This window comes from Streptomyces sp. ISL-96, assembly GCF_018614035.1.
Lineage (GTDB): Bacteria > Actinomycetota > Actinomycetes > Streptomycetales > Streptomycetaceae > Streptomyces.
In genome coordinates this window covers 1-57,671 of the sequence record NZ_JAGGPA010000081.1, presented here as the reverse complement: position 1 = coordinate 57,671, position 57,671 = coordinate 1, and the positions used below count along the sequence as shown (strand labels likewise).

Sequence of the window (57,671 nt, the reverse complement as noted above, 5' to 3'; positions counted from 1 at the left end):
GCAGTCCAGCGACATCCGCCTCCTGTCCGGACCGTTCGGCCGCGACGGCGCCGCCCGCGCCACGTCCGCGACCCCGGACACGGACGGCGACACCCGCTTCCTCGACACCTCGGTAGGGGATGTGAACGGCGACGGCACCGGTGACCTTGTGGCCGTGGTGACCAGCAGCGAGGAGTGGGACTCACGCACCATCTTCTACTGGCGGGGTACGCCGGAGGGCTTCGCGGCGTTCGCCAGGGTCGACCGTGAGAACGGCTACAAGGTCGAGGGCGGCGAGCACATCACGGCGGGCGACGTGAACAAGGACGGCTACGCGGACATCGTGGTCGGCCGCTCCGTCGACGGCCACGACAGCGACGTGTCCATCCCGATGGCCAAGGGCGGCATGGTCACGTACGTACCCGGCAGCGCCACCGGCCCGCAGGGCTCCAAGGCGAAGGTCTTCAACCAGGACAGCCCCGGCATCCCGGGTGTCGCAGAGGACGACGACGCCTTCGGCAGGTCGGTATCGATCAACGACGTGAACGGCGACGGTTACGGCGACATCGCGATCGGCGTCTTCGGGGAAGCGATCGGCACGCTCAAGCGCGCCGGCTCGGTCATCGTCATGCGCGGCTCGGCCACCGGCCCGACCGGCACCAATGCCCAGGGCTTCAACCAGGACACCCCCCGAGTGACCGGCGTGGCCGAGACGGACGACTTCTTCGGCTTCGCGGTGAAGCTGGTGGACACCAACCGGGACGCCCGCGCCGAACTCGTCGTCGGCGCCCCGCACGAGAACGCCGGCGAGGGCTCCGTGTGGGTCCTGCCCGGCACCACGGCGGGCATCACCGCCACCGGCTCCTTCAGTTTCGGCGCCGGCACGCTGGGCACCGTGGCGCCCGGAGCCGCTCTCGGCTCCTCGTTCAACCGCTGACCCTCCACGGGAAAAGGTAAAGAGCAGTGCCCCGCCGCAGAGTGTCGCGCGCGGGGCACTGCTGGTCCGGGGGCAGGACTACCGCTCCGGCAGAGCCGCGAGCCTGCCACCGGCGGGGGGTGCGGGCGTCTCGTCCTGCCCCGGCCTCTCCGGCCCAGGACCCTCCTCCTCGGGGCTCTTCCCCCGCCCGGCCCCCGCACCGCGCAGCACGGTCGCCGCGGTGAAGGCGAGCACGGCGGCGAGCACCGCGCACGCGACCCCGACCGTGTTCAGTCCACTCGTGTACGCGTCCCGGGCGGCGGCCAGCACCTTGCCCCCCATCTCGGCGGGCAGTTGCTGGGCCACTGTCAGCGCTCCCTCCATGCCGCCCCGTGCCGTCTCCGCCGCGCCCGTCGGCAGACCGGCCGGCAGATCGAGCTCGCTCCGGTACACGGCGGCGCCGAGACTGCCCAGCCCGGCGATGCCCAGCGACGCACCCAGATCGCCACTGATCGACGACAGCGCGGCAGCGGAACCGGCCTTCTCCGGCGGGGCGGAGCCCACCACCAGGCTCGTGCCCAGTGCCCCGATGGGGCCGCCGCCGAAGAAGGCGATCACGAAGCCGGCCACCAGCAGCGGCAGCCCGCCGACCGGGCTGACGTAGGCGATCAGCACGTAACCCAGCATGCTGCTGCCCAGCCCCACGGCGATGACGACCCCCAGTGGGAACCGCTTGGTCATGACCGGGGCCAACTGCCCGGCGACGATGGAGGCCAGCGCCGACGGCACCATCCACAGCCCGGCCTCCATCGGGGACAGCCCCTCGACCATCTGGAGGAAGCCGGTGATGAACAGGTAGCTCCCACCCGTGGCGATCATCGAGAACAACAGGATCACCAGCGCCGAGGTGAACCCGCCACTGCTGAACAGACGCATGTCGAGCAGCGGGTGGGTGAGCTTGCGCTGCCGCGCCACGAACGCCGCACCGAGGACCACACCGACAAGCATCGCCGCGCTGGGCAACGGCTCCCAGCCGTACCTGGCCAGCTCCTTGAGTCCGTAGACGACCGGCAGGATCGTCGCCAGCGAGAGCACCACACTGAGCAGGTCGAGCTTGCCGCCGCCGGGGTCGCGGTACTCCGGCAGCAGGATCGGCGCGGCGACCAGCAGGATCACCATGACCGGCACACCCAACAGGAACACCGAGCCCCACCAGAAGAATTCGAGCAGCGTCCCGCCGACCACCGGGCCGAGCGCGGTGCCCGCCATGAAGCAACTGGCCCATACCGCGATGGCCCGGCCACGCTGGTGCGCGTCATGGAACATGTTGCTGATCAGGGCGAGGGTGGACGGCATGAGCGTCGCCGCGGAGATACCGAGCAGCGCGCGGGTCGCGATCAGCACTTCGGCGCTGGTGGAGTACGCGGTCGTCACCGAGGTGACGCTGACGCAGACCGCACCGATCATCAGCAGCTTGCGGCGGCCTATCCGGTCCCCGAGCGTACCCATGGTGACCAGGAAGCCGGCGACCATGAATCCGTAGACATCCATGATCCAAAGCGCCTGCGTGCCGGAGGGGTCCATGGCCTCGGCGAGGTGCGGCAGCGCCAGGAACAGCACGCTCTGGTCGAGGGAGATCAACAGGGTGGGCAGGGCCAGCACGGCAAGCCCGGCCCATTCCCGGGCCCCGGCCTTGGGCGCGGAGGCCACAGGGGCGTTCGATGACATGGGATTCCTTCTGCGAGTCGTGGATGTGATCCGGCCACCACAGTGACCGCGAGCTCTCCCGGCCCTCTCTCGGTCTGGTCTCGGCCGTCCTCGACCGACCTCTCGGCCGCTCTTGGCCGGTCAATCAGGGGACCGATATCGCTCTGTCATTGATCGCCGCGCCGAGTTAGCGTGATCACATGCGTTTCGGGGTGCTCGGTCCGTTGGCGGTGTGGACAGCCGACGGGCGCCCGGTCCGGGTGCCGGAGCTCAAGGTCCGCGCCCTGCTGGCCCGCCTCCTGGTGCACCAGGAGAGACCGGTGTCCGTGGACCGGCTGATCGACGACCTCTGGGGTACGAAGCTGCCGAACAACCCGGTCGGCGTCTTGCAGAACAAGGTGTGGCAGCTGCGGCGAGCGCTCGAAACCGCCGAGCCGGGCGCCCGGGAGCTGGTGGTCTCCCGTTCACCGGGGTACCAACTGCTGGTCGACACAGGTGCGGTGGACGCGGGCACGTTCCGCGACCTGACGGCGCGGGCGCGGTCCGCCGCTGATCCCCGGGTGCGCGCCGCTCTGCTGGCGGACGCGCTCGCGGTGTGGCGCGGGCCCGCGTACGCCGACTTCGCCGACGAGGAGTTCACCCGCGCCGCGCGAGAACTGCTGGAGGAACAGCGGCTGACCGCGCTGGAGGAGCAGGCCCAGGCACGGCTGGATCTCGGCGAACACGCCCTGGTGGCCGACGAGCTCGGTGACCTGGTAGCCCTGCACCCCCTCCGGGAACGGCTGCGCACCGCTCACGTACGCGCCCTCTACCTCGCGGGCCGGCAGAGTGCCGCGCTCAGCAGCTACGCCGACCTGCGCGAGCGGCTCGCCGACAGCCTGGGCCTGGACCCCAGCCCCCAACTCGCGGCCCTGCACCGGGCGATCCTCACCCAGGACGCGGCGCTGTCCGCCGTCCCTCCTCCCGCCACCACCGCGGCCAACCCGCCGACGAACCTCCCCACCGCCCTCACCGACCTGATCGGCAGGGCGGAGGCGATCAGCGAGCTCCGCTCACTGCTGGGCACGAACAGGCTGGTGACGCTGACCGGTTCGGGCGGGGTCGGCAAGACGCAGCTTGCGCTCGCGACCGCCGCGCAGCTCGTCGCGGAGTTCCCGGGCGGCGTACGGCTGGCCGAGTTCGGCGCCCTCGACCCGTCCCCGTCCCGAGGCACGCGGTCCGCGACTTCCTCCGCAGGGGTGCACGAGCTGGTCGGCGCGGTTTTGCGGGTACGGGACGACATGGTCGGCGCCGGACCAGGGGCTGGGGGCGCGCCGCCCTCGCTGACCGACCGGGTCGCCCAGGCGCTGGGCGGCCGGCCGACTCTGCTGGTGTTCGACAACTGTGAGCACGTGGTCGGCCCGGTCGCGGAGCTGACCGAGCAGTTGCTCAAAGCCGCGCCCGCCCTGCGGATCCTGGCCACCAGCCAGGTTCCGCTCGGCATCACCGGCGAACACCTACAAGAGGTGCCCCCGCTGCGACGGCCAGAGCGGCCCGAGCGGCCCGAGCGGCCAGAGCGGCCCGAGCGGCCCGAGCGGCCCGAGGCCACGACGGAGCTCAGCCCCGCGGCCGTACGCCGGTTCAGCGCGGTCGAGCTGTTCGTGGCGCGGGCGACCGCGGCGGCACCGAACTTCGTACTCGACGAGACCAACGTCGAGGCGGTCGTATCGATCTGCCGGCGCCTCGACGGCATTCCGCTCGCCCTGGAAATGGCCGCCACCCGGGTACGGGTACTCGGCGTACGCGAGCTGGCCGCGCGCCTCGACGACCGGTTTCACCTGCTCGCGGTGGGAGCGCGCGGCGCCCCGGCGCGCCAGCGCACGCTGCGGGCCGTGATCGACTGGAGCTGGGAGCTGCTCGGCGACCAGGAGCGTGCGGTGCTCGGCCGGCTCGCCGTACACGCCGACGGCTGTACGCTCGCCGCCGCCGAAGAGATCTGCGCGGCGCAGGACGTGGACCGTACGGAAGTGCTCGACGTGCTCGCACGCCTGGTGGACGGGTCGCTGGTGGTCATGACCGACGGCACGGACGGGCCCCGGTACCAGCTGCTGGAATCCGTCACCGCCTACTGCGTCGAACGCCTCCAGGAGGCAGGCGAGTACGAGGCCCTGCGGCGCAGGCACCGCGATTACTACACCGGCCTCGCCGAACACGCCGAGCCGCATCTGCGGGGTCACGGCCAGCGGCAGTGGCTGCACCGCCTGGACGCCGAGACGGCGAACCTGCGTACGGCGCTCGATTGCGCGGTACAGGCCGGTGACGCCGACGGAGCTCTGCGCCTCACCAACGCGCTCAGCTGGTACTGGTACCTGCGCGGCCGGAACAACGAGGCCAAGCGGTCCCTGACCGCGGCACTGTCGATCGGCGGCGCGGTGCCTGCGCCGCCCGCCGCCACGGCCAGGGCCACCGCCCTGCTGGGCGGCTTCAAGCTGGTACTCGGCGGCGTCGCCGACCCGTTGGCGGAGTACCGCGCCGCGCTCCAGCCGTACGAACAGGTGCGGGCCGCCGACCCGGGCGGGCATGCCCGGGCCCAGTGGTTCCTCGCGTCCAGCCTCTACGGCATCGGCGACCTGGGGCCGAGCCAGGACCTGATCCACCGGGCGCTGGCGACGTTCCGGTCGGTCGGCGACCGCTGGGGGGTGGCCGCGGCCCTGGGCAGTCTGACCTTCCACGCGAAGCTGCGGGGAGATTTCAGCGCGCTGCGGCGGAACGGCGAGCAGAGCCTCGAACTCTTCCGGGAACTGGGTGACCAGTGGGGGCAGCTCCAGGCCATGGTGCCGCTCGGGACACTGGCCGAAATCACCGGCGACTACCAGCAGGCCGGGCGGCTGTACCGGGACGGACTGCGGATGGCCGAGGACCTCGGGCTGTGGATCCAGGTGTCGTTCCACCTCTCCAGCCTTGGCCGCGTGGCGCTGCTGACCGGGGACCTTCCGCAGGCCAAGGAGTTCCACGAACGCGCCGGGCGGCTCGCCGCCGAGCAGTCGGACGCGTTCGGGGAGCAGTTCGCCGAGATCGGACTGGGCCTCGGGGCGCGCAGGGCGGGTGACCTGGACGCGGCGGAGACGCACCTGCACCGAGTGCTCGACCTGCACCGTCAGATGGGTTACGAGCCGGCCAGGCCCTCGCTGATCCTGGCCGAACTCGGATTCGTCGCGGAGTCCCGCGGCGACGCGCCGGCCGCTCTGGCGCTGCAACTGGACGGCTACGCCGCCGCCCGCGACTCCGGCGACCCCCGGGCGATCGCGCTGGCCCTGGAGGGCCTGGCCGGCGCACTGTCCCTGGCCGGCCACAACGAGCACGCCGCCCGGCTGCTGGGCGCGGCCACCGCGACCAGGCAGTCAGTACGCGCACTCCTGCGCGGCGGCGAACGCTCCGACGTGGACCGCATCACCACCCGGGTCCGGGACGCACTGGGTGAGGCCGCGTACGCCGCCGAGTTCGAGCGGGGCGGCGTACTGACACAGTAGGAACACCTGCGTAACCCGCTCCCTGAGGTGAGCAGAAAAGCCCTCCCGGAGGGAGGGCCGGACACCAATCGGGCGTGGTGCCCCCGGCAGGACTCGAACCTGCGGCCAAGCGCTTAGAAGGCGCCTGCTCTATCCACTGAGCTACGGGGGCCGGATCATGACCTCGGCGGCCTGGCCCCGGGCTGGGAGGGGTCCTGGACCTTGCCGGGGACAAGGATAGGGCTCCGATTGCCTTGGGCCGGTTGCTTCACCTGCGTGGCACGATGTGGAGGTTCGGTGAAGCGAACCTGATAATCGCAGGCGAGTGCGAATCGCGCATCGCTTTTGGCGTCTCGCGCCCCGGGTGTTGTGCACTCGTTATGCCTGTGCCCCACTCATACCGTCTGTCCCTCGCCGCCAATCGGCGCTCATAGGCGCGCAGAGGAGCCTTTAAGCTTCTAAAAGGCTCCAAAATTGGGCATTCTTCGCATGTGGTGACCTTGGACGCACGGCCTCAGCTGATCGACGCACTCTCCGCCCTGCGCGACCGTGTCGCTGCCGTGCGCCTCCCGCTCCCCCTACCGGGGGCTCCGCGCGCGAGACAGGCACGGATCGAGTTGCTGGCGCAGCTCGACGACTATCTGCTGCCCCGGCTGAAACAGCCCGAGGCACCGCTGCTCGCCGTCATCTGCGGCTCCACCGGAGCCGGCAAGTCCACCCTCGTCAATTCGCTGGTGGGCAGGCGGGTGAGCGAGGCCGGCGTGCTGCGGCCCACCACGCGTACGCCCGTGCTCGTATGCCACCCGGACGATCACCACTGGTTCGCCAGTCTCCGCGTACTGCCGCAGCTCACGCGCGTATGGCTGCCCCGGCAGGAGGGGGAGGAAGACGGGGCGGAAGGGTCCCTGGAGGGCGAGAGGGGCGCCGGCGGCGGGGACACGTTGCGCGTGGAGACCGTGGGGACGCTGCCGCGTGGGCTCGCCCTCCTCGATGCCCCTGATTTCGATTCGCTCGTCGCCAGGAACCGGGTGCTCGCCGCTGAACTCATCTGCGCCGCCGATGTGTGGGTGATGGTGACCACCGCCTCCCGGTACGCCGACGCCGTGCCGTGGCATCTGCTGCGTACCGCGAAGGAGTACGACGCCACCCTCGTCACCGTCCTCGACCGGGTGCCCCACCAGGTGATCGGCGAGGTGTCGCAGCAGTACGCCGCGCTGCTCACCAAGGCCGGGCTCGGCGACGTACCGCGCTTCACCATCCCCGAGTTGCCCGAATCCGCGGGCGGCGGCACCGGACTGCTGCCCTCCACCGCCGTCGAGCCGCTGCGCGCCTGGCTGGCGCACCGGGTGCACGACCCGGCGGCCCGGCAGCAGGCCGTCGGCCGTACCGCCACCGGCGTCATCGAGTCGCTCAACGCCCGGATGCCCGAGCTCGCCGGGGCCGTCGCCGCGCAGTACGCCGCGTCCGTACGGCTGACCGCGGACGTCGAAGAGGCGTACGAGAAAGAGGGCACGCGGGTACGCCGCCGGCTCCAGCGCGGCGCGGTCCTCTCCGGGGACGCCCTCACCCGGTGGCGCGGATATCCGCTGGACAGTTCGGCGGGTGAGCTTCTCGACTCGCTCGTCGGAAGCCTCACCTCGCTGCTCCAGTGCGCCGTGGCCGCCGCCGACGAACACGTCCACGAGGCGTGGCGGCGGGAGCCCGCCGCCGACGCGGTCGCGTTCGCGATCCCCCACCGCGAGGCGGGCGAGCGGATCGGGATGGCCGCACGGCGCTGGCGCCGGGTGCTCGAAGAGCTCGCCGAGGAAGAGGTACGGGATCTGGAACGGCCGCCCGCGCCCGACGCCGAGACCGTCGCCGCCCTGCTCGCCGCCGCGCTGCTGGGCGGCCGCCGGGCGCGCACCGCCGGGGAACGGCTGGCCGAGCGGATCGGCGCGGTCGCCGCGACCCGGCTGCGCGACAAGGGCGGGGAGCTGCTGACGACGTACATCGACCGCGTACTGAGCACTGAACGGGAGCTGCGGCTGGCGCCGCTCGACGCCCTCGAAGTGACCCCGGAGCCGCAGGCGGCGCTGATCGCCGCGCTCTCCGTGTTGCAGAAGGAGAAGTGACCGCAAACGTGACTGCTGTGACTGATGACACAGATGGCATGGATGGTGTCGATGGCGTCGATGGTGCCGAAGGAATGGATGGGGGGGAGGGGGTGGAAGGCGTCGGCGGGCCCCCTGAGGGGCGTTGGGACGACGGGCTGATCGCCCGGCGTTCCGACGAGCGCGCGGCGCGCCCCGTGCGGCCCCCGCGCCCCGTCCGGCCCCCGTCCAACGCGCCGCGGGACGGCGACGACGAGTACGACGGCCTGCCGCCCGGCGGCGCTTACGACGGCCGGCTGCGCGGACGCCTCGACGCCCTGCGCGAACTCGTCGGGCTCTCCCGTACCCGCCTCGAAGCGGCCACGCTCGCCGAGGCCGGCCGCGTGCTCGACGAGGCCGCCGCCCGCCAGCGCCTCTCCGCCCGGCACACCGTCGTCGCCGTCGCGGGCGCCACCGGCAGCGGCAAGTCGACGCTCTTCAACGCCCTCGCGGGCGTCCAGATCTCCGACACGGGGCTCCGCAGGCCGACCACCTCCTCGCCCATCGCGTGCAGCTGGACGGACGGCGCCGCCGGTCTGCTGGACCGGCTCGGGATCCCCGGGCGGCTACGCCGCAGGCCGGCGCCGCCCGGCTTCCGCGACGACGCGCTGAACGGCCTCGTCCTCATCGACCTGCCCGACCACGACTCGGCCGCCACCGCCCACCGCGACCAGGTGGACCGCGTGCTCACACTCGTCGACGCGGTGATCTGGGTCGTCGACCCGGAGAAGTACGCCGACGCCGTACTGCACGAGCGCTATCTGCGGCCGCTCGCCGGACACGCGGAGATCACCTTCGTGGTGCTCAACCAGGTGGACCGGCTTCCGGGCGACGCCGCAGACCTCGTCCTCGACGATCTGCGCAGGCTCCTCGACGAGGACGGCATGGCGCTCGGCGAGCACGGCGAACCCGGCGCCACGGTGCTGGCCCTGTCGGCGCTGACAGGTGAGGGCGTCGGCGAGCTTCGCGAGATGCTCGGCCAGTTCGTGCAGGAGCGCGGGGCCGCCGCCCGCCGGCTGTCCGCCGACGTTGACGCCGCCGCGGCCCGGCTGCGACCGGTCTACGTCGCCGACGGGCGGCGGCCTCCCGAGCTCGGGGAGCGGGCCCGCGACCGGTTCACCGACCGGCTGGCGGCGGCGGTGGGCGCGGCGGCCGTGGGCGAGGCGGCGGAACGCGAGTGGCGGCGGAACGCGGGGAAGTCGTGCGGGACGCCGTGGCTGAGGCTGTGGCGCTGGTACGAGGCGAACCGGGCCCTGGGCGCGGGGCTCGACCCGATTTCCGGGCAGACCCCGGCCGAGGGGGAGGAGGAGGAAATCACCGCCAGACAGCGGGTGGAGCAGGCCGTGCGTACGGTCGCGGACGACGCCGCGGCCGGGCTGCCGGCCCCCTGGGCGCAGGCGGTACGGGAGGCCGCGGTGCGCGGCGCGGCGGGACTGCCGGAGGAGCTGGACGTACTGGCGGTACGGGCCGGAGTGCCCCGCGGCAGGCCGCCGAAGCCCGCGTGGTGGCCGGCGGCGGTATTGACCCAGGCTTCGATGACCCTGCTCCAGATCTTCGGCGGGCTGTGGCTGGTGGGCCAGATCGTGGGCGTACTGGAGCCGCAACTGCTGCCGCCCGTACTGGTGATGCTCGCCGGGATCGTGGGCGGTCCGCTGGTGGAGTGGGCGTGCTCGGTGGCGGCGAGGGGGCCGGCGCGGCGGTACGGGCAGGACGCCGAGCGGCGGCTGCGGGAGGCGGCCGCCGGGTGCGGCCGGGCGCGCGTACTGGATCCGGTGTCGGCGGAGCTGATGCGGTACTGGGAGGTGCGGGAGCAGTACGTGGCGGTGACGGGCTTGTCCACAACCGGCCGGTAACCCACAGGCTCCGGCGGGCTCGCCGCTTCCGGTCCAGCATGGAACCAGTCACTTGGACAGGGACAGGCACGGCGACAGGCACAGGGGCGGACCAGTGGTGGAGGGGGAGTCGGGATGAGTGACACGTGGGTGACGCTGGTGGGCAATGCCGCGACAGGCGTGGACTACCGGGATTCGGCGGCGGGCGGAGTGGCGCGCTTCCGGTTCGCGGTGACGGCGCGGTACTGGGACCGCCAGAAGGAAAGCTGGGCGGACGGGCAGTCCAGCTTCTACACGGTGTGGGCGCGGCGGGCGCTGGCCACGAACCTGGCCGGCTCGGTCTCCATCGGCGAACCACTGCTCGTGCACGGACGGTTGAGGATCCGCGACGAGGAGAAGGACGGGCAGCGCAGATTCTCGGCGGACATCGAGGCGCTGGCCGTGGGGCACGACATGACGCGCGGTACGTCCGCGTTCAGGCGGGTGGTGAAGGGGGACCCGGCGCTGACGCGGCGTTCGGTGACGGAAGGGCACAACTCGGCTGATTCGCACGGTGATTTGTCGACAGTGCCGGCGCAGGGGAGAGGTGAGCGATAACGATTCTGATTCGGAATGGCTATCTGACGGTATGACAGAGGGCTGTCGTTCGGCGCGTCTCTAGGATTTCCGCATACTCACGGGGCACTTGAGTCTGTCGGCGAGGCACTCCCCCCACGGTCGCACCATGCGAAAGGGCCTCGCCCGAAGGGGAATTCTGTGTTTTCTGCGCTCTCGGTGTTTTTTGCGTGTTCTGCGTCCTCTGCGTGTTCTGCGTCCTCTGCCACTTCGACACCTTCTGTACGCGGACGGGGCTCCGCCCGCCCCTCTGCCCGTCTCTCCGCCGCGGCCGTGGCCACGGGGCTCCTCGCCGCGGGGGCGATAGCTGCCGCGGGGCCCGCCGCCGCGGCGGAGGCGCCGCAGCACCAGGGCGGTGCGGCAGCCACGCTCGACGGACTGAAGACCTACGACAAGGCCGTCCTCCGCACGGCCGGTGGTGACCAGCAGATCCCCGCCGGCCTGTTCGAGATGACCGTCGACGGCGGCGGCACGCTCAAGACGTACTGCATCGATGTCCACCGCCCCACGCAGGAGCAGGCGAAGTACCTGGAGACCTCCTGGGACCAGACGTCTCTCGGCGGCAACCGTGATGCCGGCAAGATCCGCTGGATCCTGGAGCACTCCTACCCGCAGGTCGACGACCTGAGCGCGCTGGCCAAGCAGGCGGGGGTCGGCTCGCTCACCGAGCAGACGGCCGCGGCGGGCACCCAGGTCGCGATCTGGCGGTACTCCGACCACGTCAAGGTCGACGCGCTCGACCCGAAGGCGGAGAAGCTCGCCGACTTCCTCGAAAAGAACGCGCGCGGTGCCGCCGAGCCCAGGGCGTCCCTGACCCTGGAGCCGAACGCGGTCTCCGGCAAGGCCGGCGAGAAGCTCGGCCCGGTCACCGTCCGCACCAACGCGGGACGCGTCACCGTGGCCCCGCCCGCCGACGCCGCCGCCAGCGGCGTCAAGGTCGTAGGCAAGGACGGCAAGCCCGTCACCGCCGCTACCAACGGCAGCGAGCTGTACTTCGACGTCCCCGCCGCCGCGGCCGACGGCTCGACCTCCCTGACCGTGCAGGGCACCACCTCGGTGCCGGTCGGCCGGGCCTTCGCCGGGGTCACGCAGAGCCAGACGCAGATCCTGGCCGGGTCCAGCGAATCCACCGTCTCCGCCGGCGCCACCGCCACGTGGGCGAAGAAGGGCGCCATTCCCGCTCTCTCCGCCGAGAAGAACTGCGCGAAGGGCGGGGTGGACATCACCGCCACCAACAAGGGCGACGAGCCGTTCAGCTTCGAGCTCATGGACTTCAAGCACACCGTGGCGGCCGGCCAGTCCCGGACGGTGACCATCCCGGTCCAGGAGGACCAGGCGTACGACTTCACGATCGAGGGCCCCGGCGGCCTGAAGAAGAACTTCAAGGGCATCCTCGACTGCAAGACCTCCGCCGCCACCTCCGCAGGCACCGGTACCGGCATGGGCGTCGGCACCGGCACCATGGACCAGCCCCAGAACCAGCCCAGCCCCGCCACGGCCGGTGACGCCCCCACCGCCGCCGACGGACTCGACCTCGCAGAGACCGGCAGCTCCGACGCCACGCCGATGATCCTGGGCGTAGCGGTCGCCTTCGTCGTCCTCGGCCTCGCCGCGGTCATCTTCGTCCGCAAGAAGGAGTCCGCCGCCTCCGGCGAAGAGTAAAGACGAGCGACGACGCCCGGTCACCGGGCGCTCACCGCGGCCCCGGTATGCCTTGGCGGACCGGGGCCGTTGCCATACCCGTTTCCGTCCCGGGGTGGACGTCAGGCAAGATGGGGTGTATCTGCCCACACATCGATTGCCGGACGGTTTCTCTTGGCTGAGTACATCTACACGATGCGCAAGACGCGCAAGGCGCACGGCGACAAGGTGATCCTTGACGACGTCACGCTGAGCTTCCTGCCGGGCGCGAAGATCGGTGTGGTGGGGCCCAACGGTGCCGGTAAGTCCACGGTGCTGAAGATCATGGCCGGGCTGGAGCAGCCGTCCAACGGTGACGCGTTCCTGTCGCCCGGTTTCAGCGTCGGCATCCTCATGCAGGAGCCGAAGCTCGACGAGTCCAAGACCGTCCTGGAGAACGTCCAGGACGGCGCTGCCGAGATCATGGGCAAGCTCAACCGCTTCAACGAGGTCGCCGAGCTCATGGCGACTGACTACTCCGACGCGCTGCTCGAAGAGATGGGCAAGCTCCAGGAGGACCTGGACCACGCCAACGCCTGGGACCTCGACGCCCAGCTGGAGCAGGCCATGGACGCGCTGGGCTGCCCGCCCGGCGACTGGCCCGTCACCAACCTTTCCGGTGGCGAGAAGCGCCGTGTCGCGCTCTGCAAGCTGCTGATCGAGGCGCCGGACCTGCTGCTCCTCGACGAGCCCACCAACCACCTCGACGCCGAGTCGGTGAACTGGCTGGAGCAGCACCTTTCGAAGTACGCGGGCGCCGTTGTCGCCGTCACTCACGACCGGTACTTCCTGAACAACGTCGCCGAGTGGATCCTTGAGCTCGACCGCGGCCGCGCGATTCCGTATGAGGGCAACTACTCGACGTACCTCGACAAGAAGTCCGCCCGTCTCAAGGTCGAAGGCCGCAAGGACGAGAAGCGCGCCAAGCGGCTCAAGGAAGAGCTCGAGTGGGTCCGCTCCAACGCCAAGGGCCGCCAGGTCAAGTCGAAGGCGCGTCTCGCCCGGTACGAGGAGATGGCCGCCGAGGCGGACAAGATGCGGAAGCTGGACTTCGAGGAGATCCAGATTCCGCCGGGCCCGCGTCTCGGTTCGATCGTCGTCGAGGTCGAGAAGCTGTCGAAGGCCTTCGGGGACAAGGTCCTGATCGACGACCTTTCGTTCACGCTGCCGCGTAACGGCATCGTGGGTGTCATCGGTCCGAACGGTGCCGGTAAGACGACGCTGTTCAAGATGATCCAGGGCCTGGAGAAGCCGGACTCCGGCGCGATCCGGGTCGGCGAGACCGTCAAGATCTCGTACGTCGACCAGAACCGCTCCAACATCGACCCGAAGAAGTCGCTCTGGGCGGTCGTGTCGGACGAGCTGGACTACATCAACGTCGGCCAGGTCGAGATGCCTTCGCGGGCGTACGTCTCCGCCTTCGGCTTCAAGGGTCCGGACCAGCAGAAGCCGGCCGGTGTCCTGTCCGGTGGTGAGCGCAACCGCCTCAACCTCGCGCTGACGCTCAAGGAGGGCGGCAACCTGCTGCTCCTCGACGAGCCGACGAACGACCTCGACGTGGAGACCCTGTCCTCGCTGGAGAACGCGCTGCTCGAGTTCCCGGGCGCGGCTGTGGTCATCTCCCACGACCGCTGGTTCCTGGACCGGGTCGCGACCCACATCCTCGCGTACGAGGGTGACTCGAAGTGGTACTGGTTCGAGGGCAACTTCGAGTCGTACGAGAAGAACAAGGTCGAGCGCCTCGGCGCGGACGCGACGCGGCCGCACCGTGCGACGTACAAGAAGCTGACGCGGGGCTGATCTTGTCCCGTCACATTTACCGCTGCCCTCTGCGCTGGTCGGACATGGACGCCTTCGGGCACGTCAACAACGTCGTCTTCCTCCGGTACCTGGAGGAAGCGCGGATCGACTTCATGTTCCGGCTGGCGCCGGGGGACGGCTCGCCGTCGTTCGCGGGCGGGTCCGTCGTGGCCCGGCACGAGATCGACTACAAGCTGCCGCTGGTCCACCGGCACGAGCCGGTGATCATCGAGTCGTGGGTCACGAAGATCGGCGCGGCGTCGCTGACGATCGCTTACGAGGTGAAGGACCCCGCGGAAGCGGACACCCCTGAGCGGGTGTACGTGCGGGCCTCGACGGTCGTTGTGCCGTACGACCTCGAAGCGGCGCGGCCGCGGCGGATCTCGGCGGAGGAGAAGTCTTTCCTCCTGGAGTACCTGGACGACGGCAGTGACCGTGCTGACCGGCGGGGTGCGCGGGGGGCTGTCGCCGCATGACGGCGCCGGGGCGGCTGACGCTTGCCGATGCGGGGGAGGCGGCGGATCTTGCCGCGTTCCTCGGGCGGTTGATCCATTACGACCGGGCCGCGGCGGTACGTCTTCAGGTGGGCGCAGGGGCGGTGGCTGTTTTCGGGCGGCCGCCGTCGTTCGAGGTGCTGGCCGTCCGGACGTCCCGGCTGGCGGTCGCGGCGGCGGTGGGCGGTGGCGGTGGCGGTGCGGGTGGCGGCGACGCCGCTGGTGCCGGTGCTGGTGCCGGTGAGCTGGATGTCACGGTTTCTGCCGGGGAGCTTCTCGAAGGCATCGAGGAGTCCACCGGGGTGGTTGTGGTGCCTGCCGCCGTTACGGGGCCGCCCTGGGCCGGGATGCTGCCGCCTCGCGGGGGCTGGCAGCAGGTTCCGGGGCTGCCGGAGCCCGAGGCGATGCGCGCGGCGGTCGCGGCGGCGGTCGCGGAGTTCCGGGCGCGGGACGGGGCGTTGGCGCCGGAGGATCGGACGCGGGCGGCTCGGGACCGTATCGGTCGCGAGATCTGGTCGCGGACGCTGGGCGAGACGGAGTTGCCGCTGCGGGCGGTGCATGCGGCGCAGTCGCTGGGCTTCTTGCGGTTGGGCTCGGCGGGTGCGGGTGCGGGTGCGGGTGGTGCTGGCGCGGGTGCGGTTGCGCTGCTTGCCGCCGGCGGCTGGCTTCGGCTGCGTACGCCGTACGGGTCGATCGCGGTACGTCGGGCCGGGCTCGGGGTGCTTTCGGTGGCCCCGGTGTAGGTGGGCTTCGCGTGGCCGGGTGGGTTGCTTCGGCCCGCGCGTGCGGCGGACGGTTCCGTCCTCAAGCGCCGGACGGGCTGACATGGCCGGCCCGGGTTGGAATGGCCGGCCAGGCTGGAAGGGGCGGCTCAGACCGGGATCGTCCGCCCAGGCCGCGCAGAAATATGAACCCCGCCACCCGTTCCCCCCGAAACCGCCACGCTGTGGTGCTACGCGCCCGCGCCCCATTGGTTTGTGGGGATGCTTTCGGAGTCGGGTGGTGGATGAAACCGCTTTCGCACTGGACTTGACGCGATCGTGACCGGATTCCGGATTCCGGATTCCGGGCGCCGGTCACCGCAATGTGGGTCGCTCGTGGGTGGAGTCGGCCCTCGGTGTCAGCCCTCGGTGTTCAGCATCGACGCGGCGGCGTACGTCAGGTAGTTCCACAGCTGCTGCTCGTGCTCCTCGGAAAGTCCGAGCTCGTCGACGGCGACGCGCATGTGCCTCAGCCAGGCGTCGTGCGCGGCCTTGTCGACGGTGAACGGCGCGTGCCGCATCCGCAGGCGCGGGTGGCCGCGGTTGTCGCTGTACGTGCGGGGGCCTCCCCAGTACTGCATCAGGAAGAGGGCAAGCCGCTCTTCGGCGGGGCCCAGATCCTCCTCCGGGTACATGGGCTTGAGCAGCGGGTCCTCCGCGACTCCCTGGTAGAAGCGGTGGGCCAGGCGCCGAAAAGTCTCCTCGCCGCCGACCTGCTCGTAAAAGGTCTGCTCCTGAAGCGTGCCGCGCGGAATCTCATTCACCCGTCCATCGTCTCAGACGCGGCGGCGGAGGACCTTCGGCCTAGGACCATCCACTGCGGCCCACGGCCATGGCGCCCGGGTACTCGCGTCGGGGCCCGCGTCGCGCGACAGTGGGGCGTATGGGCGCACAGGACGCAGACATGCACGGCATGTACGCCGAGGCCCGCGCGGCACTCGTACGGGAGATGGCGGCGGCCGGGGCCCTCGACGACCCCGCCTGGCGCGCGGCCTTCACTGAGGTCCCGCGCCACCTCTTCGTGCCGTACTACTTCGTCGGTGGCCCGGCGGGCTACCAGCGGCTGTGGGGCGAGGACCCCGATCCGGCGCGGCGGCAGCGCTGGCTGGAGGGGGTCTACTCGGACACACCCCTGGCCACCCGCATGCACGGCGGCGAGCTGGTCTCCTCCAGCAGCCAGCCGTCGCTGATGGCCGGGATGCTGGAGGAGCTGGACGTACGGGACGGGAACGCCGTGCTGGAGATCGGCGCGGGGACCGGCTACAACGCGGCGCTGCTCTCGCATCGGCTCGGCGATGACCTGGTGACCACGGTCGACCTCGATCCGGAGATCACCGAGTCGGCTCGCAAGCACCTGGAGGCGGCCGGGTACCACCCGGCGGTGGTCACCGGCGACGGGGCGCTCGGCTGCCCGGCGCGGGCTCCCTTCGACCGGATCATCGCGACCTGCGCGCTGCCGTCCGTACCGCGCGCATGGCTCGCGCAGTGCCGGCCGGGGGCGCGGATTCTGGCTCCGCTGGCCACGGGGCTGATCGCGCTGGACGTACGGGACGCGTCGCACGCGGAGGGGCACTTCCTGCACACCCCGGCGTACTTCGTCCCGCTGCGCGGCGGAACGGCGGAGCCCGCGCCCAGGCAGCTGGGCGGGCTGCCGCGGCGGGCGCTGGAGAACGACCTGTTCCGGTTCCTGCTCAGCCTGACCGCGGGCAGCCTGGACCCACACGAGGCGCTCACGCTGTGGCACCGCGAGCACCGGCCGCCGCGCGAACGCTTCGGCGTCACGGTCGCCGAGGACGGGGAGTGGGCCTGGCTGGACGATCCGCAGGGGCCGTACGCGTGGCCGCTGGGTGGGTTTGCGGGGGAATAGGGCCGCTGGGTCGCCCTCGGGCGGCGGCGATGGGCAACGATCCAAATATGAAAGGTTGTTGGATTGTTGAACGATCTGTAGTGTCTGCCACGTCCCAGCCAAGATCGTTCTCAAGGAGCTGCTGCATGCTGTCCGCAAAGGAAGAAGAGCTTTTCGCCGAACGCGGTTACGCCCGGCGCGAGTCGGCGGCCATCCAGGGCGGTCGCCATGTCCGCATGGGCGTCAACCCGCCGCTGATCACGCCGATTTACATGACCGCCGCGTACGAGTTCCCCAACGCCGACATGGCGGCCGGTCTCTTCAACCTGGAGGGCAACGGTCACGCCTACACGCGTCTGGGCAACCCGACGCTGAACGTCCTCGAAGAGCGCATGGCGCAGATCGACGGTGGCGTGGCCGGCCTGGCCACTGCCTCCGGTCATGCCGCCGTGACCCTCTCGATCCTCAACCTCGTCGAGGCGGGGGACAACATCGTCTCGTCCAACGAACTCTTCGGCGGCATCTGGAGCCTGCTGGGAGCCACGCTCAAACGGCTCGGCATCGAGACCCGGTTCGTCAGCCCCTCCGACCCCAAGAACTTCGAGGAGGCGACGGACGACCGGACCCGCCTCTACTTCGGCGAGACCCTCCCCAACCCCCGGTTGCGCATCTTCCCGATGAGCGAGGTCGCCGAGATCGGTGCCCGCTACGGCATCCCGCTGATCATGGACAACACGCTGCAGCCGCTCACCTGCCGCCCCTTCGAGTTCGGCGCGGCCGTCACCGTCTACTCCGGTACGAAGTACCTGGGCGGCCATGGCTCGGCAATCGGCGGCATCATCGTGGACAGTGGCAATTTCGACTGGGACAACTCCCCGCGCCACCCCCAGATGACCCAGCCCGACCCCGCGTACGGAAACGTCATCTGGGGCGAGGAGTGCCGCAAGCTCCCCGACACCCGCGGCCGCAGCAGCTATCTCTTCAAGGCGCGGGAAACGCTGCTGCGCGACTTCGGTCTGTGCATGAGTCCGTTCAACGCCTTCCTCATCCTGCAGGGCATCGAGACGCTGTCGCTGCGCATGCCCGCGCACTCGGCCAACGCCCTCAAGGTGGCCCAGTTCCTTTCGAGCCACCCCAAGGTGGACCTCGTCCGGCACCCGAGCCTCGCCGAGGGAACCGAGGCCGAGCAGGTCAAGCGCTACCTCGACGGCGAGTACGGCCCGATGGTGATGGTCGAGTTGAAGGGCGGACGAGCCGCCGGAGCGCGGTTCATCGAAGGCCTGAAGCTCTTCTCGCACGTCACCAACGTCGGCGACGTACGCTCGCTGGCCACCCACCCCGCCTCCACCACGCACGCCCACCTTCCCGAAAAGGATCTGCTGGGCGCCGGCATCACCCAGGGATCGGTGCGCCTCGCGGTCGGCCTGGAGCACCCTGACGACCTGATCCACGACCTCGACCAAGCCCTGGCCGCCGTATAAGCGGCGCGGGACGGGAGGGGGATCAGTGCTCACGGGGTGGTTTGAAACCGGCAGTCGACCTGCTTCACGCGTCGAACGGTTCTCGCCCGGCCGACCGCTGTTGCTGGCATCGGGTGCGCGGCTCGACTCGGTGCAGGTGGCTTACGAAACGTACGGAAGTCTCAACAGCGCCGGCGACAACGCCGTCTTCGTCTGCCACGCGCTGACCGGCGACTCGCACGTGACCCGGAAAGACGCCGGGGAACCGCCGGGCTGGTGGGAGTCCATGGTGGGGCCCGGAAAGCCGATCGACACCGATCGGTACCTGGTGATCTGCGCGAACGTCCTCGGGGGGTGCGCGGGGACCACCGGCCCCTGGGCACCGGGGCCCGACGGGCAGCCGTACGGACCCGAGTTCCCGCGCGTAACGATCAGCGACATGGTCGCTGTCCACCGGGAACTGCTCGCCGGGCTCGGTATCGGCAGGCTGCACGCGGTGGTCGGTGGATCGATGGGCGGCATGCAGGCGCTCGAGTGGCTCCTGCGCCACCCGGATGACGCAGCCGGTTTCCTGATCGTCGCGGCCACGGCCCGACAGAGCGCGGACAACCTCGCGTGGAACGCCATCGCCCGCCATGCGATCCGCAACGACGTGAAATTCCAAGCCGGCCGGTACGAGCCGGGGGACGGCCCGCGTGCCGGTCTGGGCGTGGCGCGCATGATCGCGCACATCACCTATCTCTCCGAGTTCTCGCTGCACCGCAAGTTCGGGCGCAGGCACCGGAAGGCGGGGACGCGTCAGTACTCCTCGGTGGTCGTGCAGGGCGATCACGCTGTGGAGAGCTACCTCGAGCACCAGGCGGACAAGTTCCTGCGGCGTTTCGACGCCAACAGTTACCTCCAACTGATGAGTGCCATGGACCATTTCGACGCCTTCGCCGTGCCCGACCGGCTCGCAGAGGCCGAGTCCCTGCCCGAGGTCTGCCTCTTCAGCTTCGAACGGGACCGGCTCTTCGGTCCGGCTCACAGCGAGCTGATCCAGATCGAGCTGGCCGAGCGAGGGCTTCTCGCCCGCCACGAGCGGGACGGCGCCGCGGACGTGGGGCACGACGCCTTTCTTCTCGACGTGCCGCAATTCCTGTCCGTCGCCGACGAGTTCCTCCAAGGCATCCGAGGCAGGCAAGGCGTTCTGCGCTGACTTCTTCCGCCGACTTCCGCGGACGACAGAACAACACGACAGTAAAGAGGATGAATTCATGAGTTCCAGCCACCGGATCGGTGTGGCCCAAGGGACAGCGCTGTACGTCGGCGCAGTACTGGGAGGCGGCGTCCTGGCGCTGCCCGCGCTGACAGCCCGCGAAGCAGGGCCGGCCTCGCTGGTCGCCTGGGCCCTGATGGTCGCCTTCTGCATCCCGATCGCCGGCGCCTTCGCGTCGCTCGGCATCCGCTATCCCGACGGCGGCGGCGTGGCGACCTTCGCCGCGAAGGCATTCGGGCCCAGGACCTCCGCCCCCGTGGGCTGGCTCTTCTACTTCGCCGTCCCGGTGGGCACGGCGAGCGCGGCCATCGTCGGCGGGGCCTACGTCGCCGATGCTCTCGGCGGCGGATACCTGATGTCTCTGGCGGTCGCCGCGGTCCTGCTGCTGGGCGCGTACATCAGCAACTGGCTCGGTCTGCGGCTCTCCGGCGGCCTTCAGCTCCTGCTCATCGGGATGCTCGCCGCACTCATGATCGTCGCCATCGTGATCGCCGCCCCCGACTCCCGCTCGGAGAACCTCACTCCGTTCGCCCCGCACGGCTGGCTCGCCGTCGGCAACGCCGCCACCCTGCTCTTCTTCGCCTTCTCCGGCTGGGAAGCCGTGTCCCATCTGTCGGGCGAGTTCTCCAACCCGCGCCGCCAGCTCCCCCTCGTCACCGGCCTCACCATCATCACCGTTGCCGTCCTCTACCTCGGCATCGCCTTCACCTCGGTGGCGGTCCTGGGGTCCAACCCCGACCGCTCCGCCGTCCCGCTGACCCTGCTGCTGGAGCGCGGCATCGGGGAGTCGGCCCGCGCCGTCACCGCGGTCGCCGCGGCCCTGCTCACCTTCGCCACCGTCAACGCGTACATCGCCGGCGGCTCCCGGCTCGGGGCCGCTCTCGGCCGTGACGGGGACCTGCCCAGGTGGCTGGGCAAGGGCAACAAGGCGGGCGAGATCCCCAAGCGCAGCCTGGTCGTCCTCGCCTCGCTGACCGCCGTTCTGCTGATCGCCGCCGCCGTACTGGACATCCGGCTGGACCCGATCATGACCGCCGCCTCCGCCTGCTTCGTGGCCGTGTACGTCGCCGGTCTCTCGGCTGCCGTGAAGCTGCTGCGCGGCAGCACCTGGGGCCGTATCGGGGCCATCGTGTCGCTCGTCGCGGTGCTGATCGTCTTCTGCTTCTTCGGCTGGTACTTGACCCTCCCGCTGGCCCTGGTCGCCGGTGCGAAGGCCTTCCAGCACTTTTCCGCGCGCCGTCCGGTTCCGCCGCAGGACGAAACCCCCGACGCCGACGCCCAGCCGCTCCCGCAGACCCTCTCCACCTGACCGCCCGAAGGGGGTTGACGTGAAACACCGTCCCTTGCGCATTGGCCTGCTCGGACACGGAGCGGTGGGTTCCGAGACAGCCCGCGCGCTGACCGCCCGCCGCGGCGAACTCGCCGCCCGGATCGGCGCATCGATCGAGCTCGTCGGTATCGCCGTACGCACTCCTCGCCCGGGCCGGGACACCGACCCGGACCTGTTCACCACGGACGCCGAACAGCTGGTGACCCGTGGTGACCTCGATGTCGTCGTGGAACTCATGGGCGGCATCGAACCCGCCCGCTCCCTCATCGTTGCCGCGATGGAGTCCGGGGCCTCAGTGGTGACCGCGAACAAAGCCCTCATCGCCGACGACGGAGCCGATCTGCACCGGATCGCCCACAAGCACGGAGTCGAACTCGCCTACGAGGCGGCGGTGGCCGGGGCCGTGCCCCTGCTGCGACCGCTGCGCCAGTCACTGGCGGGCGACCGTGTGCGACGGCTGAGCGGAGTCGTCAACGGCACGACCAATTTCATCCTGGACCGGATGGCGGCCATCGGAGGTACGTTCCAGGCCGCCCTCAACGAAGCACAGCAACTGGGCTACGCCGAGGCCGATCCCACCGCGGACGTCTCGGGAGCCGACGCCGCGGCGAAGATGACGATCCTGGCCAGGCTCGCCTTCGACACCGACCTGGGTCCCGGTGACGTCCACTACGAAGGCATCACGCACATCGGCCCCGCGGACATCAGTCATGCCGCCGCCAACGACTCCGTGATCAAACTGATCGGAATCTGCGACCGCACGGCAGACGGGGTGAGCGTCCGGGTCCACCCCATGCTGCTCCCCCGCGACCATGCCCTGGCCGGCGTCAGGGGCTCGTACAACGGCATTCTCGTCGAGGCCGAGGCCGCCGGTCAGCTGATGTTCCACGGCCAGGGAGCCGGGGGGCTCGCCACCTCCAGCGCGGTGCTCGGCGACCTCGTCGAGGTCTGCCGCAACCGCCTGACCGGCGCGGTCGGTGCGCACCAGCCGCCCGCACAGCTCCTGCCGGTCAGGACGATGGATCAGGTGGCCACGCGCCACCAGTTGAGTCTGCTCGTCACCGACCGCCCCGGAGTGCTGTCGGAAGTCACCGCGGCCTTCGGACACCACGGTGTCTCGCTGGCGACGGTCCGCCAGGAAGGTCTGGGTTCGGAGGCGCAGCTCGTCGTCTCCACCCACCTGGCGACGGACGCGGCGCTCGCCGCGGTCGTGACCGAGCTGAACACCTTCGAATCCGTCCGCGGCATCACCCGGAGCATCCGGATGATGGGCCGGGAGTCGGACCGTTGAGCATCGATACGGTCAGCAAAACACCGGCCGTGGAACACGGGTCCGCGGTGCCGGCGCTGGTACGTGGCCCCGGCCGCTGGATCGAGCGGTGGGAGCCCGGCGAGCCGTCCTTCTGGGCGGCGGCCGGGCGCCGCGTGGCGCGGCGGAACCTGGTGTGGTCCGTCGTCTGCGAACACCTGGGCTTCACGATCTGGACGCTGTGGAGTGTGGTCGCGGTAGAGCTGGGAGAACGTCGTTTCACCGCCGACCAGCTGTTCTGGCTGGTGGCCCTGCCCAGCCTGGTGGGCGCGGTCCTCCGGGTGCCCTACACCTTCGCGCCCGCACGCTTCGGGGGCCGCAACTGGACGGTCGTCAGCACCCTGCTGCTCCTGGTGCCGGCCGGTCTGCTCAGTGTCGCTGTCGCGGACGCCGACACCCCGTACTGGTTCTTCCTGCTGTGCGCCGCGACGGCCGGCGTCGGCGGCGGGAACTTCGCCTCCAGCATGGCCAACATCACGCACTTCTACCCCGACTCCAAGCAGGGGCTTGCCCTGGGACTGAACGCCGCGGGCGGCAATGTCGGCGTCAGCTCCGTCCAGTTCGTGGTGCCGTTCATCATCGGTTCGATGGGGCTGGCGGCGGCCGGACTGTTCTGGATACCGCTGATCGTGTTCTCGGCCGTGGCGGCGGCGCTGTGCATGGACAACCTGCGCAGCGCCCGGTCGAGCCCGGCCGGGCAGTTCGCCGTGGTCCGGATGAAGCAGACCTGGCTGGTGTCGCTGCTCTACATCGGTACCTTCGGGTCCTTCGTGGGCTATTCGACCGCGCTGCCGCTGCTGGTCAGCCTGGAGTTCCCCGGATCGGCGGCGCTCCACTACACCTTCCTCGGAGCGCTCATCGGTTCCTGTGCGCGGCCGCTCGGCGGTCTGCTGGCCGACCGGTGGGGCGGTGCCCGTGTGACGACGGCGAACTTCGCGCTCATGGTGGCGGGTGCGACGGGTGTATGGGTGGCACTCGGCAGCCACGACCACACCGGCTTCCTCCTCTCCTTCCTGCTGCTGTTCGTCACGGCGGGCGTCGGCAACGGCTCCACGTACCGGATGATCCCGGCGGTCTTCCGCGCCCGGGCGCTGCGGGCCGTGGCCGGCGCGGGGGCCGAGGCGGTCCGTACCGCGCTGGCGGAGGGGCGGCGTACCGGAGCCGCGGCGCTCGGCCTCATCTCGGCGGTCGGCGCCCTCGGCGGCTTCCTCGTCAACCGCGCGCTGGGAACGTCCATCGGCGGCACCGGGGACTCGGGCGCGGCCATGCTCGCCTTCGCCGCCTTCTACGCGCTGTGCGCCGTGTTGACCTGGTTCTGTTACGTGCGGCGCGACGGCGTCGAAGGAGGAACGATCCGTGAGTGAGACAGCCCCGGCGTCCGACGACCGGGGGACAGCCACCCACTGCCCGTACTGCGCCCTGCAGTGCGGCATGTGGCTGCGGCGCGACACGTCGGGCGCCGTCACCGTCCGCCCCCGCGACTTTCCCACCAACCGCGGAGGCCTGTGCCAGAAGGGCTGGAGCGCCGCCGACCTGCTCACCTCCGAGCGGCGGCTCACCACTCCGCTCGTGCGCCGCACCCCGGACGGCCCGCTTGTGGAGGCCGGCTGGGAGGAGGCGCTGGCGCGGGTGGCGCAGGGCATCGGCGACATCCAGCGGCGCGCAGGCAAGGACGCCGTGGCGGTGTTCGGCGGGGGAGGCCTGACCAACGAGAAGGCCTACCTCCTCGGCAAGTTCGCACGGGCCGTCCTGGGCACCTCCAACATCGACTACAACGGGCGGTTCTGCATGTCTTCGGCCGCGGCCGCAGGCCTGCGCGCCTTCGGCCTCGACCGCGGCATGCCGTTTCCGCTCGCCGACGTGGGCAGGGCCGAGGCGCTGCTCCTGGTCGGCGCCAACCCCGCCGAGACGATGCCGCCGTTCGCTCAGTACCTCGAAGCCCAACGGGCCGCGGGCGGTTCACTCGTCGTGGTCGATCCCCGGCGCACCCCCACCACCGAGCGGGCGACGCTGCACCTGCGGCCCTCCCCCGGCACCGACCTCGCCCTGGCCAACGGGCTGTTTCACATTGCCGTGGCCGAAGGCCTGACGGACGAGCGTTACGCCGCCGACCGCACCCTGGGATTCTCCGAAGTACGCAAGAAAGTCGCGGAGTACTGGCCGGAGCGCGTCGAACGGATCACCGGCGTAGCGGTCGGCGACCAGTACCGCGCCGTTCGTCTGCTCGCCGGCGCGCGCCGCGCCATCGTCCTCACCGCGCGTGGCGCGGAGCAGCACAGCAACGGCACCGACACGGTCTCCGCGTTCATCAATCTCGCCCTGGCGCTCGGGCTGCCGGGCACTCCCGGGTCCGGGTACGCCTGTCTGACCGGCCAGGGAAACGGGCAGGGAGGGCGGGAGCACGGCCAGAAGGCGGACCAGCTCCCCGGCTACCGCCGCATCGACGACGCGGCGGCTCGCGAGCACATCGCCGAGGTCTGGGGCATGTCCGCCGACGCGCTGCCCGGTCCCGGACGCAGCGCGTACGAACTCCTTGACTCCCTGGGCACTCAGGAGGGCCCCAAGAGCCTGCTGATCTTCGGCAGCAATCCAGCGGTCTCCGCGCCCAACGCCCGCCGGGTCGTGGAGCGGTTGCGCTCCCTGGAGCTGCTGGTTGTCTCGGACCTGGTGCTCAGCGAGACCGCCGAGCTCGCGGATGTGGTCCTGCCGACCGCTCAATGGGCCGAGGAGGACGGCACCATGACCAACCTGGAGGGCAGGGTGCTGCGCAGGCGCCGGGTCCAAGACCCGCCCGACGGCGTACGCACGGATCTGGAGGTACTCGCGGACCTGAGCGGGCGGCTCGGACACCCGGCCGGTTTCTCCGCGGAGCCGGAGGAGGTTTTCGAGGAACTGCGCCGGGCCAGCCGCGGAGGCCCCGCCGACTACTCGGGGATCACCTACGAGCGGATCGAAGCACACGACGGAGTCTTCTGGCCCTGTCCCGACACGGGCGCGGGCGCGACCGACCGGCCCGCCGAGGACGGGGAGGACGGGGACGGAACACCCCGGATGTTCCTCGGTGCCTTCGCGCACGCCGACGGGCGAGCCCGCTTCGTACCGGTGGATCACAGACCTGCCGCGGAGGAGCCCGACGAGACGTACCCCCTGTACTTCACGACGGGACGGATCACCCAGCACTACCAGAGCGGTGCTCAGACCCGCCGGATACCCGCCCTGACCGCGCAGGTCCCCGAACCGTTCGTGGAGATCCACCCCGACCTCGCCACCCGTCACGGCATCACGGCGGGCGACCGGGTGCGGGTGGTGAGCCGGCGCGGCACGGCCGAGGCGGCAGCCCGCATCACCTCGTCCGTACCGCCCGACACCCTGTTCATGCCCTTCCACTGGGGCGGAAAGGGACGAGCCAACTCCGTCGTCGGGGACGCCCTGGACCCCGTCTCACGGATGCCGGAATTCAAGGTGTGCGCCGTACGTCTGGAGCGTCTGTCATGAAGCGTGTGGTCGTCATCGGCAATGGCATGGCAGGTCACCGCGTGGCGGCCGAAGTCCACGCCCGCCGGCCCGACTGGGACATCACCGTCATCGGTTCCGAGCCCTACCAGGCCTACAACCGCATTCTGCTGACCAACCTCCTGGCCGGACGGGCCACGGCGGACAGCATCGTGCTGGGCGAACAGCCCCCCGTCATCCGCGTGGTGACAGGGCGCCGGGTCACCGGCATCGACCGGTTGCGGCGCACGGTGTTCCTGGAGTCCGGCTCCACAGTGCCGTACGACCGGCTCGTGCTGGCCACCGGCGGGCTGCCGTTTCTGCCGCCGGTCAAGGGCCTGACGCACGACGACGGCCGGCTGCACCCCCACGCCGTGGCCTTCCGGACCCTCGACGACTGCCTGCGGATCGTACGCCTGGCAAAGGGGCGCCGACGGGCCGTCGTCGTGGGCGGTGGACTGCTGGGGCTGGAAGCGGCCCGCGGTCTCGCTCAGCGCGGCCTGGACGTACACATCCTGCATGCCGCGGACCACCTGCTGGAACGACAGATCGACGCCACCGCCGCAAGCATGCTGTCCCGCACACTGACCGGGCTGGGCATCACGACGTGGACGTCCGCCGCAGCCGCCAAACTGCTCGGCGAGGACCGGCTCACCGGTGTCGAGCTCACCGACGGCCGCCGGATCCCCGGTGACTTCCTGGTGGTGGCGTGCGGAACCCGGCCGGACACCGAGCTGGCTGTCGCGGCCGGCCTGGCCACCGGCAGGGGAGTCCTGGTCGACAACTGGATGCGTACGAACGACCCGGACGTCTATGCCGTCGGTGACTGCGCCGAACACCGGGACACCGTCTACGGCCTGGTCGGACCGGCCTGGGAACAGGCCCGGACCGCCGCGGGAGCCATCACCGGCAGCCCCGACGCGACGCCGTACGAAGGCTCGCGCCTGGTCACACGGCTCAAGGCAGCGGGCATCGACCTCGCGGCCATGGGCGATCCGTCCGACCCCCCGCCGGACGACCCGGACACCGAGGTGCTGCGCTTCTCGGACACGGGGCGTGGCGTCTACCAGAAGATCACGCTGCGGGACGGCCGCGTCACCGGGGCCGTGCTGCTCGGTGACACCTCCACCGGCGGGGTGGTCACGCGGTACTTCGACCGGGGTGCGGAAGTTCCCCGCGACCGCCGCCTGCTGCTCTTTCCGGAGCTGGCGGACGGCGACGGGGCGAAGGACGCCGCGGCACTTCCCGGCGAAGCCGTGGTCTGCCAGTGCAACGGCGTGACCAAAGACGCGATCCTGCGCTGCCGCAAGGCCGGAGCGCGGGATGTGGCCGCCGTCGCCGACCACACCCGGGCCACCACGGGATGTGGTGGCTGCCGCCCTCTCGTCGAGGAACTGCTCGACTGCCGGTCCACCCGCGGCGCTTGATCCGTACCGACCTGAAAGGAACCTTCATGGCTCTGGTTGTGCAGAAATACGGCGGCTCGTCAGTAGCCGACGCCGAGTGCATCACACGCGTGGCCCGGCGTGTGGTGTCGGCACGGGAGAACGGCGACGACGTCGTAGTCGTGGTGTCCGCCATGGCCGACACCACCGACGATCTGCTCGAACTGGCCGGAAAGCTCAGCGCGCGGCCCGAGGCCCGCGAACTCGACATGCTGCTGACTGCCGGGGAGCGCATCTCCATGGCGCTACTGGCGATGGCCATCACCGAACTCGGCTACAAGGCACGATCGTTCACCGGCTCGCAGGCGGGCGTGATCACGGATGCCGCGCACGGCAGAGCCAAGATCATCGACGTGGCGCCGGGACGCATACGCTCCGCACTCGACGACGGGGCCATCGTGATCGTGGCCGGTTTCCAGGGGGTCTCACAGGAGACACAGGATGTGACCACCCTGGGGCGCGGCGGCTCGGACACCACCGCCGTCGCGCTGGCGGCGGCCCTCGGCGCAGAGGTGTGCGAGATCTATACGGACGTCGACGGCATCTTCACCGCTGACCCCCGTATCGCACCCAAGGCCCGCAAGATCCCGGCCATCACCTACGAGGAGATGCTCGAACTGGCCGCGAACGGAGCCAAGATCCTGCACCTGCGGTGCGTGGAGTACGCGAGACGGTTCGCCATCCCCATCCATGTGCGCTCCTCCTTCAGCGGGAACGAGGGCACCTATGTCACATCTTCTAGAACCGACAGGGAGAGCAGCGGAGTGGAAGACGCGATCATCTCCGGCGTAGCACACGACCGGACAGAAGCGAAGATCACCATCGAGGGGGTGCCGGACAAGACCGGTGAGGCAGCGGTGATCTTCACCGCCCTCGCCGAAGCGGGCATCAACATCGACATGATCGTGCAGAACGTCTCGACCGGGGGTACCGGCCTCACCGACATCTCCTTCACCCTGCCCGCGACCGACGGCCCCACCGCGCTGCGCACCCTCGAAGAGCTCAAGCCGCGCCTCGGGTTCACCGGCGTGCGCAGCGACGACCGGATCGGCAAGCTTTCCGTGGTGGGAGCGGGCATGCGCTCCAATCCCGGGGTGTCGGCAACTCTGTTCTCGGTCCTGGCGGCCGCCGGTATCAACATCGAGATGATCTCCACCTCGGAGATCAGGATTTCGGTCGTCGTGCACCTCCACGACCTGGAGGTGGCAGTGGTCGCCGCGCACACCGCGTTCGGGCTCGACAGCGATCAGGTCGAGGCTGTTGTCTACGGAGGTACGGGCCGATGAACATGTGCACTTCACTCTCGTCCGGAACGGTCCGCGAAGCCGCCATCGCCGCGCAGTCTGTCTCCGCGAGGCTGGCCCGGGCCACTGGCGCGGACCGGGACGCGGCCCTGGAGGCGATCGCCGACGCGCTGGCCGCGGGAACGCAGGACATCCTCGACGCCAACCTCCGGGACCTCGACGCGGCCCGCACCGCCGGCGTTTCGGATGCTGTCCTGGACCGGCTGCGGATGGACGCCGGGCAGATAGCCGGGCTGGCCGCCATGGTGCGTGAGGTCGCCGCGATGCCTAGTCCCCTGGGGGAAACGGTGAGCGGATCCGTCCTGCCCAGCGGCCTGGAGGTACGGCAGACAAGAGTGCCCATCGGCGTCATCGGAATGATCTACGAAGGGCGCCCGAACGTCACGGTCGATGCCGGGGCGCTGTGTCTCAAGAGCGGCAACGCGGTGCTGCTGCGCGGGTCGTCCGTCGCCCGTGAGACGAACGCCGCGCTCATCGAGGTGATGCGGGGGGCACTGACCGGTACGTCGATCCCGGTGGACGCCGTCCAGATGGTCCCCGGCACGACGCACGCCTCCGTACAGGAACTCATGTCTCTGCGCGGGCTGGTCGACATCATCGTCCCGCGTGGCGGGCGCCGGCTGATCGAGGCCGCCGTGCGCGGCTCGCTCGTGCCGGTCATCGAAACCGGCGTGGGGAACTGCCACATCTATGTGGACAGGGAAGCGGACATCGAGGTGGCTCTTCGGGTGCTGCTCAACGCCAAGGCCCAGCGGCCGTCCGTGTGCAACGCGGCGGAATCCCTCCTGGTGCACGCCGACATCGCCGACGCCTTCCTGCCGTTGGCACTCGACGCCCTCAAGGCTCGGAAGGTGACCGTGCACGGTGATGCGCGCGTATGCGCCTACGACTCGTCCGTGGTCCCGGCCACCGATGAGGACTGGGGAACGGAGTACCTCTCGCTCGACATCTCCGCCGCGGTGGTCGACAGCATGGAGGCGGCCGTGAACCACATCCGCCTGCACGGAACGGGTCACACCGAGGCAATCATGACGGACTCCCAGTCCACTGCCCGCGCGTTCGTGGCTGCCGTGGACACCGCGGTGGTGGCCGTCAACGCCTCCACCCGGCTCGTCGACGGGGCCGAGATGGGACTCGGGACGGAACTGGGCATTTCAACCCAGAAGCTCCATGTGCGGGGCCCGATGGGGCTGGCCGCGATGACGACGACCAAGTACATCCTCACCGGAGACGGTCACATCCGGGGAGACGGCAGCCCTGCTGCCGGGGGCGGCTGCGAAGTCCTCGAAGACTCGGGCGCCTGACGTTCCGAGCGTCCCGGCCGGCGCAGGAGGCCGGGACGCGTGGTCACGCGCCGGCGTCCTGCGCGTTGCGGGCGAGCAGCTGCCGGCGTGATTCGTCCAGATAACGCTCTAGATGCCGCTCCGCTCCCACGGCGTCCTGGGCCCGGAGGGACTCGTAGATCCGCCGGTTGTGCGCCAGATAGGGCTCGTGGAAGGCGAAGGTGGTTTCCAGGGCGTGGAACGCGAGACGGACTTCCGCCATCAGCCCGCACATGACGTTGTCGAACCGTGGACTGCCGGCCAGCGCGACCAGCGCCGCGTGAAAGCGCATGTTGGCGGTGATGAGCGCCTGTTCGTCGCGGGCCGCGGACGCTTGGGCGCCTTGCTCAAGGGCTCGCTCAAGAGGGGCAAGAGGCCAAGGGGGCTCAGCGGTCAGGCTGCGCAGTGCCGCCACCCCGAGCGTCGCGCGCAGCCGGAAGATGTCGTCCAGTTCCGCGGCGGAGAAGTCCTTGACGAAGAGCCCTCGGTTGATGTGGTGCTCAAGGAGCCGCTCATGGGTGAGCAGGCGAAACGCCTCCCGCAACGTGTTACGGGAAACACCGAGCGACTTGCAGATGCTCACCTCGGGCAGGCGTTCACCGGGGCGGAACATCCCCTCCGTGATGCGGGTGCGCAGGATGTCGGCCACCCGGCCCGCGGTACTTTCCCGCGCCAGGACCTGCCGGTCCTCCTCAAGCCGCGCCACTGCCGCGGTCTGCCCACCGGCCATCGGGCTCACCCCGTCCGCCCGGCGTTCGCCCGGACCGTGATCGTTGTCCAGGCGCCCACGTGGACGCGGTCGCCGTCCTGGAGGGGGATCGGGACGTAGGGCTGGATCGGGTCCTCGGCGCCGTTCACCGTGGTGCCGTTGGTCGAGTTCTGGTCGACCACCGCCCAGGAGCCGTCGGGCTGCTGAACCAGGACCGCGTGCTGGTGCGATACGCCCGGGTCCTCCGGCGGTACGGACAGGTCGATGTCGGGGGCCTCGCCCGTGCTCTGGCGGCGGCGGCCGATGGTGATCTGGTTGCCGGTGAGCGGGCGCTGCTGCTCGGGCGAGTACGCGGGCAGGTTGAGGCCCGCGGCGTCGGGGCCGCTGCGCTGCATCATCGCCATGAAGTACTCACGGTCGGGGCCCACGGTCGCGGTCCAGCCTGCCGACGCGGGCGCCTGGTACTGCTGCTGGGGCGGCGGCGCCTGAGGGTGCTGGGGTGCCTGCTGCTGGTGCGGCGGCTGATGGGGTGGCTGGTGCGGCTGCTGCTGCGACGGCGGCGGCAGCATCCAGTCGTCGTCACCGTTGCGGTCCCGCTGCGGGGGCGCCGGCGGCTGCTGGTGCTGCGGCGGTGCGGGTGCGGTCGGGGCCTGCTGCTGGAACTGCGGAGGCGGCGGGCCCGGCTGCTGGAACGACGCGGGCGGCGGCGGGCCCGGCTGCTGGAACTGCGGCGGCGGACCCGGCTGCTGGAAGCCTTGCGGCGGTGCCATCCGGCCCGACTGCTCCGGTGCCAGCGGCTCGGCCGGCCGGTTCATCTGCGACGGCCGCGAGGCCTGGTACTCGTACGGATCACGGGCCTGCGGAGGCGGAGCCGGCGGCCCCTGCTGCTGCGCCTGGAAACCGGGTGGCAGGTTGAGGCCCGGACCGGGACCCGAGTTCTGCGGGGCGACCGGCGTGTAAGACGTCGCCGTGTTCGTCAGGTAGTTCCAGCGGCACTCCTCGCAGAACGGGGCCATGGCCTCGCGCGGGGTGCGGCACTGCGGGCAGATCTCCGCCTGGGCGGTGGCGTCCGGCCCGGGCGGCGGGAAGCCGTAGCCGGAGGGGGCGCCTCCAGGACCGGGGCCTTGCGGGTACCCGTAACCGGGAGCGGGCGGCAGCGGAGGCGGCGGCACGGCGCCGGCCATGCGATGGCCGCAGACCTCGCACCAGTCGTCGGAACCCGACTGGTGTCCGTTCGGGCAGGTCGGCATGTCGGCGCTTCCCCCTCTCTCGTTCGGCCCGAAGGCCGTAAATCGGTACTTCTCGCAGCTTTTTGGTTACTTCTTGACGCGAACTGTCTTGGTCGAGCGCGTTTCGAGGGTCATCTCGTCCGCCTCTGCGACCTTCGCCTTGAGTCGCACAGTACCGGTCGTCGCGTCGACGACGTCCACCACCTTCGAAAGCAGTTTCGCGGTGTCCGTGTTCCCCGAAGCCGCCGCCAACTGCACCGCGCGGCCCAGTTTCGCCGTCGCTCCATCGAAATCACCCGACTTACGCGCGTCAAGCCCTTGTTGGATGACTTGTGCCAATTCCGCCTGGCCTGTGTAGTGCGCCACCTGCGGGTTGATGGAGGTGGACGCCACCATGTCGTCCGTCCACACCGCCCGTACGAGCCCCTGGGAGAGCGTTTGCGGCGTACCACCGCCCGACGGGTCGGGGAGGACCAGGGAGACGCGGGCCGCCAGCATTTCCTGGCCGATGCCGGCTTCCGGCACCCGTACGCACACGTGGTAGTCGCGGGACTCGTCGCCCCACGAGCCCGTCGGGTAGTCCCCGGAGCGCGGGCCTGCCTCCGTACGGCGGCCCGTCAGGTCCTCGACCGCCGGCGCCACCTGCTTGACGAACTTGATCTCCACACCGACGGGCGTCCACAGCCGCAGCGCCACGTCCGCGACCTCCTTGCCCATCGCGTTCTCCATCATCTGTGTGAAGTCCGCCGCCAGGCCGCTGGGGTCGGCGACGATGTCGGCCGTGCCGAGCAGCGCCGAGGCGATGCCGGTGACCTCCTTCACCTCCCAGTCCGTACCGACGCCACGTGCGTCACAGGTGAAGCGGCCGGCGCAGGCTTCGAGAGCGTTCTGAAGGTGCTTGGGGGACTCGTGCTCGTTACGTCCGTCGGTCAGCAGAATGCCGTGCCGGATGGGGACTTCCGCCTGGGCGAGCAGATGGTCGGCCAGCCGCAGCCAGGTGCTGATCGCCGTGCCGCCGCCCGCACTCAGCTTGTACAGGGCCTCCTTCGCCTGCGCCCTGGTCACCTGGCTCGCGGTCGCGAGGCGCCCGTTGCCCGGGTAGACCTCCTTGGCCTGGTGCGTACCGCTGACCACCGCGAAGGTCACACCGTCGCGCAAGGTGTCGACGGCGGCCGCCGTGGCCTCGCGCGCGTTGCGCATCTTCGTCGGCGGGTACTCCATCGAGCCCGAACAGTCCACCATGATCACGACGGCTGCGCTCGGTACGCCCAGACCCTGCCCCGTCGGTATGTGCGCGGGCGAGGCCCCGGCCCCGGCGAGGAGCGCGGCGGCGCCGCTCGTGCCGCCGCCGGTCGATGTCACGGTGACGATGGCGTTGACCTCGCGTCCGCCCTCCGGCAGGTACTCGTTCTGGTACACGTCGACGGAGAACTGCGGCACGTTGGACTTGGCGAAGTTGGCCATGGTCAATCGGCTCCTCGGGACGGAGTGACGTGTGCGGTCGGGGATCCGGGCCTTACGCCGTGCCGTAGGCCGATCCTGCCCCTTGCTCCGGCATGGCGAACGGCAGCACGGCCACTGTTACGTTGTCGTGGCCCCCGCCGTCGAGTGCGTGCCCCACCAGCACCTGGGCGCAGTGCAGCGGCCGTACGGCGGCATCGGCCGGTGCGGCCTGCGCCATCTCCTGTGCCGCCTCCGCGTAGTTCCACAGGCCGTCGGTGCACACCACCACCACGCCCGGCCGGTCCGGCTTGAAGGAAGCGGTGTGCGGCTCCAGTTCGTACGCGTCGGCGCCGAGCCAGCCGGTGATCGCGTGGGCGCGCTCGTCGGCGTACGCCTCCGCCTCGTTCATCAGGCCCGCGGCCACCATCTGGGCCGCCCACGAGTCGTCCTCGGTGAGGCGGGCGGGGGGCGCGGTGCGGTCGTCGGGCACCCAGTAGACGCGGCTGTCGCCGACCCAGCCGACGACGAGCAGCCCGCCGGCCACGATCGCGCCGACCAGGGTGCAGGCGGGCGCGTTCGTGTGGTGGTTCGCGTCGTGCTCCACGGCGTGAGCGGTGTCCGTCGCAAGGGAGTTGACCGACTCGGCCGCCGCGACGATCGCCTCGTGCATCGCCTGCTGCGGGTGCGTGCCGCGCGGCAGCGACTCCAGGAGGGCCTCGTTGGCGGCGGTCGCGGCGGCTGCCGAAGCCTCGTCGGGGCGGGTCGCCGACGACACGCCGTCGCAGACGATCGCGACGACGGCGGGCGAACCGTCGGGCAGGGCCGCCGACGAGACCGCGAACGAGTCCTCGTTGCGGTGGTGACGCAGCCCGCGGTCGCTGACAACGGCTACCGCGTCCAGCTCCTGCTCCATGTGGTCGCGCTCGCGGGGCTGTGCGTGGCCGCAGTTCTCGCAGTAACCGTCGTCGTCGATACGGCCGGTGCGGCACGCGACGCACACCTTCGCGAGCGTGCCGGACGGGGGCGTCGGCTCGGGCACGACGCAGCGCGGGTCGACGGGCTGCGGCTCCGGCTGATGCTGCGGCTGCGCGGGTACGGCGGCTACGGGTGCCGCCAGCGTGAAGTCGCCGGTCTCGGACGCCGCCGGGGGCGGATCGTCGTACCGTACGGCCGCCGACGGCACGTCCGTGCCGGGCTCGGCCCCACCTGCGGCCGCGGCGCCCGGCGCGACCGTGATGGCCATCGTGGGGTGGTCCCCCGGCGGCTGCGACAGGGCCGACAGGTCGGACCCGCACGCCCCGCAGAACAAGTCGCCCGGCTCCAGCGGCTCTTCACAGCCGGGACAGGCGGTCGGCTCAGCAGGCAGCTGGTGGCGCATCTGCGACATCTTTCACACCCAGGTCCGGGGGCGGAAACGGTTGGCCCGTTCCACCAGGTCGATCCTCTCCTCGCCGCGCTGGGCGAGCCGGGCAAGTACCCGGTACGAGCGTTCCAGGCCGAAGCGCAGGCCGCGCTCGTCCAGTTCGCTGCCGAGCAGCGCGCTCTGCGCGGGGCGAGCCCCGTGCCCACCGGAGAGTACCCAGTCCAGGGCGGTGCCCAGCACCTCGGTGGACAGCTGCTCCCGGCGTACGGCGTCGAGTCCGAAGTTCCGCAGCGCCTCCACCTGGGCGGCGGCCGCTGTCAGGTCGTCGACGAGCGTCCCGTCCTGCGGGGCGCGCCGGCGAAGGCGCGCGCGCACGGCGGCGACACGGGCCGCCGTGTAGTGGATCGACGCCTCGGGCACGGACTCCAGCGTCTGTACGGCGCCGGGCCGGTCGCCCGCGGCGAGCTGGACCCTGGCCAGCCCGAAGGCGGCGCTCACGTAACTCGGGTCGGTCGCCCAGACGAGGCGGTAGTACTCGGCGGCGTTGTCGAGCTGGCCGAGGACTTCGGCGCACACGGCCAGGGCGAGCTTGGGCGCGGCCTCGCCGGGGAACGCGTCGTACACCGCGTCGAAGGACAGCGCCGCGTTCTCGTTGTCTCCCGAGACGAGGGAGGCGATGCCCCGGTACCAGACGACCCGCCAGTCGTCGGGGTGCTGGAGCTCCAGGGCGTACAACGCCTCGGCGGCGGTGGCGTGTTCGTCCATCTCCAACCGGGCGCGGAGCTCGCGCAGCCGGCGCTCGACGGAGTCGCCGGGCGCGGACTGGAGCGCGGCGATGAGCTCCGCGGGCGCGGAAGCCATCAGGCCCGCGAGGAACCCGGCGTTGGGATCGTCCGGGTCGACGCGCGGCACGGGCAGCGCGAGCGCGGTGGCCCCCGCCTTCAGGGGCGCGAGGTAAGGGGACAGTGCCGGTACGCCGCCGGGTCCGACGCCGGGAGCGGCTTCGGGCGGCGCGACGACCCCGGGCACGGAGACGGGCGCGGGCACGCGGGCCTGGGTGGCGGCGTAGGCGACCCCGGCCTGGACACCAACGGCCTGGACATCACCGGCTTGGACACCACCGGCCCGGGAGGCGCGTCGCGCCCTTCGCCCCGTCGGGGCGGCCCGGCCGCCCAGCTGCGAGACGTCGCCCGTCAGTTCCGCGAACAACTGCGTGTCCGGCACCCGCAGTTCTGGCCCGAACAGCGTCGACAGTGCCGGGCGCGGACGGCCCGTCTGGAGGGCCACGACCTCCCGCAGCACGCCCGTCAGCTGCTCCGCCATCTCCGCCGCCGACGCGAACCGCCGCGCCGGATCGGGGTCCGTCGCCCGTACCAGCAGCCGGTAGAAGGACTCGTACCGCCGGAACACCTCGATGTTGCCGGGGTCGGGCAGGCTGTCCACGAAGACATTCGTGTAGCCCTGGAAGTCGAAGGTCAGCACGGCCAGCGTGCGCGCCACCGTATAGAGGTCGGAGGCGACGGACGGGCCGACCTCCGCGACCTCCGGCGCCTGGTACCCCACCGTGCCGTAGATCGCGCTCTCGTCGCCGTCCATCCTGCGGACTGCGCCCATGTCGATGAGCTTCAGCTGGTCCTGCTGCTGGATGGCGTTGTCGACCTTGAAGTCGCAGTAGAGCAAATTCCGGCTGTGCAAGTGCCCCAGCGCTTCCAGCGCCTCGATGCCGTACGCACACGCCTGCTCGACCGGCAGCGGGTCCCGCCGCCCCGCCTCGCCGCGCCGCTCGTTGGCGATCTCCTTGAGCGACTTGCCGCCGACGTACTCCATGACGATGTAGCCGTCCATGGAGCCGGTGCGCTGGTCGAGGTGCTCGACGAAGTTGTAGATGCGGACGATGTTGGAGTGCTCGATCTCGGCGAGGAAGCGCCGCTCCGAGATCGCCGCCGCCATCGCGTCCTGATCGCCCGTGTCCAGCAGGCCCTTGAGTACGACCCACCGGTCCGACACCGCGCGGTCGACCGCCAGATAGACCCAGCCGAGGCCGCCGTGCGCCAGACAGCCCACGACCTCGTACTGGCCGTGCACGATGTCCCCGGCGCCCAGCTTCGGCACGAAGGAGTACGGGTGCCCGCACTTCGTGCAGAAGCCTTCCGTACGCCCGGCCCTGTCCTCGCGCGAACGCCCCACCGGCGCCCCGCAGTCGGAGCGCGAGCAGAACCGCTTGCGCTCCGGGACCTCCGCGTTCTTCATCACGGCGGACTGCGGATCGGGGCGCGGCACGTCCGGTATGGAGACCAGCCCCGCGCCCAGCCGGTTGCGCCCGGACGATCCCGACGACGCACCGGAACTGCGGACCGACACCGACCGTGCCGACGTGGCCCCGCCGGACAGGGAGCGCGAGAGGCGCCCGGAGACCGAACGGCGCGAGGTCGAGGACCGCGACGAGCGGGAGGAAGTGGGCGAGGAGGAGCCCGACGTCGCCCGCGCGCTGCCACTGCGCCCGGACGTACCGTTGCGCCCGCCCGCCGCCATCCCGGTCGGCGGCGACGACAGCATGCCCGTCGGCGAGACGACCGGGGCGAGCCCGCAGGTGCCGCAGTAGAACTCGCCGCCGCCCATGTCCTCGTACGATCCCTCGCATCCGGGGCGCTGACACCGGCTCATGACGTACTCCCCGTGTGGTCGCGGTCGCTGGGCTCGTCGCGTCGCGGCACCAGCACTTCCGCCGCCGCCTGCTGGTAGCGCAGTACCGCCTGCTCGGCGACCCGCAAGTCGCACGGCGCGCTCCACAGCATGCGGCGGGCCGCGTCGTACCGCTCGATCAGCAGCGGGTCCTCGGCCATGCCGTGCCGGGCGACCTTCGCCCTGTACGCGTCGAGCCGGCCGCGCAGCTCGGCACGCACCGCAAGCGGCGCGGTGACCGCGGTCAACGACTCCCGCGCCCGCATCAGCTCGTCCTCGGCATCGCGCTCCAGGGACTCAAGGAGCGGCGACAGCCGGTGCCACTGGGCGTGCCTGCGGTATTCGGCCGCCAGCACCAGCTGCTCCTGGAGCGCGGTGGGCGGGCCGCCGACCGCCGGCACCTCGGAGGCGGCGATCTTCGCCAGCACCTCGCCGCGCGCCGACCTGGCCTCGGTCAGTGTGCGGTCCGCGCGCGACAGCGTGTCGCGCAGCCGGACCAGCCGCTGCTCGGCGTCCTGCCGTACGGTCAGCACCGCGTCGATCTCGCGCCTGACGTCCTCCAGCGCGCGGGCCGCCCGGTCGTAACGCTCGGTGTCGGGGCGGCCGCCGCCCGGCGCCGAACTGCCCAGCCCGGGACGCCAGAACGCGAGCGGGTCGGTCACGACCTGGGTGCGCAGCGCCGCCAGCTCGCCAGTGATCGCCTCCAGGTCGTCGCCCGACGGATGCTCACCCGGCCGTACGCCGACGGAGCGCGCCAGCGACCGCGTGCGCTGGAGCTCGGCCGCGAGGAGGTCGATGCGCGCGGGGAGGGCGGACCACACCGCGTCGGCGGTGACGATCATGTCGAGCGACCGCGCGTACAGATCGTTCATCCGGGACACCAGCTCCGCCAGTGTCAGCCGCTCGGACAGCTTGGCGGGCCCGGTGATCGACGGGGCGGTGGGGGCGGGCGCGCCGCCCGACACGGTCACGCTCGCGCCGCGCAGGATGTCGGTCAGCTCGGACAGGTCCTGGCGGTTGGGGAAGCGCCGCCGCGACCGCAGCTCACGGGCGGCGCGCAGGGTGGCGGTGTACGTGTCGAAGTACGACCACAGCAGCGTGATGGCCGGCTCTGTCGCGGTCCAGCGGTCCAGCGTGGTGCCCGTCAGCTCGGCCCCTTCGAGCAGCCTGCGGCCCGCGTGGTCCTGCAACGCGAGAAGCGAGCTCTCGATCGCCTCGTACTCCGCGCCGAGCCGCGCCAGCGCACGGTCCACCTCGTCCCGGTCCATCACCGGCCCGGTGGCACCAGCATCCGCGGCCACGCTCATCGATCACCTCTCCGCTCTTCCGCTTCCCCGATGTACTGCTGTACGGCCCCGTGTCGTTCTGCCCAGGATTCAACCGGCTCAATTGTCCCGGTATTTCGGCTCCGGCGGCTTCTTGATGCCGGGCAGGTCGTCCTTCAGCCATTTGCCGTACGCCTTCATCCACGGACCGGTCTCGCCGCCCTCGCGGTAGTCGTCGAGGACCTGGTTCAGCCGGCGTACCAGGTCGTCGCTGCCGAGCTTCACCGCGACGCCGTAGTACTCCTGAGTAAACGGTTCGCCCTTGAGCTCGACCGCCGGGTCCTGCGCCGCCTGGCCGGCCGCCAGGGCGTTGTCCGTCACCACGGCGTCGACCTCGCCGAGCTGGAGCCGGACCAGGCAGTCCAGCTGGTTGGGCACGGTGAGACCTTCGAACTTCGCGCCGAACGACTTCGCGGCCAGCGCGTCGTACGCCGTCGAGCCCTTCGCCGTACAGACCTTCTTGCCGGCGAGTGAGGCGTCGTAGCCCTTGACCGTCGATCCCTTCGGGGCGAGCACCTGCTGCCCCGCCTCGAAGTAGGCGGTCGAGAACGCGACGTCCTTGATCCGGTTGCAGTTGACCGTCATCGTCCTGACGACGACGTCGACCCTGTCCTCCTGGAGGGCGAGGATGCGCTGATTGGTGGGAATCGCGCGGTAGATGACCTTGTCGGGGTCGCCGAGGATGTCCTCCGCTATGGCGCGCACGAGGTCGATGTCGAAACCTTCGAGGCCACCGGTGGCCGGATTACCGGTAGCCGAATTGCGGTAGCCCCAGCGGAAGCTGTTCTGATCGACGCCGGCGATCAGCTTGCCGCGCGCCTTGATCTTCTCGATCGCGGGGCCGTCCGCGTTGGAGGGCCGCAGGCTGCGCTCCGGCTCCTCGCAGATGTCCGCCCGTGCGGGGACGGCCCGCGCCACCCGCTGCCCCGCCGCGTCCGAGCCCTGCCCGTCCCCGGTGCCGTGGGAGAGCGGCAGCAGCGTCGCCGCGGCCGTCAGCGCGCAGGCCGCGGCCATGCCGGCCACGCCGCCCCAGCCGCGCAGCCTGCTGCCGGTACCGCCCCCGGCCCTGACCCTGCCGCCGGTCCTGGTCACCGCGCCTCCTCCCACCCGCATCGCCTGTTCACCTGTTCACCTGTACTCCGAAAGCCTGCGCCCGATGCCGAGCACAGCGCCCGCGGCGCCCAGGACCGCGAGGACCGCGGCGCCGAGCGGCAGCCCGGTGAGCGCGCCCCGGCTGCCCTCGGCGGCCCGGGTGAACTCCGCCTGCTCATGGGCGAGCGCCTTCTCCAGTGCCGCGTCGACCCCGTTGAAGCACTCGCCGGTGGAGCCCTTGACGCCGATGACCTTCGTCAGGGCACCTTTGTAGTCGCCGCCGTCGTCGGTGGCGCGCGCGGTGGTGTGCCGCTTGCGCCACTCGGCGGCCTTGGCGGTCGCGTCCGTCACGGGCCCGCTGCCCTGGGGGTCGTCGGCGAGCTCGCGCGCGTCCGCGAGGCGCTGCACGAGGACCTTCATGCCGTCGGCGTACTGCGATTCGTACAGGTCGCGCTTGCCGTCCTCGGCCAGTACGGCGCCGCGCGCGACGAGGGTGAGGTTTTCGTTGGCGCGGGCGTTGAGGGAGTTGATGCGCGCGTCGTTGAGGACTTCGAGCGACTTCTGGCCGTGGGCCATGGCGTCCTTGAGGTCGGCCCGCGCCACGGCATGCCCTGTGCCCAGCCACAACAGGACGACGGCGGAGGCGACGCTCGCGGCCACCAGACCGTGGTTCAACACCCGGTTCGTACACCGGTAATGGCGCCGCTGGGCCCAGGCGAGGCCGCCCAGTGCGAGGACTCCGAGCCCCAGCCCGACGAACGGCCACACCCGGGCGTCGTCGTAGTCGTCCCCGAGTCTGCTGGTCTCCGCCTTGTACAGCCGCTCGGCGGCGGGGAGCAGCTTGGTGGTCATGCGCTCGTTCGCGTACCGCAGGTAGGCGCCGCCGAGGGGCAGACCGAGGCGGTTGTTGGCACGGGCGCGTTCTATCAGGCCGGTGTACTGGGGGAGTTGGGTGTTGAGCGCGGCGATCTCGCGTCCGGAGGCGCTGGTGCTTTCCGTGTTGGCGGCGGCCTTCACGAGCAGCGCGGATGCGGTGGCGATGTCGTCCTCGTACCGCTCGCGCACGTCGTGCGGCTCCTGCGCTCCCGCCAGGAATCCGGCGGCGGCGGCGGAGTCGGCGTCGGCGAGGGAACGGTAGATGCTGGCGGCGTCGGCGCTCAGGGGCTGGCTGCGGGTGACCACGGCGTCGGCGGCGGCCGCGCGGTCGGAGATCTCCCAGGCGGTCGCCGCTCCGAAGGCGACGACGAGTGCGGCTACGAGGGCGCCGATGATGCGGAGCCGGCCGGGTTCGGTCGTGGCGCCGGCGCGCAGCCGGTCCACGCCTTCCGACCACGCGGTGCTGCGCGCGGGTGGTTGCGCTTCGCGCACATTCGGCGGGTGTGCCACTTGACCTCCCCCTCGGTCCCGGCAAGCAGTATGGCCGCAGGGGCCGGTATACACACCACGATTGACTGGATCTTGTGCCGATCAAGGCGCTTTGCGCGTTCTGACCCCCTCCTGTATACGCAGGGGGGACGGCTTCGGTTCCCTGCGGGGCTGATCCCCCCCGCACCATCCAGCCCCTCCGGCGTTTGAGGAGCGGGGTCTGGGGCAGCGCCCCAGTTCGGGAAGGGGCGGGTCGGGGAAAGCGCCGCAGGCACCGGAACCCGCCCCCGCACCCGTACCCGTCACGCGTAGTGCGCGCGCAACCGTTCACGCGCCGCAGGCCCGGCCGCCGTACGGTCAAGGCCCAGCAGCGCCGCCCCCAGCACCGGCGGTGCCGTCACCACGCGCAGTACCGCCTTCGGGGCCCGGTCCGACATCAGCGCCGCGATGCGGTCGTCCAGCTCCGGATGCCGGGCCGCCAGGACACTGCCCCCCAGCACCACAGGTGCCTCCTCGGCCAGCAGATCCAGCCGCCCGAGCGCCACCGTCGACATCGCGACCACCTCCTCCGCCTGGCGGTACACGATCGACCGGGCGACCCGGTCCCCCTCCGCGCTCACCGCGAAGAGCACGGGGGCCAGTTCATGCCGCCGCCCCGGTGCGATCCGCCCCAGATGCAGCGCCTCGATCAGCGCGTACATCGACGGCAGCCCGAAGTGCGCCGGCAGAGCGTGCGCCAGCTCCGTGCGCTCCCCCCGGCCGTCCTCCGCCCGCGCCGCGAACCAGATCGCCTCGTCCGCGAGCCCCCCGCCGCCGCCCCAGTCGCCGGAGAGCCGGCCGATCGCGGGGAAGCGCGCGGTGCGCCCGTCAGGCAGCATGCCGACGCAGTTGATGCCGGCCCCGCACACCACCGCGACGCCGCGCGGCTCGTCGACACCCGCCCGCAGGATCGCGAAGGTGTCGTTGCGGACTTCCGTCGTACGCCCCCACCCGCGCGCGTGGACGGCCGCCGCCAACTCCTCCTCCTCGCCCGGGAGATCGGCGTTGGCGAGGCAGGCGGAGACATGCCCGGCCCGCTCCTGGACCCCCGACTCCTCCAGCGCCCGCCCGACCGTCTCCGCCAGCGCGTCGACCGCCGCACGCACCCCCACCACCGGCGGCTGGAAGCCACCGCCGCGCGCGGCGCCCAGAACCGAACCGTCGGCCCCTACCACCGCCACATCCGTCTTGCTGTTACCCGCGTCGATGGCGATCACAGCTGCGTTCACGCCCACGCTCATGCCCACGCCAGGTGCTCCCGGTTGTGTGCGATCAGCCGGTCGGTGAGCCCGTCGGCGTACTCGAACTGGCCGATCAGGGGGTGTGCGAGCAGCGCCTTGAAGACGCGGTCGCGTCCGCCGCACAGCGCCGCTTCCAGGGCCAGGTCCTCGTACGCCGTCACATTCGCGATGAGCCCCGCGTACAGCGGGTCCAGCTCGGGCACGGCCAGCGGCGTGGCGCCCGTCCGGTCGACGCGCGCCTGGACCTCGATGACGGCGTCGTCCGCCAGAAAGGGCAGCGTGCCGTTGTTGTACGTGTTGACGACCTGCACCGGGCTGCCGCCGTTGCCCAGCAGTGACGCCGCCAGATCGACCGCCGCCTCCGAATAGAACGCGCCGCCGCGCTTGGCGAGCAGCGCGGGCTTCTCGTCCAGCGCCGGATCGCCGTACATGGCCAGGAGTTCCGCCTCCATCTTCGCCACCTCCGCCGCCCGCGACGGTTTCGTCCCGAGCTCCCTCACCACCTCGTCATGCGCGTAGAAATAGCGCAGGTAGTAGGACGGGACGACACCCAGCCGGTCCAGCACCGCGCGCGGCAGGTGCAGGTCGTCGGCGATCGCGTCACCGTGCTCGGCGAGCAGCTTCGGCAGCACGTCCTCGCCCTCGGGACCGCCGAGGCGTACCCCCAGCTCCCAGCTGAGGTGGTTGAGACCCACATGGTTCAGGTGTACGTCGGCCGGCGCCACCTCCAGCAGCTTCGCGAACTTCCGCTGGAAGCCGATCGCCACGTTGCACAGCCCGACCGCCTTGTGCCCGGCCTGGAGCAGCGCCCGCGTGACGATGCCGACGGGGTTGGTGAAGTCGATGATCCAGGCGTCCGGGTTCGCGCGGCGTACCCGCTCGGCGATGTCCAGGACGACCGGGACCGTGCGCAGCGCCTTCGCGAGACCGCCCGCGCCGGTCGTCTCCTGCCCGACGCACCCGCACTCCAGCGGCCACGTCTCGTCCTTGTCGCGGGCGGCTTGCCCGCCCACCCGGAGTTGCAGCAGCACCGCGTCGGCGCCCGCGACGCCCGCGTCGACGTCGGAGGTGGTCGTGATGCGGCCCGGGTGGCCCTGCTTGGCGAAAATGCGCCGGGCGAGGCCGCCGACCAGGTCCAGGCGGTCGGCGGCCGGGTCGACGAGGGTGAGCTCCTCGATCGGGAGGGTGTCCCGCAGGCGGGCGAAACCGTCGATCAATTCGGGGGTGTAGGTGGAGCCGCCCCCCACTACTGCGAGTTTCATCCCAAGCTCCTTCCGTTCTGACTGTCCGTGGCCTGTTAACGAGTCTGGTGAGTTAGTGAGAAAGGGCTAACGGGAGGTGGTGTCGAAGACCTCGTCGCGAGTGGTGGCGAGGGCGCTCTCCAACGCCCCGCGCAGTACGGGCTCTTCCTGTACGGAGCCGATGACGAGCCTGCGCCGGGGGGCGGCGAGCTCGGCCAGCTCCGACTGGACCAGCGCGCGCAGTGGTTCGCCGCCGGCGACGAGAACCCCGCCGGACAGCACGATCAGCTCGGGGTCGAGGAGCGCCACCATGGAGGCGAGGCCGGTCGCGAGCCCCGTCGCGAAGGCCTGGAGGAGTTCCTGGTACGGCCCGTCGGTGGCCCCGGATGCCTCGCTGAGCAGCGCGATGGCCTCGTCGCTGTACGTCTCACCGGGCGGCACCGCGATGCCGAGCTCCCGGGCCAGGCGGGGCACTGCCTGGCCGCCCGCCAGCTCCTGGAAGCCGCCGGAGTTGGCCTTCGTCACCCGGCGTACGAGCGGAGTGCCCGGCACCGGCATGAACCCGACCTCACCGGCGCCACCCGTCCAGCCACGGTGCAGCTGCCCTCCGATCACCAGCGCGGCACCGAGGCCACCGTGGTTCCACAGCAGGACGAAGTCCTGATGTCCCCGGGCGGCGCCCAGCCGCTGCTCGGCGACGGCGGCGAGGTTCACGTCGTTCTCGTACTCGATGGGCATGGGCAGCGCGGCCGCCAGGTCGTCGAGCAGGGTGGGGGAGTGCCAGCCGGGCAGGTGGGAGGCGTACCGCAGGCGCCCGGTGCCGGGGTCGAAGGCGCCGGGTGTGCCGATGACGACGCGGTGCACGTCGGCCCTTACGAGCCCGGCGGCCTTCACCGCGCCGTCGACTGCGTCGGTCACCAGGCGTACGACGGACTCGGCGCGACGGCCGGGGGTCCGGATTTCGTATGCGCCGACAGTCGTGCCCGTGATGTCGGCCACGGCGGCGCGGATGCGCTGCGGCGTCACGTCGAGGCCGGCGACGTGCGCGGCGCGCGCGTTGACGGCGTACAGCTGCGCGTTCGGTCCGGGGCGTCCCTCGGTCGTACCGGTGGCGACGACGAGGCCGGCGGCCTCCAGGCGGACGAGCAGCTGGGAGGCGGTGGGCTTGGACAGCCCGGTGAGCTTGCCGATTCTGGTACGGGAGAGCGGCCCGTGCTCCAGGAGCAGGTCGAGGGCGGCGCGGTCGTTCATCGCCCGCAGAACGCGCGGCGTGCCTGGCATACCTGAAGCTCCGACCATGACGATGCACGAACCCTTCGCTACCGGCTGCACCAGCACTGTTAGGTAAGTTTCCTTTCAGTTGCCATGAAGGTAGGGCGCCCGTAAGTCGGTCGTCAAGAGCCGTCCACGCACAGCGGCCCCGCGGCAACCAGAGGGCTACCTGCGGGGCCGCTGAAAGGGCGTAACGACTACTTGGTGAGGGGCGACGCCGCGACGGACTGCGGGGACGTCGGGCTGGCCAGTGCGGACGGCGCCGACATGCCCGCCGTCGGGTCGGCCGGCGTACCGTCCTCGCCGAGCAGCACCGGGCCGCCGACGATCCGGATGCCGGCGCGGTCGAAGGCCTGCTTGATGCGCCAGCGCAGTTCACGCTCGACGCGGAGCGCCTTGCCCGGCATGGTCTTGGCGGAGACGCGTACGACCATCGAGTCGAGCAGCACCGAGTCCAGGCCCAGCACCTCGACGGGTCCCCACAGCAGCTCGCTCCACGGGTCCTCCTTGGCGAACTCCTCGGCGGTGTCGGCGATGACCTGGCGTACGTGGTCCAGGTCCTCCGACGGGCGCACCTGTACGTCGATTCCGGCCGTGGCCCAGCCCTGGCTGAGGTTGCCGATGCGCTTGATCTCGCCGTTGCGGACGTACCAGATCTCGCCGTTGTCGCCGCGCAGCTTCGTCACGCGCAGGCCGACCTCGATGACCTCGCCGGACGCGACGCCCGCGTCGATGTTGTCCCCGACGCCGTACTGGTCCTCAAGGATCATGAAAACGCCGGAGAGGAAGTCGGTGACCAGGTTCCGCGCACCGAAACCGAGCGCCACGCCGGCGACACCCGCCGAGGCGAGGAGTGGCGCCAGATTGATGTTGAGCGCGCCGAGCACCATCAGGGCGGCCGTACCGAGGATCAGGAACGAGGCGACCGACCGCAGCACGGATCCGATCGCCTCCGAGCGCTGACGGCGGCGCTCGGCGTTCACCAGGAGGCCGCCGAGCGCGGTGCCCTCGACCGCCTGGGCGCTGCGGTTCATGCGGGATATCAGCTTGGTGAGGGAGCGGCGGATGACCGTACGCAGCACCGCGGCGATCACGACGATCAGCAGAATGCGCAGGCCGACGCTCAGCCACGTGGACCAGTTCTGCTCGACCCAGCTCGCGGCGTTGTTCGCCTTCTGCGCGGCCTCGTCGAAGGTGACTGGCTCAGGTGACGTCGGCGACGTGGGGTCGGCGGCCGAGAGGACGGACCAGAGCACGCGGGTACCTCCAGGCGGGACGGGACGACAGCAGACCAACCACACTAACGGGGCATCCTGCTCAGTCCGGCGCTGTGTTCGAGGGAGAGACAAGGCTCACCAGGGAATGACGGTGGTGTGGTCGAAAACACTCCCAGCCCGTTACCCGGACGTGGTGGCGTTTCGACCAGGGGTGAGGGGAGACTGAGAGCAGTTCGTCCCGGCGCGAGCCACGCGCCGCCGGCGTAATAGGAGGCATCCGTGCCGCATGTCCTGGTCCTCAATGCGTCGTACGAGCCGCTCGGCGTCGTACCGCTCCGCCGCGCGCTCGTCCTCGTACTGGAGAACAAGGCTCTCTGCCTCGAGGAATCCGGCGCCTTCATGCACAGCGCGACTCGCGCTGTCCCCGCACCCAGCGTCGTGCGGCTGAAACGGTTCGTGCGGGTCCCCTACCGGGGGCCCGTTCCACTCACCCGCCGTGCGCTCTTCGCCAGGGACGGCGGGCGCTGCATGTACTGCGGTGGTGTCGCAACCAGCGTCGACCACGTCGTTCCGCGCAGTCGTGGGGGTCAGCACGCCTGGGAGAACGTGGTGGCGGCGTGTCGCCGCTGCAATCACGTCAAGGCCGACCGGCACCTGATGGAGCTCGGCTGGCGGCTGCGGCATCAGCCCGCTCCGCCGTCCGGCCTGGCCTGGCGGATCATCGGGACCGGGCATCGGGATCCGCGCTGGCTGCCGTACTTGCAGCCGTTCGGCGCGGACGACGCACTGGCTCGGATCGACGGCGTTTCGGCCTGAGGCGAACTGGGGCTCCGCCCCGGACCACACTCCTCAAACGCCGGAGGGGCTGAAAGTCGCCCAGGAGGCGAAAATCCAGCCCGTCCGGCGTTTGAGGACGCCCCGTGCAGCGGACGTCGCGCCCGCCGGTCGCTAGTCGGTGTCGGCCACCGCGTACGCCTCGACCCCGAACAGCGAGTAGCCGAACGGCAGCGCCCGCTCATCGCACTGCACCCGCACGAACCGCACGCCCTCCGCGTCCATCCGAACCGCCTCGCGCCCGCCCTGCCCGTCCCTGACGGTCGCCGCCGTGCGCCATGTGCGGCCGTCCTGCGACACCTGGATGCGGTACTTCTTCGCGTACGCCTCCTGCCAGTGCAGGACGACCTGCCCGAGCCGCACCGGCTCCGCCAGCTCCGTCTGCCACCACGCGGAGCGGCCTATCGGCGAGGTCCACCGGGTCGACGGGTCGCCGTCGGCGGCGTTCGTCGCCGGGAAGTCGGCGGTCTCGTCGCCGGACGACGACACCCGCGCGCCCTGGCCCCGGACGAGATCGGGCCCGCCCGTACGCGGGAAAGCCCGCACCGTGAGGACACTGTCCTGCCCGTCGAAGGACACCGGCACCTTGTACTCGCCGGCCCGCACCGCCTTGTCGACCCGGACATCGAGCGGCACGGCAGTGGACGCGCCGCGCGGCACCGTCGTAGCCAGGGGGGCCCGCACCTCGATGCCCTTCGGCGCCTCGGCCGTCAGCCGCCCCCGCACCTCCGCGGGACGCTGCCCGGTCAGCCGTACCGTGACGCGCTCCGGCCGGCTCCCGCCGATCTCCGCGTCCGTCTCGCTCCGCTCCAGCCGCAGCCCGGCCCGCGGCTCGTCCGCGAACCAGGGCACCACGCGGTGCACCACAGGAGCGCCGCCGTCGCCCGCCGCGTCCCACCTCAGGCGTACGGCGTCGACCCGCGCGCCCCCCGCGTCCGTCTGCGTCCAGCCGGTGCCGGAGAGCGTGCCGACGCGCCGCCAGCCCTGGCCCTGGACATGCGCCTCGACGGCCGCGCCCTCGCCCGTACCCGGCTCGGTCATGGCGGTCAGCGCCTCGACGGGACGCGCCCGGTCGAGCCGTACGGTGTACGAGCCGGCGTCCTCGGCGACGCTGCCGGCCTTGCGGTCCGCGCCGGTCCAGGCATCCGCCGCCTTGACGGCCTTCGCCAGGAAGGGGTCGAGCACACCCTTGCCGACGGTGACCCGGCTCGCCTTCAGGGAGCCGCGCAGCGCCTCCAGGTCCAGCGAGGCGCGCCACGCGGCCGGCCCGTCGCCGCGCGCCTGCGCCTGGAGCAGGTCGACGGACAGCTCGCCCGCCCTCCCGTACCGCGCCAGCTGCTCGGTCCACGGCCGTACCTCGTCGTCGAAAGCGCCGCCCGCCGAGCCCTGGAGCCGCAGCGGCGCCTCGCGCATCACCGTGAAGGCGTCGCGCAGCTTCTTCGCCGCCGTGTCCCGTACGCCCTGGTCGCCGGACGTACGCGCGCGCCAGAAGCCGTCGATGAGCGGCCGCAGATACGCCGATTCCTCGCCGCCCAGCACGGACGACGCGTCATTGCCCGCCAGCGCCCGCATCGCCTCACGGGCCGTGGCGTCGCCGCCCGCGAGGTCGTCCATCGCGGCCTGCCAGGACTCCTGCGGCTGGTAACCGCGCGGGTTCCAGGCGTAGTCGGCGGACGTGAAGAGCGGGATGCGGGAGGCGGACGCCTGCTCCATGGCGTTGGCGAGGAGGGCGGAGGAGCCGGTCGCGACGGCGGGCTCCCGGCCCTGGTAGGGGCCGAGGAAGATGCGGTCCTGCGCGTAGTCGTTGACCGGGTAGTTGTCCATCGTCACCAGCGGATGCCGGAACGCGTCGCGCGCACCCGCCAGTTCGCGGCCGGTGATCGTCCGCGGTACGACGCCGACGCCTGTCCACGCGACGTGCACCCCGCCGTCCAGCTCGGCGGCGAGCGCCTGCCGGTAGTCGGTGTCGCCCTCCTGGTAGAACTCCGTCGGCATCATGGACAGCGGCTCGGACCCCGGGTGCCGCTCCGCAAGGTGCCTCGCCACCGCGTTGGCCACCCGCGCGTGCGCCTTCGCCGCCGCCTGTGGCCCCGACCCGAAGGTGTCCGCGTCCGCGCCGCAGTGCCACTCGCTGTAGCTGACGTCCTGGAACTGGAGCTGGAAGGAGCGCACACCGAGCGCCCACATCGCGTCGAACTTGCGGTTCAGAGCCCTGATGTCGTCGTCGGACGACATGCACAACGCCTGCCCGGGCGCCACGGCCCAGCCGAGCGTCACATGGCTGCTGCGGGCCCGCTCGGCGAGCGCCCGGAAGCCGGCGCGCTGGTCGGCCGGGTATGGGTCGCGCCAGCGGGCCTGGCGGTACGGGTCGTCGCCCGGCGCGTAGAGGTATCGGTTCTGCTTGGTACGGGCCATGAAGTCGACCTGGGCGAGGCGCTGTTCGCGGGTCCACGGCTGCCCGTAGAAGCCCTCGGTCATGCCGCGTACGGCCGTCCCCGGCCAGTCGCGGACGACGACTCCCGCGATCCGCTTCCCCTGGTCCCCGGAGTCGGGGCCTGTCACCAGCTGGCGCAGGGTCTGCGCGGCGTGGAAGAGGCCGTCGTCGCCGATGCCGTCGAGCGCGACCGTGTCCCGTCCGCCGACGCTGCCGACGGCTATCCGGTAGCCGCCGGACGGCAGATCGGCGCTTTCGGGTGCGCGCAGGGCGCGCAGCGCGTCGTTCGCGCCGGCGCCTCCCGCCCGTACGACCAAGCCACGCGCGGGCAGCGGCAGCGGCTCATCGGGCCGCACGGTGTACAGCGTCTTCACGCCCGCGTCGCGCAGTACCCCTTCGAAGGCCTTCATGGCGTACGGATCGGTGCCCGCCTCCGCGACGAGCACCGCTTCCTCGCTCACCCGCACCGACTGGCCGGCCGCCCGTATGGACTGCGGGCGCGGCCACACGGAAGGCACGGCGGCGTCGCTCTCGCGGTCGGGCTTCGTGGCGGCGGGGGCGCCGGGGTCGGGTTCGGGGTTGGAGGGGGCGGCGAACGCCCCGTGCGCACCACCGAGCAGACCACCGATCACGGCCACCGCGACGGCGGTCGCGCCTTTCACGCCTCTCCTGCGCCCCAACTGCACGGCCGTCTCCTCAGTCGCGTCAGTCTCTCCTGTGGGCCCCGAGCCCACCACCCGCCCGCCCGGGTGTCAATTTCCACAGGAGTTTCGTGAGGGGAACTTGGTGTGACGCGGGACACGTTGATGGAAGGTATACGTCTGCGGCCGTGTCTATTGGGTAGGGCTGCTGTGTCCATGTAGCCCACCGTAGGGAGGCCCCTGTGGCCGCTGCACAGCTTCTCCTCTCCGCCCTGTCCAAACCGGTGCCCGCTCCCCGCGCGGATCTCGCCCCCGTGTTCCCCCTTGATCCGGCGTTCCCCCTCGACGCCGGATTCGCCGAGCCGCTGCTCACCACCGAGCCGCCCCTGACCAGCGAACCCCCGATGGCCGACGCCGCACCGCTCACCAGTGAGCCCCCGATGGCCGATGCCGCCCCCCTGACCAGCGAACCGACCGCCCATGGCACGGCATCGGGCGTGGAGCCCACGGGGGTCTAGATGGGCCTTGCCCGGCTCGCGGCCCTGCATGGCGTCGCCACGTCCTACCAGCCGTCGGCGCACCGCACGCTCCAGGTCCCCGACGACACGGTGGTGGCTGTGCTGGCGGCCCTGGGCGTCGACGCGCGTACGCCCGAGGCGGTACGTACGGCCCTCGAAGCCCACGAGGCCGCCGCCGCCCGCCGTCTGCTGCCCGCCACAGTGGTGTCCTGGACCGGCCCGGACGGGTCCCAGCCGCCGCCTGCCCTCACCGGGCTGCCGGCGGGGACGCGGCTGCGGGTGGAGACGGAGCAGGGGCCGGCGGTGGAGTGGGAGATCGCGTCGCCCGGCCCGCCTTCGCCCGGCGCGCCGCCGGATGCGGCGCCCCGCGAGGACGCCGCTCCCGAGGAGGCGCCCGGACCGGGGGCCGGGGGCGGGGTGGCTCCGCCGTCCGCCGCGAGCGAGGGCTGGGGGCAGTTGCCGCTCGGGGTGCACCGGCTGGGCGTGCGTACGCCGGAGGGGGCGCAGGACGCCGCCACGCTCGTCGTCGCGCCCGCCCGTGTCCCGCAGCCCCCCGGCCGCACGTACGGCTTCATGGTCCAGCTCTACTCCCTCCTCTCCCGGCGCTCCTGGGGCATGGGCGACCTCGGTGACCTCGCCGAGCTCGCCGCCTGGTCCGGGCGCTCGCTGGGCGTCGGCTTCGTGCAGATCAACCCGCTGCACGCGGCCGTCCCCGGTACGCCCACCGACCCGTCGCCGTACCGCCCCTCCTCGCGCCGCTTCCCCGACCCCGTACACCTGAGGGTCGAGGACGTTCCGGAGTGCGCCCATGTCCCGGCGGCGGACCGCGCACGCATCGACGAGCTGCTGGAGCGGGCCGCGACCCTGCGCGACGGCGTACTCAACAAAGGCGAGCTGATCGACCGCGACGCCGTCTGGCAGCTCAAGAAGGAAGCCCTGGAGCTCGTACGGTCCGTCCCGCTCGGCCCCGGCCGCCGCGCCGCCTACTGCGACTTCCTGGCCGAGCAGGGCACGGCCCTGGAGGACCACGCCACGTGGTGCGCGCTCGCCGAGGTGTACGGGCCCGACTGGCACGCCTGGCCGGCCGAGCTGCGCGACGACCCGCACTCGGCCGCCGTCGAGCGTGCCCGTAACGACCTCTACGACCGCGTCGACCTGCACGGCTGGCTGGCCTGGCTCACCGACTCCCAGCTGGCCGCCGCCCAGCACACCGCCCGCGCGGCGGGCATGCCCGTCGGCATCGTCCACGACCTCGCCGTCGGCGTGCACCCCGGCGGCGCCGACGCCTGGGCGCAGCAGGAGGCGTACGCGCGCGGCATGTCGGTCGGCGCCCCGCCGGACGCCTTCAACGCGCTCGGCCAGGACTGGGGCCTGCCCCCGTGGCGCCCGGACGTCCTGGCCGCCGCCGCGTACGGCCCCTTCCGCGGCCTGCTGCGCGGGCTGCTGCGCAACGCGGGGGCCCTGCGGATCGACCACGTCATGGGACTGTTCCGCCTGTGGTGGGTCCCGGAGGGCCGCCAGCCGACGGAAGGGACGTATGTCCGCTACGACGCGGAGGCGATGCTCGCCGTACTCGCCCTGGAGGCACACCTGGCGGGCGCGAGCGTCATAGGGGAGGACCTGGGGACGGTGGAACCGGGTGTGCGCGACGTGCTTGCCGAGCGCGGCGTGTCCGGTACGTCCGTGATGTGGTTCGAGCGCGACTGGACCGGTACGGGCGAACCGCTGCCCCCGGAGAACTGGCGCGAGCACTGCCTGGCCACGGCCACCACGCATGACCTGCCGTCCACCGCCGCCCGGCTGACGGGCGAGCATGTGGCGCTGCGCCACCGCCTCGGGCTGCTCACGCGCCCGCTGGAGGAGGAGCGGGCCGAGGCGGCCGTGGAGGTGGCCGACTGGCTGTCGTACCTGGCCAGGCTCGGTCTGCTGCCGGAGGGGGCGGGCGACGAGGAGGGCGAGATCCGCGCCGTGTACCGCTTCCTGCTGCGTACCCCGGCCCGCATGATCGGCATCTGGCTGCCGGACGCGGTGGGCGACCGGCGGCCGCAGAACCTGCCGGGCACCTGGGACCAGTACCCCAACTGGCGCCTGCCCGTGGCCGACGCGGAGGGGCGGCCCGTAACCCTGGAGGAACTGGCCGCGTCGCCGCGCCTGCACGACCTGATCGCCGCCTTCCGGACGCGTACGGCACCCCCGGGCGCGCGGTCCTGTTAGGCGTTCGCTACGTTTGCACCGTGGACAAGAAGAACGCCCTGCGCGCCGGCGCCGTCGCGGCCGGTACGACGCTGATGATGCTGCTCATGTCGTCCCCCGCCCTCGCGCTCACGCCCGACGACGGCGACGACCCGGGTCCCGGCCTGAGTGTGGCCGAGACGCTCGGCTGGTATGTCGTGGCTCCGATCGCGCTGTTCGCGCTGATCGCGGGTCTCGTGATGGTGCTGGACAAGTCCAAGAAGCAGACCCGCTGACAACACCTTTCTGAACGTTTCCTGAGGGCGCCTCCGTCCGTACGCGCGTGATCGCCGCGTACGGACGGAGGCGCCCTCGCGTTTTTTCTACTTTTCTACGCTTTCCCTACGGGCGGGTCGAACGCTTTCCCTACAGGCGGGTCGAACCGGCCAGCAGTTGCCGCAGCAGCTCCTGGAGCTGCTCCACCTGCCCCTCGCCGAACCCTTCGAGCGCCTCGTGCTGAATCTCCAGGCCGGCCACCACCGCCTCGTCGACGATGGCGAGGCCGCGCTCCGAGAGCGTCACCCGCAGCCCGCGCCGGTCGTGCGGATCGGGGCTGCGGCGCAGTAGCCCGGCCCGCTCCAGCTTGTCGAGCCGGCCTGTCATTCCGCCGGTCGTCAGCATCAGCGTCGCGGAGAGCTGGCGCGGTGAGAGCGTGTACGGCTCACCGGACCGGCGCAGCGTCGCGAGGACGTCGAACTCGCCGCGTGAGATCCCGAACTGGGCGTACGCCTTCTCGATGCGGTCGCCCATCGCGCGTGCGATCCGGTAGATGCGTCCGAAGACGGCCATCGGAGCGGTGTCGAGGTCGGGGCGCACCTCGGCCCACTGGGCGGTGATGGCGTCGACGGGGTCCTTGTCCTTGGCTGCCGTGGTCATGACCGCAGTATCCGAGGAGTCCAGGTCGGCCGCAAGAAAGTTGCTTGACGCAAAGTAGCTTAGAGCTAAGCTAGCTATAAGCTACTTCCAACCAACCTACTTTCCTGCCTACTTTGGAATGAACTTCGGGGGTCCGAGCAGTCATGAACCGTGCCGGGACGATCGCGCTCACCGCACTCGCGCCCATCTCATGGGGCTCGACGTACGCCGTCACCACCGAATTCCTCCCACCCGACCGCCCGCTCTTCACCGGCCTGATGCGCGCCCTGCCCGCCGGGCTCGCGCTGCTCGCCATCGCCAGGACGCTGCCGCGCGGCGTGTGGTGGGGCAAGGCGGCCGTGCTCGGGGCGCTGAACATCGGGGCGTTCTTCCCGCTGCTCTTCCTCTCCGCGTACCGGCTGCCGGGCGGGATGGCGGCGGTCTTCGGCTCGCTCGGACCGCTGTGGGTGGCCGGGCTGGCGGTCCTGCTGCTGAGCGAGAAGCCCACCGTACGCACCCTGCTGACCGGGATCGCGGCGGCGCTGGGCGTGAGCCTGGTGGTGCTGCGCGCCACCGCCGCACTGGACACGACCGGTGTACTGGCCGCGCTTGCCTCCTCCGCTTCGATGGCGGCGGGCATCGTACTGACCAAGCGCTGGGGGCGGCCCGAGGGTGTGGGCCCGCTCGTGATGACCGGCTGGCAGCTGACCGCGGGCGGGCTGCTGATCGCGCCCGTCGCGTTCCTGGTGGAGGGCGCGCCGCCGGCGCTGGACGGCCGGGCCGTGGCCGGATACCTCTACATGGCGCTGGTCAACACGGCGGTCGCGTACTGGCTGTGGTTCCGCGGCATCGGCCGGCTCACGGCGACCTCGGTGACCTTCCTCGGCCCTCTGTCGCCGCTGACCGCGGCGGTCATCGGCTGGGCGGCGCTGGGGGAGGCGCTGACGCCGGTGCAACTGGTGGGGATGGCGATCGCGTTCGGGGCGACGCTGCTGGGTCAGATCAAGTCTTCTTCTTCGCGAGCGGAAAGACCTTTTAGACTTTTTAGCTCACCTGAACAGAATGATCGGAAACATTCGATGGACCTGATGAATGATGCGGTGCGACGGTAGAACCCGCAACCAAGAACCACGATTGAGGGGACACCAGTGGCAGTCCGGGACCGCGTCCGTATCAGCAGCGAGCCGTTGGCGGGGGAGAGGGGGCGGCCGGGGCGAACGGAGAAGGCGGCGGCCGTCGGTCTCGTCCTTGCGGCCGTCGCGACGGTCGTCTGGTCCGGCAGCTTCGTCACCTCCCGCGCCCTCCACGACTCCGTCCCGCCCGTGCAGGCGGCGTTCTGGCGCTGGGTTGTGGCGATCGTAGCCGTGGCCCCCTTCGCGGCCCGCGAGGCCTGGCGCCAACGGGCCCTGTTGCGACGCCACTTGGGATTCGTGACCCTGGCCGCCCTCCTCGGCGTAACCGTCTACAACACCCTCGTCAACCAGGCCGGGCTTTCCACCTCCGCAGGCAACATGGGCATGATCATGGCCGCCTCGCCGGTCCTGATGGCCCTCTACGAACGCCTGGGCGGCGCCCGCCTCGGTGCCCGGCGCACCATCGGCATGCTGGTGGCCGGTGCCGGGGTGCTGTTGCTGGTCAGCAAGGGTTCGACGGCCATGAACTTCGCCGCCGGTGACCTGTGGATGCTGGCGGCGGCGGTCTGCTTCGGCTCCTACAGCGCGCTGCTGCGCCGCAAGCCGACGGAGATCGGCGGACTGGCTTTTCTCTTCAGTACGTTCGTGCTCGGTGCGCTGATGCTGCTGCCGGCGTACGTCGTGAGCCTGATGCTCCAGGGCGGCTTCGAGCCGACGGCGGGAACCGTCGGCCCTCTCGTCTACGTTGGTGTCTTCTCCTCCGCGGTGGCCTTCTTCGCCTGGAACAAGGCGGTCGCGCTGATCGGCGCGGCGAGGGCGGGCGTCATCTACTACCTCCAGCCGGTGTGCGTGGCCCTGCTGTCCTTCGCCCTGCTGGGCGAGGCGACGGGCCCGATGCAGATCGTGTGCATGGCGCTGATCCTGGGCGGAGTGATGCTGGGGGCGGGCCGCGGCGGGAGGCGGTGAGCGGCGGGGCGGGGGTGACGGGTGGGTCGGGGTGACGGTTGGGTCGGGGGTACCGGGTACCGGGCGCGTCGGGGTGACGGGTGGGAGAACGGACCCGGTGGTGGCGACGGACCGGGATAGATTCCGTCCCATGATCGAGTGGGACATCAAGAAGCTGCGGATCCTGCGGACCCTGCGCGACCGGGGGACAGTGACCGCGACGGCCGAGGCGTTGCTGATGACGCCGTCGGCCGTTTCGCAGCAGCTGTCGAACCTCGGCAAGCAGCTCGGCGTACCCCTGCTGGAGGCGCACGGGCGGCGGGTACGTCTCACGGACGCGGCGCACTTGGTGCTGCGGCACGCGGAAGCGGTCTTCGCGCAACTGGAGCAAGCGGACGCGGAGTTGACGGGCTACGTGCGGGGGGAGGCGGGGGAGGTGAGGGTCGGGGCGTTCTCAACCGCTGTGCCGGCGCTGGTGGTGCCGGCGGTGCAGCGGCTGCGTACGACACATCCCGCGCTGGAGGTACGAGTGCGGGAGGCGGAGGCGGCGGAGGCGTACGAACTGCTGGCGAGCGGGGCGGTGGACCTGGCGCTGTCGCTGGCGGCGCACGCGCCGACCGCCCGAGACCCCAAACTGGCCCGCGTACCGCTGCTGGCGGACCCGCTGGACGTGGCGCTCCCGGCGGGACATCCGCTGGCGGCGGCGCCGGGGCTGAGGCTGGCGGACCTCTCGGGGGAGCCGTGGATCTTCGGCGGGAGCGGGCCGTGGTCGGAGATCACACGCCACGCGTGCGAGGCGGCGGGCTTCGTACCGGAGCAGGCGCACAGCGCCGCCGGCTGGACGGCGATCCTGGCCATGGTCGAGGCAGGGATGGGCGTGGCACTGGTCCCGCGGATGGCGGCGGCGGAGCGGCGTACGGGGGTGGTGATGCGGGTCCTGAGCGCGGACCAGCCCCAGCGCCACGTGGTGGCGGCGGTACGCCGAGGCGCGGAAGCGGGCCCGGCGGTGGCCCGCGTGCTGTCGGCCCTGCGCGAGGTGGCAGCGGCACGGCAACCGTGACGGGGGTGGTAACCAAGGATCGCTTCTGGGGGTTTCGGGCCGTCCCGGGCGCTCGAGTGTCGGTGGGCCGTGACGGCGCGTCAAGGGCGCTCCGGCGTCGCGTCGCTACGCGATGTGCCTTCGGCCCACCCTTGACCCGCCGCCCCGGCCCACCGCTGACGCTTGTAGGGGGACGGCCCAAAGAAAAACGCCCTGCACGGGGGCTCGGGGAGTGGCGCGGGTGGGTTCGGTGGCTGTCGGGTGAGTGGGTGGGGCGCATGAGGTCTATGGGGTGGCCCGGCCCCAGCCTCGGCGGCTGCGGCGACGGCCGTTGGTGCACGATCCCCATTCCCACGCACACGAGCACCCACGAGGGCGGCCGGTTGCTCTGCCGGGCCGACGTGCGGACTCATGACTGCGCGGGTAGGACGCGACAGTTGAATGGGGCGACTCGGGTGGGTGTGGCGTCCGCCCCGTCCCGTGGTCAGTTGGGCCGCAAGCAGGTTGCTGGTGTGGGTGGGTGGAGGGGCGTCCAGGAGTCGGCGGTGCTGCCGACGGCTTGGCCGTACGAACGACCGGGCTCGCAGGCCAGCTCGCGTGGCGCTCAGCCCCATTTCGAGTGCACTGGGCAGGATGTTGAACGACTCTGAAGATG

At 71.3% G+C, this 57,671-nt stretch carries 42 protein-coding genes and 1 tRNA gene (1 of these 43 running past the window's edge); 26 read left to right on the top strand and 17 right to left on the bottom strand.

The features are described from left to right. On the top strand, positions 1-916 hold the 3' portion of the coding sequence (locus J7E96_RS34985) for an FG-GAP-like repeat-containing protein (RefSeq protein WP_215137630.1). 566 nt of this gene lie to the left of the window's left edge; only the last 916 of its 1,482 coding nucleotides appear in the window; its start codon lies off the left edge, out of view; it ends in the stop codon at positions 914-916. 78 nt (positions 917-994) lie between these two features. On the opposite strand, the gene J7E96_RS34980 is transcribed toward J7E96_RS34985, so the two are convergent. Then, on the bottom strand, positions 995-2,623 hold the full coding sequence (locus J7E96_RS34980) for an MFS transporter (RefSeq protein WP_215137628.1): 1,629 nt from the start codon (positions 2,621-2,623) through the stop codon (positions 995-997). A gap of 179 nt (positions 2,624-2,802) precedes the next feature. Between J7E96_RS34980 and J7E96_RS34975 the strand changes: the two genes are divergently transcribed. Then, on the top strand, positions 2,803-6,111 hold the full coding sequence (locus tag J7E96_RS34975) for a BTAD domain-containing putative transcriptional regulator (RefSeq protein ID WP_215137626.1): 3,309 nt from the start codon (positions 2,803-2,805) through the stop codon (positions 6,109-6,111). Positions 6,112-6,186: 75 nt separating this feature from the next. On the opposite strand, the gene J7E96_RS34970 is transcribed toward J7E96_RS34975, so the two are convergent. Further along, positions 6,187-6,262 (bottom strand) — tRNA-Arg (locus J7E96_RS34970). A gap of 328 nt (positions 6,263-6,590) precedes the next feature. Here J7E96_RS34970 and J7E96_RS34965 point away from each other — a divergent pair. The 7 genes from J7E96_RS34965 (at position 6,591) to J7E96_RS34935 (ending at position 15,383) form a co-directional block, all read left to right on the top strand. Continuing rightward, positions 6,591-8,201 (top strand): GTPase domain-containing protein, encoded by a 1,611-nt coding sequence (locus J7E96_RS34965; RefSeq protein ID WP_215137624.1) that lies wholly within the window; start codon positions 6,591-6,593, stop codon positions 8,199-8,201. Positions 8,202-8,209: 8 nt separating this feature from the next. Then, positions 8,210-10,072, top strand: a complete 1,863-nt coding sequence (locus tag J7E96_RS34960) for a GTPase (RefSeq protein ID WP_374196756.1) — start codon at positions 8,210-8,212, stop codon at positions 10,070-10,072. A gap of 114 nt (positions 10,073-10,186) precedes the next feature. Continuing rightward, on the top strand, positions 10,187-10,648 hold the full coding sequence (locus tag J7E96_RS34955; RefSeq protein WP_215137620.1) for a single-stranded DNA-binding protein: 462 nt from the start codon (positions 10,187-10,189) through the stop codon (positions 10,646-10,648). 291 nt (positions 10,649-10,939) lie between these two features. After that, complete coding sequence (locus J7E96_RS34950) at positions 10,940-12,328, top strand: Cys-Gln thioester bond-forming surface protein (RefSeq protein ID WP_308296280.1); 1,389 nt, start codon at positions 10,940-10,942, stop codon at positions 12,326-12,328. A gap of 153 nt (positions 12,329-12,481) precedes the next feature. After that, positions 12,482-14,146, top strand: coding sequence for an energy-dependent translational throttle protein EttA (gene ettA, locus J7E96_RS34945; protein ID WP_215137616.1), 1,665 nt, complete (start codon positions 12,482-12,484; stop codon positions 14,144-14,146). Positions 14,147-14,148: 2 nt separating this feature from the next. Then, positions 14,149-14,622, top strand: a complete 474-nt coding sequence (locus J7E96_RS34940) for a thioesterase family protein (protein WP_215137614.1) — start codon at positions 14,149-14,151, stop codon at positions 14,620-14,622. Further along, complete coding sequence (locus J7E96_RS34935) at positions 14,619-15,383, top strand: hypothetical protein (RefSeq protein WP_215137611.1); 765 nt, start codon at positions 14,619-14,621, stop codon at positions 15,381-15,383. The genes J7E96_RS34940 and J7E96_RS34935 overlap by 4 nt, the downstream gene beginning before the upstream one ends. 377 nt (positions 15,384-15,760) lie before the next feature. On the opposite strand, the gene J7E96_RS34930 is transcribed toward J7E96_RS34935, so the two are convergent. Further along, a complete protein-coding gene (locus J7E96_RS34930) occupies positions 15,761-16,165 on the bottom strand; it encodes a globin (protein ID WP_215137609.1) in 405 nt (134 codons plus the stop codon). 119 nt (positions 16,166-16,284) lie between these two features. Between J7E96_RS34930 and J7E96_RS34925 the strand changes: the two genes are divergently transcribed. The 10 genes from J7E96_RS34925 (at position 16,285) to J7E96_RS34880 (ending at position 30,149) form a co-directional block, all read left to right on the top strand. Further along, a complete protein-coding gene (locus tag J7E96_RS34925; RefSeq protein ID WP_215137607.1) occupies positions 16,285-17,268 on the top strand; it encodes a methyltransferase domain-containing protein in 984 nt (327 codons plus the stop codon). 125 nt (positions 17,269-17,393) lie between these two features. Next, positions 17,394-18,728, top strand: coding sequence for an O-acetylhomoserine aminocarboxypropyltransferase/cysteine synthase family protein (locus J7E96_RS34920; protein ID WP_215137605.1), 1,335 nt, complete (start codon positions 17,394-17,396; stop codon positions 18,726-18,728). A 25-nt stretch (positions 18,729-18,753) separates the two neighbouring features. Beyond that, the gene (locus J7E96_RS34915; RefSeq protein ID WP_308296279.1) at positions 18,754-19,905 is read left to right on the top strand and encodes a homoserine O-acetyltransferase; all 1,152 of its coding nucleotides are present in this window, start codon (positions 18,754-18,756) and stop codon (positions 19,903-19,905) included. A 58-nt stretch (positions 19,906-19,963) separates the two neighbouring features. Further along, positions 19,964-21,274, top strand: a complete 1,311-nt coding sequence (locus J7E96_RS34910) for an APC family permease (protein WP_215137601.1) — start codon at positions 19,964-19,966, stop codon at positions 21,272-21,274. Positions 21,275-21,293: 19 nt separating this feature from the next. Next, on the top strand, positions 21,294-22,586 hold the full coding sequence (locus J7E96_RS34905) for a homoserine dehydrogenase (RefSeq protein ID WP_215137599.1): 1,293 nt from the start codon (positions 21,294-21,296) through the stop codon (positions 22,584-22,586). Further along, entirely contained in the window at positions 22,583-23,968 is a 1,386-nt protein-coding gene (locus J7E96_RS34900; RefSeq protein WP_251070872.1) for an MFS transporter, read from the top strand. The genes J7E96_RS34905 and J7E96_RS34900 overlap by 4 nt, the downstream gene beginning before the upstream one ends. Further along, the gene (locus J7E96_RS34895) at positions 23,961-26,099 is read left to right on the top strand and encodes a molybdopterin-dependent oxidoreductase (RefSeq protein ID WP_308296278.1); all 2,139 of its coding nucleotides are present in this window, start codon (positions 23,961-23,963) and stop codon (positions 26,097-26,099) included. The genes J7E96_RS34900 and J7E96_RS34895 overlap by 8 nt, the downstream gene beginning before the upstream one ends. Then, positions 26,096-27,523: an FAD-dependent oxidoreductase gene (locus J7E96_RS34890; protein WP_215137597.1), complete on the top strand. Its 1,428-nt coding sequence runs from the start codon at positions 26,096-26,098 to the stop codon at positions 27,521-27,523. Before J7E96_RS34895 ends, J7E96_RS34890 begins: the two co-directional genes overlap by 4 nt. A gap of 26 nt (positions 27,524-27,549) precedes the next feature. Continuing rightward, entirely contained in the window at positions 27,550-28,827 is a 1,278-nt protein-coding gene (locus J7E96_RS34885; protein ID WP_215137595.1) for an aspartate kinase, read from the top strand. Continuing rightward, positions 28,824-30,149 carry a glutamate-5-semialdehyde dehydrogenase gene (locus J7E96_RS34880; RefSeq protein WP_215137593.1) on the top strand — a complete coding sequence of 442 codons (1,326 nt, stop codon included), beginning with the start codon at positions 28,824-28,826 and terminating at the stop codon, positions 30,147-30,149. Before J7E96_RS34885 ends, J7E96_RS34880 begins: the two co-directional genes overlap by 4 nt. A 43-nt stretch (positions 30,150-30,192) precedes the next feature. On the opposite strand, the gene J7E96_RS34875 is transcribed toward J7E96_RS34880, so the two are convergent. The 12 genes from J7E96_RS34875 to J7E96_RS34820 form a co-directional block, all read right to left on the bottom strand. After that, positions 30,193-30,897, bottom strand: coding sequence for a GntR family transcriptional regulator (locus J7E96_RS34875; protein ID WP_215137591.1), 705 nt, complete (start codon positions 30,895-30,897; stop codon positions 30,193-30,195). Between the two features lie 5 nt (positions 30,898-30,902). Beyond that, a complete protein-coding gene (locus J7E96_RS34870) occupies positions 30,903-32,126 on the bottom strand; it encodes an FHA domain-containing protein (RefSeq protein WP_215137589.1) in 1,224 nt (407 codons plus the stop codon). A gap of 66 nt (positions 32,127-32,192) precedes the next feature. Beyond that, a complete protein-coding gene (locus J7E96_RS34865; RefSeq protein ID WP_215137587.1) occupies positions 32,193-33,569 on the bottom strand; it encodes a VWA domain-containing protein in 1,377 nt (458 codons plus the stop codon). Positions 33,570-33,621: 52 nt separating this feature from the next. After that, positions 33,622-34,935, bottom strand: coding sequence for a PP2C family serine/threonine-protein phosphatase (locus tag J7E96_RS34860; protein ID WP_215137585.1), 1,314 nt, complete (start codon positions 34,933-34,935; stop codon positions 33,622-33,624). Positions 34,936-34,938: 3 nt separating this feature from the next. After that, a complete protein-coding gene (locus J7E96_RS34855) occupies positions 34,939-37,575 on the bottom strand; it encodes a serine/threonine-protein kinase (protein WP_215137583.1) in 2,637 nt (878 codons plus the stop codon). Then, positions 37,572-38,861 carry a hypothetical protein gene (locus J7E96_RS34850; protein WP_215137641.1) on the bottom strand — a complete coding sequence of 430 codons (1,290 nt, stop codon included), beginning with the start codon at positions 38,859-38,861 and terminating at the stop codon, positions 37,572-37,574. The genes J7E96_RS34855 and J7E96_RS34850 overlap by 4 nt, the downstream gene beginning before the upstream one ends. A gap of 117 nt (positions 38,862-38,978) precedes the next feature. Then, on the bottom strand, positions 38,979-40,010 hold the full coding sequence (locus J7E96_RS34845) for a glutamate ABC transporter substrate-binding protein (protein ID WP_374196755.1): 1,032 nt from the start codon (positions 40,008-40,010) through the stop codon (positions 38,979-38,981). A 36-nt stretch (positions 40,011-40,046) separates the two neighbouring features. Then, positions 40,047-41,396 (bottom strand): hypothetical protein, encoded by a 1,350-nt coding sequence (locus J7E96_RS34840; RefSeq protein ID WP_374196754.1) that lies wholly within the window; start codon positions 41,394-41,396, stop codon positions 40,047-40,049. A 281-nt stretch (positions 41,397-41,677) separates the two neighbouring features. Further along, positions 41,678-42,649, bottom strand: a complete 972-nt coding sequence (locus tag J7E96_RS34835; RefSeq protein ID WP_215137637.1) for a BadF/BadG/BcrA/BcrD ATPase family protein — start codon at positions 42,647-42,649, stop codon at positions 41,678-41,680. Between the two features lie 2 nt (positions 42,650-42,651). Then, the gene (locus J7E96_RS34830; protein WP_215137578.1) at positions 42,652-43,917 is read right to left on the bottom strand and encodes a 6-phospho-beta-glucosidase; all 1,266 of its coding nucleotides are present in this window, start codon (positions 43,915-43,917) and stop codon (positions 42,652-42,654) included. A gap of 66 nt (positions 43,918-43,983) precedes the next feature. Next, positions 43,984-45,195, bottom strand: coding sequence for an ROK family transcriptional regulator (locus J7E96_RS34825; protein ID WP_215137576.1), 1,212 nt, complete (start codon positions 45,193-45,195; stop codon positions 43,984-43,986). Between the two features lie 170 nt (positions 45,196-45,365). Next, on the bottom strand, positions 45,366-46,424 hold the full coding sequence (locus J7E96_RS34820) for a mechanosensitive ion channel family protein (protein ID WP_215137574.1): 1,059 nt from the start codon (positions 46,422-46,424) through the stop codon (positions 45,366-45,368). 240 nt (positions 46,425-46,664) lie between these two features. Between J7E96_RS34820 and J7E96_RS34815 the strand changes: the two genes are divergently transcribed. Beyond that, positions 46,665-47,201: an HNH endonuclease gene (locus tag J7E96_RS34815; RefSeq protein ID WP_214973800.1), complete on the top strand. Its 537-nt coding sequence runs from the start codon at positions 46,665-46,667 to the stop codon at positions 47,199-47,201. Positions 47,202-47,333: 132 nt separating this feature from the next. Here J7E96_RS34815 and J7E96_RS34810 read toward each other — a convergent pair whose 3' ends face one another. Further along, positions 47,334-50,339, bottom strand: coding sequence for a beta-N-acetylglucosaminidase domain-containing protein (locus tag J7E96_RS34810; protein WP_215137572.1), 3,006 nt, complete (start codon positions 50,337-50,339; stop codon positions 47,334-47,336). Positions 50,340-50,536: 197 nt separating this feature from the next. On the opposite strand from J7E96_RS34810, the gene J7E96_RS34805 reads away from it, so the two are divergent. Genes J7E96_RS34805 through J7E96_RS34795 form a run of 3 tightly spaced genes read left to right on the top strand, consistent with a single transcriptional unit; the run spans position 50,537 to position 53,280 of the window. Then, entirely contained in the window at positions 50,537-50,812 is a 276-nt protein-coding gene (locus tag J7E96_RS34805; RefSeq protein WP_214973797.1) for a hypothetical protein, read from the top strand. Next, positions 50,813-53,026, top strand: coding sequence for a 4-alpha-glucanotransferase (malQ, locus tag J7E96_RS34800; RefSeq protein ID WP_215137570.1), 2,214 nt, complete (start codon positions 50,813-50,815; stop codon positions 53,024-53,026). Between the two features lie 20 nt (positions 53,027-53,046). Then, entirely contained in the window at positions 53,047-53,280 is a 234-nt protein-coding gene (locus J7E96_RS34795) for a hypothetical protein (RefSeq protein WP_215137568.1), read from the top strand. A 130-nt stretch (positions 53,281-53,410) separates the two neighbouring features. Here J7E96_RS34795 and J7E96_RS34790 read toward each other — a convergent pair whose 3' ends face one another. After that, positions 53,411-53,920, bottom strand: a complete 510-nt coding sequence (locus J7E96_RS34790; protein ID WP_215137566.1) for a MarR family winged helix-turn-helix transcriptional regulator — start codon at positions 53,918-53,920, stop codon at positions 53,411-53,413. A gap of 143 nt (positions 53,921-54,063) precedes the next feature. Here J7E96_RS34790 and J7E96_RS34785 point away from each other — a divergent pair, with 143 nt between their 5' ends. The 3 genes from J7E96_RS34785 (at position 54,064) to J7E96_RS34775 (ending at position 57,037) form a co-directional block, all read left to right on the top strand. Then, the gene (locus J7E96_RS34785; protein ID WP_215137564.1) at positions 54,064-55,011 is read left to right on the top strand and encodes an EamA family transporter; all 948 of its coding nucleotides are present in this window, start codon (positions 54,064-54,066) and stop codon (positions 55,009-55,011) included. Positions 55,012-55,086: 75 nt separating this feature from the next. Beyond that, on the top strand, positions 55,087-55,998 hold the full coding sequence (locus J7E96_RS34780) for a DMT family transporter (RefSeq protein ID WP_251070874.1): 912 nt from the start codon (positions 55,087-55,089) through the stop codon (positions 55,996-55,998). Between the two features lie 130 nt (positions 55,999-56,128). After that, on the top strand, positions 56,129-57,037 hold the full coding sequence (locus J7E96_RS34775) for a LysR family transcriptional regulator (protein WP_215137562.1): 909 nt from the start codon (positions 56,129-56,131) through the stop codon (positions 57,035-57,037). Positions 57,038-57,671 lie beyond the last annotated feature (634 nt).

Excerpts from the sequence above, each read along its gene's own strand:
- J7E96_RS34980 (WP_215137628.1), bottom strand. The coding sequence starts at position 2,623 with ATGTCATCGAACGCCCCTGTGGCCTCCGCGCCCAAGGCCGGGGCCCGG.
- J7E96_RS34975 (WP_215137626.1), top strand. The coding sequence starts at position 2,803 with ATGCGTTTCGGGGTGCTCGGTCCGTTGGCGGTGTGGACAGCCGACGGG.
- J7E96_RS34955 (WP_215137620.1), top strand. The coding sequence starts at position 10,187 with ATGAGTGACACGTGGGTGACGCTGGTGGGCAATGCCGCGACAGGCGTG.
- J7E96_RS34935 (WP_215137611.1), top strand. The coding sequence starts at position 14,619 with ATGACGGCGCCGGGGCGGCTGACGCTTGCCGATGCGGGGGAGGCGGCG.
- J7E96_RS34925 (WP_215137607.1), top strand. The coding sequence starts at position 16,285 with ATGGGCGCACAGGACGCAGACATGCACGGCATGTACGCCGAGGCCCGC.
- J7E96_RS34920 (WP_215137605.1), top strand. The coding sequence starts at position 17,394 with ATGCTGTCCGCAAAGGAAGAAGAGCTTTTCGCCGAACGCGGTTACGCC.
- J7E96_RS34910 (WP_215137601.1), top strand. The coding sequence starts at position 19,964 with ATGAGTTCCAGCCACCGGATCGGTGTGGCCCAAGGGACAGCGCTGTAC.
- J7E96_RS34890 (WP_215137597.1), top strand. The coding sequence starts at position 26,096 with ATGAAGCGTGTGGTCGTCATCGGCAATGGCATGGCAGGTCACCGCGTG.
- J7E96_RS34885 (WP_215137595.1), top strand. The coding sequence starts at position 27,550 with ATGGCTCTGGTTGTGCAGAAATACGGCGGCTCGTCAGTAGCCGACGCC.
- J7E96_RS34880 (WP_215137593.1), top strand. The coding sequence starts at position 28,824 with ATGAACATGTGCACTTCACTCTCGTCCGGAACGGTCCGCGAAGCCGCC.
- J7E96_RS34875 (WP_215137591.1), bottom strand. The coding sequence starts at position 30,897 with ATGGCCGGTGGGCAGACCGCGGCAGTGGCGCGGCTTGAGGAGGACCGG.
- J7E96_RS34870 (WP_215137589.1), bottom strand. The coding sequence starts at position 32,126 with ATGCCGACCTGCCCGAACGGACACCAGTCGGGTTCCGACGACTGGTGC.
- J7E96_RS34865 (WP_215137587.1), bottom strand. The coding sequence starts at position 33,569 with ATGGCCAACTTCGCCAAGTCCAACGTGCCGCAGTTCTCCGTCGACGTG.
- J7E96_RS34860 (WP_215137585.1), bottom strand. The coding sequence starts at position 34,935 with ATGTCGCAGATGCGCCACCAGCTGCCTGCTGAGCCGACCGCCTGTCCC.
- J7E96_RS34855 (WP_215137583.1), bottom strand. The coding sequence starts at position 37,575 with ATGAGCCGGTGTCAGCGCCCCGGATGCGAGGGATCGTACGAGGACATG.
- J7E96_RS34850 (WP_215137641.1), bottom strand. The coding sequence starts at position 38,861 with ATGGACCGGGACGAGGTGGACCGTGCGCTGGCGCGGCTCGGCGCGGAG.
- J7E96_RS34830 (WP_215137578.1), bottom strand. The coding sequence starts at position 43,917 with ATGAAACTCGCAGTAGTGGGGGGCGGCTCCACCTACACCCCCGAATTG.
- J7E96_RS34825 (WP_215137576.1), bottom strand. The coding sequence starts at position 45,195 with ATGGTCGGAGCTTCAGGTATGCCAGGCACGCCGCGCGTTCTGCGGGCG.
- malQ (WP_215137570.1), top strand. The coding sequence starts at position 50,813 with ATGGGCCTTGCCCGGCTCGCGGCCCTGCATGGCGTCGCCACGTCCTAC.
- J7E96_RS34790 (WP_215137566.1), bottom strand. The coding sequence starts at position 53,920 with ATGACCACGGCAGCCAAGGACAAGGACCCCGTCGACGCCATCACCGCC.
- J7E96_RS34785 (WP_215137564.1), top strand. The coding sequence starts at position 54,064 with ATGAACCGTGCCGGGACGATCGCGCTCACCGCACTCGCGCCCATCTCA.
- J7E96_RS34775 (WP_215137562.1), top strand. The coding sequence starts at position 56,129 with ATGATCGAGTGGGACATCAAGAAGCTGCGGATCCTGCGGACCCTGCGC.